Source organism: Rhizobium sp. Leaf453 (assembly GCF_001425605.1).
Classification (GTDB): Bacteria; Pseudomonadota; Alphaproteobacteria; order Rhizobiales; family Rhizobiaceae; genus Pararhizobium.
Map to the genome: position 1 here is coordinate 343,864 of NZ_LMRG01000026.1, position 44,894 is coordinate 388,757.

General features: G+C 60.3%; 45 protein-coding genes and 1 tRNA gene (1 of these 46 running past the window's edge). 24 read left to right on the plus strand and 22 right to left on the minus strand.

Going from position 1 to position 44,894, the window contains the following annotated elements; translation table 11 throughout:
- Positions 1-1,051, plus strand: partial view of a DNA topoisomerase IV subunit B gene (gene parE, locus ASG68_RS23085; RefSeq protein ID WP_062585444.1) — the 3' portion only. Its footprint begins 1,025 nt before the window's first position; only the last 1,051 of its 2,076 coding nucleotides appear in the window; its start codon lies off the left edge, out of view; it ends in the stop codon at positions 1,049-1,051.
- A gap of 209 nt (positions 1,052-1,260) precedes the next feature.
- On the opposite strand, the gene ASG68_RS23090 is transcribed toward parE, so the two are convergent.
- The gene (locus ASG68_RS23090; RefSeq protein ID WP_244484313.1) at positions 1,261-1,719 is read right to left on the minus strand and encodes a GNAT family N-acetyltransferase; all 459 of its coding nucleotides are present in this window, start codon (positions 1,717-1,719) and stop codon (positions 1,261-1,263) included.
- Positions 1,720-1,951: 232 nt separating this feature from the next.
- On the opposite strand from ASG68_RS23090, the gene ASG68_RS23095 reads away from it, so the two are divergent.
- On the plus strand, positions 1,952-2,398 hold the full coding sequence (locus ASG68_RS23095) for a hypothetical protein (RefSeq protein ID WP_062585440.1): 447 nt from the start codon (positions 1,952-1,954) through the stop codon (positions 2,396-2,398).
- Between the two features lie 4 nt (positions 2,399-2,402).
- Here ASG68_RS23095 and ASG68_RS23100 read toward each other — a convergent pair whose 3' ends face one another.
- Together ASG68_RS23100 and ASG68_RS23105 are read right to left on the minus strand one after the other, a co-directional pair.
- The gene (locus ASG68_RS23100; protein ID WP_082478060.1) at positions 2,403-3,425 is read right to left on the minus strand and encodes an NAD-dependent epimerase/dehydratase family protein; all 1,023 of its coding nucleotides are present in this window, start codon (positions 3,423-3,425) and stop codon (positions 2,403-2,405) included.
- Positions 3,426-3,562: 137 nt separating this feature from the next.
- On the minus strand, positions 3,563-4,702 hold the full coding sequence (locus ASG68_RS23105) for a DUF2336 domain-containing protein (RefSeq protein ID WP_062585437.1): 1,140 nt from the start codon (positions 4,700-4,702) through the stop codon (positions 3,563-3,565).
- A gap of 138 nt (positions 4,703-4,840) precedes the next feature.
- Between ASG68_RS23105 and ASG68_RS23110 the strand changes: the two genes are divergently transcribed.
- The gene (locus ASG68_RS23110) at positions 4,841-5,491 is read left to right on the plus strand and encodes a hypothetical protein (protein WP_062585436.1); all 651 of its coding nucleotides are present in this window, start codon (positions 4,841-4,843) and stop codon (positions 5,489-5,491) included.
- Between the two features lie 9 nt (positions 5,492-5,500).
- On the opposite strand, the gene ASG68_RS23115 is transcribed toward ASG68_RS23110, so the two are convergent.
- Both ASG68_RS23115 and ASG68_RS23120 read right to left on the minus strand, forming a co-directional pair.
- Complete coding sequence (locus ASG68_RS23115; RefSeq protein WP_062585435.1) at positions 5,501-6,103, minus strand: flavin reductase family protein; 603 nt, start codon at positions 6,101-6,103, stop codon at positions 5,501-5,503.
- Complete coding sequence (locus ASG68_RS23120) at positions 6,103-6,687, minus strand: nitroreductase (RefSeq protein ID WP_062585434.1); 585 nt, start codon at positions 6,685-6,687, stop codon at positions 6,103-6,105. Before ASG68_RS23120 ends, ASG68_RS23115 begins: the two co-directional genes overlap by 1 nt.
- A gap of 112 nt (positions 6,688-6,799) precedes the next feature.
- On the opposite strand from ASG68_RS23120, the gene ASG68_RS23125 reads away from it, so the two are divergent.
- A complete protein-coding gene (locus ASG68_RS23125) occupies positions 6,800-7,822 on the plus strand; it encodes a hypothetical protein (RefSeq protein ID WP_062585433.1) in 1,023 nt (340 codons plus the stop codon).
- A 3-nt stretch (positions 7,823-7,825) separates the two neighbouring features.
- Here the strand turns inward: ASG68_RS23125 and ASG68_RS23130 are convergent, their stop codons facing one another.
- The 5 genes from ASG68_RS23130 to ASG68_RS23150 form a co-directional block, all read right to left on the minus strand.
- Complete coding sequence (locus ASG68_RS23130; protein ID WP_062602144.1) at positions 7,826-8,665, minus strand: lysophospholipid acyltransferase family protein; 840 nt, start codon at positions 8,663-8,665, stop codon at positions 7,826-7,828.
- A 198-nt stretch (positions 8,666-8,863) separates the two neighbouring features.
- Positions 8,864-10,852 carry a threonine--tRNA ligase gene (gene thrS / locus ASG68_RS23135; protein ID WP_062585430.1) on the minus strand — a complete coding sequence of 663 codons (1,989 nt, stop codon included), beginning with the start codon at positions 10,850-10,852 and terminating at the stop codon, positions 8,864-8,866.
- Positions 10,853-10,971: 119 nt separating this feature from the next.
- A complete protein-coding gene (locus tag ASG68_RS23140; RefSeq protein ID WP_062585428.1) occupies positions 10,972-11,511 on the minus strand; it encodes a DUF1697 domain-containing protein in 540 nt (179 codons plus the stop codon).
- A gap of 16 nt (positions 11,512-11,527) precedes the next feature.
- Positions 11,528-11,905, minus strand: a complete 378-nt coding sequence (gene yidD / locus ASG68_RS23145) for a membrane protein insertion efficiency factor YidD (protein ID WP_062585426.1) — start codon at positions 11,903-11,905, stop codon at positions 11,528-11,530.
- Between the two features lies 1 nt (position 11,906).
- Positions 11,907-12,356 carry an iron-sulfur cluster assembly scaffold protein gene (locus tag ASG68_RS23150; protein WP_062585424.1) on the minus strand — a complete coding sequence of 150 codons (450 nt, stop codon included), beginning with the start codon at positions 12,354-12,356 and terminating at the stop codon, positions 11,907-11,909.
- Positions 12,357-12,699: 343 nt separating this feature from the next.
- Between ASG68_RS23150 and folE the strand changes: the two genes are divergently transcribed.
- From folE to ASG68_RS23165, 3 genes are all read left to right on the plus strand, one after another.
- The gene (folE, locus tag ASG68_RS23155) at positions 12,700-13,320 is read left to right on the plus strand and encodes a GTP cyclohydrolase I FolE (protein ID WP_062585422.1); all 621 of its coding nucleotides are present in this window, start codon (positions 12,700-12,702) and stop codon (positions 13,318-13,320) included.
- Positions 13,321-13,344: 24 nt separating this feature from the next.
- The gene (gene hisI, locus ASG68_RS23160) at positions 13,345-13,797 is read left to right on the plus strand and encodes a phosphoribosyl-AMP cyclohydrolase (RefSeq protein ID WP_062585421.1); all 453 of its coding nucleotides are present in this window, start codon (positions 13,345-13,347) and stop codon (positions 13,795-13,797) included.
- A gap of 208 nt (positions 13,798-14,005) precedes the next feature.
- Positions 14,006-14,974, plus strand: a complete 969-nt coding sequence (locus tag ASG68_RS23165; protein ID WP_062585419.1) for a patatin-like phospholipase family protein — start codon at positions 14,006-14,008, stop codon at positions 14,972-14,974.
- A 76-nt stretch (positions 14,975-15,050) separates the two neighbouring features.
- On the opposite strand, the gene ASG68_RS23170 is transcribed toward ASG68_RS23165, so the two are convergent.
- Complete coding sequence (locus ASG68_RS23170; RefSeq protein WP_062585417.1) at positions 15,051-15,479, minus strand: CBS domain-containing protein; 429 nt, start codon at positions 15,477-15,479, stop codon at positions 15,051-15,053.
- 231 nt (positions 15,480-15,710) lie between these two features.
- Entirely contained in the window at positions 15,711-16,445 is a 735-nt protein-coding gene (locus tag ASG68_RS23175; RefSeq protein WP_062585843.1) for a rhomboid family intramembrane serine protease, read from the minus strand.
- Positions 16,446-16,833: 388 nt separating this feature from the next.
- Between ASG68_RS23175 and ASG68_RS23180 the strand changes: the two genes are divergently transcribed.
- The 3 genes from ASG68_RS23180 to ASG68_RS23190 all read left to right on the plus strand — a co-directional run bounded on the left by ASG68_RS23180 (position 16,834) and on the right by ASG68_RS23190 (position 19,443).
- Positions 16,834-17,463, plus strand: a complete 630-nt coding sequence (locus ASG68_RS23180) for a PAS domain-containing protein (RefSeq protein WP_062602142.1) — start codon at positions 16,834-16,836, stop codon at positions 17,461-17,463.
- A gap of 90 nt (positions 17,464-17,553) precedes the next feature.
- The gene (locus ASG68_RS23185) at positions 17,554-18,162 is read left to right on the plus strand and encodes a PilZ domain-containing protein (protein WP_062585413.1); all 609 of its coding nucleotides are present in this window, start codon (positions 17,554-17,556) and stop codon (positions 18,160-18,162) included.
- Between the two features lie 672 nt (positions 18,163-18,834).
- Entirely contained in the window at positions 18,835-19,443 is a 609-nt protein-coding gene (locus ASG68_RS23190; protein ID WP_062585411.1) for a transglutaminase-like cysteine peptidase, read from the plus strand.
- Between the two features lie 160 nt (positions 19,444-19,603).
- Here the strand turns inward: ASG68_RS23190 and ASG68_RS23195 are convergent, their stop codons facing one another.
- Positions 19,604-19,918: a DUF6949 family protein gene (locus tag ASG68_RS23195; protein ID WP_156373656.1), complete on the minus strand. Its 315-nt coding sequence runs from the start codon at positions 19,916-19,918 to the stop codon at positions 19,604-19,606.
- A 148-nt stretch (positions 19,919-20,066) separates the two neighbouring features.
- On the opposite strand from ASG68_RS23195, the gene ASG68_RS23200 reads away from it, so the two are divergent.
- The 3 genes from ASG68_RS23200 (at position 20,067) to ASG68_RS23210 (ending at position 22,875) form a co-directional block, all read left to right on the plus strand.
- Positions 20,067-20,798 (plus strand): hypothetical protein, encoded by a 732-nt coding sequence (locus tag ASG68_RS23200; protein WP_062585407.1) that lies wholly within the window; start codon positions 20,067-20,069, stop codon positions 20,796-20,798.
- Between the two features lie 193 nt (positions 20,799-20,991).
- Positions 20,992-22,476, plus strand: a complete 1,485-nt coding sequence (locus ASG68_RS23205; RefSeq protein ID WP_062585406.1) for an SPOR domain-containing protein — start codon at positions 20,992-20,994, stop codon at positions 22,474-22,476.
- A gap of 132 nt (positions 22,477-22,608) precedes the next feature.
- Positions 22,609-22,875, plus strand: a complete 267-nt coding sequence (locus ASG68_RS23210; protein ID WP_062585404.1) for a hypothetical protein — start codon at positions 22,609-22,611, stop codon at positions 22,873-22,875.
- Positions 22,876-22,943: 68 nt separating this feature from the next.
- On the opposite strand, the gene ASG68_RS23215 is transcribed toward ASG68_RS23210, so the two are convergent.
- A complete protein-coding gene (locus ASG68_RS23215) occupies positions 22,944-23,378 on the minus strand; it encodes a DUF1489 family protein (RefSeq protein WP_062585402.1) in 435 nt (144 codons plus the stop codon).
- Positions 23,379-23,448: 70 nt separating this feature from the next.
- On the minus strand, positions 23,449-24,849 hold the full coding sequence (locus ASG68_RS23220) for an L-serine ammonia-lyase (protein ID WP_062585400.1): 1,401 nt from the start codon (positions 24,847-24,849) through the stop codon (positions 23,449-23,451).
- 265 nt (positions 24,850-25,114) lie between these two features.
- Here ASG68_RS23220 and ASG68_RS23225 point away from each other — a divergent pair, with 265 nt between their 5' ends.
- From ASG68_RS23225 to ASG68_RS23235, 3 genes are all read left to right on the plus strand, one after another.
- On the plus strand, positions 25,115-25,807 hold the full coding sequence (locus ASG68_RS23225) for a DUF599 domain-containing protein (protein WP_062585398.1): 693 nt from the start codon (positions 25,115-25,117) through the stop codon (positions 25,805-25,807).
- Between the two features lie 82 nt (positions 25,808-25,889).
- A complete protein-coding gene (locus ASG68_RS23230; protein WP_062585396.1) occupies positions 25,890-26,891 on the plus strand; it encodes a heparan-alpha-glucosaminide N-acetyltransferase in 1,002 nt (333 codons plus the stop codon).
- Between the two features lie 3 nt (positions 26,892-26,894).
- Positions 26,895-27,368, plus strand: a complete 474-nt coding sequence (locus tag ASG68_RS23235) for a methyltransferase family protein (protein WP_062585393.1) — start codon at positions 26,895-26,897, stop codon at positions 27,366-27,368.
- 28 nt (positions 27,369-27,396) lie between these two features.
- Here the strand turns inward: ASG68_RS23235 and ASG68_RS23240 are convergent, their stop codons facing one another.
- The 3 genes from ASG68_RS23240 to mgtE all read right to left on the minus strand — a co-directional run bounded on the left by ASG68_RS23240 (position 27,397) and on the right by mgtE (position 31,485).
- Positions 27,397-29,370, minus strand: coding sequence for a PhoX family protein (locus ASG68_RS23240; RefSeq protein WP_062585391.1), 1,974 nt, complete (start codon positions 29,368-29,370; stop codon positions 27,397-27,399).
- Between the two features lie 136 nt (positions 29,371-29,506).
- The gene (locus tag ASG68_RS23245) at positions 29,507-29,893 is read right to left on the minus strand and encodes a MerR family transcriptional regulator (protein WP_062585390.1); all 387 of its coding nucleotides are present in this window, start codon (positions 29,891-29,893) and stop codon (positions 29,507-29,509) included.
- A 158-nt stretch (positions 29,894-30,051) separates the two neighbouring features.
- On the minus strand, positions 30,052-31,485 hold the full coding sequence (gene mgtE, locus ASG68_RS23250) for a magnesium transporter (protein WP_062585388.1): 1,434 nt from the start codon (positions 31,483-31,485) through the stop codon (positions 30,052-30,054).
- 258 nt (positions 31,486-31,743) lie between these two features.
- On the opposite strand from mgtE, the gene ASG68_RS23255 reads away from it, so the two are divergent.
- From ASG68_RS23255 to ASG68_RS23280, 5 genes are all read left to right on the plus strand, one after another.
- Positions 31,744-32,244 carry a peptide deformylase gene (locus ASG68_RS23255; protein WP_062585386.1) on the plus strand — a complete coding sequence of 167 codons (501 nt, stop codon included), beginning with the start codon at positions 31,744-31,746 and terminating at the stop codon, positions 32,242-32,244.
- 292 nt (positions 32,245-32,536) lie between these two features.
- The gene (locus ASG68_RS23265) at positions 32,537-34,363 is read left to right on the plus strand and encodes a calcium-binding protein (RefSeq protein ID WP_062585382.1); all 1,827 of its coding nucleotides are present in this window, start codon (positions 32,537-32,539) and stop codon (positions 34,361-34,363) included.
- A gap of 44 nt (positions 34,364-34,407) precedes the next feature.
- A complete protein-coding gene (locus tag ASG68_RS23270) occupies positions 34,408-36,201 on the plus strand; it encodes a calcium-binding protein (RefSeq protein WP_062585380.1) in 1,794 nt (597 codons plus the stop codon).
- A gap of 396 nt (positions 36,202-36,597) precedes the next feature.
- Positions 36,598-36,951 (plus strand): hypothetical protein, encoded by a 354-nt coding sequence (locus ASG68_RS23275; protein ID WP_062585377.1) that lies wholly within the window; start codon positions 36,598-36,600, stop codon positions 36,949-36,951.
- Between the two features lie 77 nt (positions 36,952-37,028).
- Positions 37,029-38,849, plus strand: a complete 1,821-nt coding sequence (locus ASG68_RS23280; protein WP_156384913.1) for a calcium-binding protein — start codon at positions 37,029-37,031, stop codon at positions 38,847-38,849.
- A gap of 147 nt (positions 38,850-38,996) precedes the next feature.
- On the opposite strand, the gene ASG68_RS23285 is transcribed toward ASG68_RS23280, so the two are convergent.
- Positions 38,997-39,081, minus strand: a tRNA-Leu gene (locus tag ASG68_RS23285).
- A gap of 193 nt (positions 39,082-39,274) precedes the next feature.
- Between ASG68_RS23285 and lipB the strand changes: the two genes are divergently transcribed.
- Complete coding sequence (gene lipB, locus ASG68_RS23290; RefSeq protein ID WP_062585374.1) at positions 39,275-40,030, plus strand: lipoyl(octanoyl) transferase LipB; 756 nt, start codon at positions 39,275-39,277, stop codon at positions 40,028-40,030.
- Here the strand turns inward: lipB and ASG68_RS23295 are convergent.
- From ASG68_RS23295 to ASG68_RS23305, 3 genes are all read right to left on the minus strand, one after another.
- On the minus strand, positions 40,003-41,265 hold the full coding sequence (locus tag ASG68_RS23295) for a hypothetical protein (RefSeq protein WP_062585372.1): 1,263 nt from the start codon (positions 41,263-41,265) through the stop codon (positions 40,003-40,005). The two genes, lipB and ASG68_RS23295, sit on opposite strands and share 28 nt — an antisense overlap.
- 96 nt (positions 41,266-41,361) lie before the next feature.
- A complete protein-coding gene (locus ASG68_RS23300) occupies positions 41,362-41,967 on the minus strand; it encodes a hypothetical protein (RefSeq protein WP_062585369.1) in 606 nt (201 codons plus the stop codon).
- A gap of 128 nt (positions 41,968-42,095) precedes the next feature.
- Entirely contained in the window at positions 42,096-42,980 is an 885-nt protein-coding gene (locus ASG68_RS23305) for a DMT family transporter (RefSeq protein ID WP_062585367.1), read from the minus strand.
- A gap of 316 nt (positions 42,981-43,296) precedes the next feature.
- Here ASG68_RS23305 and ASG68_RS23315 point away from each other — a divergent pair, with 316 nt between their 5' ends.
- Positions 43,297-43,695 carry a helix-turn-helix domain-containing protein gene (locus tag ASG68_RS23315; protein WP_062585363.1) on the plus strand — a complete coding sequence of 133 codons (399 nt, stop codon included), beginning with the start codon at positions 43,297-43,299 and terminating at the stop codon, positions 43,693-43,695.
- 67 nt (positions 43,696-43,762) lie between these two features.
- Positions 43,763-44,890, plus strand: coding sequence for an S-(hydroxymethyl)glutathione dehydrogenase/class III alcohol dehydrogenase (locus ASG68_RS23320; protein WP_062585361.1), 1,128 nt, complete (start codon positions 43,763-43,765; stop codon positions 44,888-44,890).
- Positions 44,891-44,894: the final 4 nt, after the last annotated feature.

The following is a 44,894-nucleotide window of genomic DNA, read 5'->3' on the forward strand; positions in this document are numbered from 1 at the left end:
GCGTATCGCGCTGACCAAGGGCCTCAAGGCCTATGCGGACCTGACGCAGAACAAGCGGGCAGCGATCGTCACCACCGAAGACGTGATGATCTCGGCCGCCGGCATGCTGTCGGTCTTCATCCGCGAGCCGGAATTCGTCGGCCAGACCAAGGACAAGCTGGCAACCGTCGAAGCCCAGCGCATTGTCGAGAACGCGCTGCGCGATCCCTTCGACCACTTCCTCGCCGACAATCCGGGCGAAGCGCAGAAACTTCTGGAATGGGTGATCGAGCGTGCCGACGAGCGCGTCCGCCGCCGCAAGGAAAAGGAAGTCTCACGCAAGTCGGCCGTGCGCAAGCTGCGCCTTCCCGGCAAGCTTGCCGACTGCTCGCAGAACTCGGCCGAGGGCGCCGAACTCTTCATCGTCGAAGGGGATTCGGCTGGCGGTTCCGCCAAGCAGGCCCGCAATCGCGCCAACCAGGCGATACTGCCGCTGCGTGGCAAGATCCTCAACGTCGCCAGCGCCGGTCGCGAGAAGCTCGGCGCCAACCAGCAGATCAGTGACCTGGTGCAGGCGCTCGGTTGCGGCACACGCTCGAAATATCGCGAGGAGGATCTTCGCTATGAGCGCGTCATCGTGATGACCGATGCCGACGTCGACGGCGCCCATATCGCATCCCTGCTGATCACCTTCTTCTACCAGGAAATGCCGGAACTCGTTCGCGGCGGCCATCTCTATCTGGCCGTGCCGCCGCTCTATCGCATCACGCAGGGCGCAAAGACGCTCTATGCCCGTGATGACGCGCACCGCGTCGAGCTGATGGAAACCGAGTTCAACGGCCGCGGCAAGATCGAGATCGGCCGCTTCAAGGGTCTGGGCGAAATGATGCCGGCGCAATTGAAGGAAACCACCATGGACCCTTCCAAGCGCACCCTGCTCAAGGTCGCGATAGATGAGGTCGATTTCGAAGGCACCCGCGAAGCCGTCGATAACCTGATGGGCACCAAGGCCGATGCCCGCTTCCGCTTCATCCAGGAACGGGCGGTGTTTGCCGAAAACCTGGATATCTAAAGCACATCGCGATCTTTCAGATTCGCTTCCTGTGCTGTAGCCCTTTTTTTTTGCGCATGTCTTGATCCCGAAACCGGTAACCACGTTCGGGAGACATGCTTTAGACGAAGGCCTTCGCAGCTTGAATCAACAAGCTGCTGGATTGATTCAGTTTTCCGCTCCAACTGACGGAGCGGAAAGGGTTTTCCGGATTGGAGCCTGACTCTGCGTCAGGCGATCTTCTTTTCCATGAACAGGCTGAGTGGGTCCGGCTGGTAGCTGCCGAAGGGGCCGATGTCGGCATAGCCCGCGGTGCGGTAGAGGCCGATGGCTTCGGGCTGGTGGATCCCGGTTTCGAGGCGGATCGCCGAGAGGCCGGCAGCGCGGCCGTGGGTTTCGATGTACTCCAGTAACCGGCGACCGATCTTGAGGCCGCGCGCCTGCGGATCGACGAACATACGTTTTATTTCGGCGGTGCCGTCGCCGGCATCGACCAGCGCACAGCAGCCGACAACCTCGCCGTCGTGGCGCGCGACGAAGAAGGCGACGGATGGTTTTTCGAGTGTCGAGACATCAACGAGGTGATTGCTCTCGGCGGGATAGAGCGACGCCGCATAGGCGTCGGATTGTTCCAGCAGGCGCAAGACGGCGGGCTGACGGGGCGGCTCTTTCTCAATGGTGACGGTCACTTGGCAGCGGTCCTTGAAAGATCGATTCATGCGGATGCTTAAATCTTAGAGGCAGATTGCCTGCGGCGACAGACGGCAAATTTTGCGGCGCCCTCACCGCTCGAAACGCTCGGAAACAATTTGTTTCGAAGGTTTTACGCCTTCGCCTTAAATCGGAACAAAGCCCTGTTTACCCCCGGGAACATCAAGCGCGCCACGAAAGGCCGCCAATCCAACCGGAGACATAGGCCCGATGGTTCCTGCCCTGGTCATCATGACGATCCTCGGATGCGACGACAGCGTCACCCAATGCCACTACGTTTCGACGGTGAGCGGCACCTGGGCGACCATCTCCACCTGCGATGCCGAGTCCGAAAAACAGCTGCCGAAATTCTCCAACAGCAACTACCCGGTGATCGTCGCCGTTTGCGAGACATCCGACAAGCAGATGGCGAAGACAGAAGACCCCGCTCCTTCGACCCTTGCCGGGCCGCTACCGATGGCGACGCCGGACGCGCAGGCGGACGCCGTCCCGACGCCACCGGAGACCGAGGCGCAGCAGCCCAGCCTGCCCCGCCGGACGCTGGCGCTCGTCAGCGGCGCCATGCCGGACACGTCGAAGCTACGCCAGGCGATCACCAAGCCGGTGCACTATATCGAGGGCGGCTATTCCTGGGTGGCCCGCAAGTTTACCCGATAACGCTTCAGACCAAGCCGGCGGCAATCAGGCTATCTGCGCTGGCGCGAATGGCGTCCGCTTCCGGCCGGGGCTTCCAGCCCAGCATGCGACGGGCCTTGTCGTTGGATACTCGCGCATCGCGGCCAAGTTCTGCGACAATCAGCTTCAGGCCGGGATCGAAACGGGACGCGATGCCGGCGAGCCAGTTTGGCAACACGAAGCGCGGAATCTTACGGGCATAGGCCGGGTAATCGTGCCGCAGCACAGTGGCGATATCCTTCACCGACAGCGTCTCGCCGGCAATGATGAAGCGTTCGCCCACCGCCTCCTCGACTTCGAGTGCGCGAACATGGGCATCGGCGACATCGCGCACATCGACCACCGGCACGCGGAAATCAGGCAGTACCGGATAGCGACCCGTCATAAGCGCGCGGACGAGGCCGACCGATGTTCCGTTTTCAGCGCCGAGGATCGGACCGAGGATCATGCTGGGATTGATCACGGTCAACTGCAGCCCGCTCTCGCGGGCGAAGTCCCAGGCCGCCTGCTCGGCGAGCGTCTTGGATTTATAATAAGCCGTTGCCAGCGGGCTGTTGATGTCGGTCCAGTCCGCCTCTGTGAACGGTGGCTTGCCCCTTCCATAGCTGACGGCGGCGGTGGACGAGGTCAGGACGACGCGGCGCACATCAGCATCCTTTGCAGCCCGCAGTACCCGTAGTGTGCCTTCGCAGGCCGGTGCGATCAGGTCGTTTTCATTCTTCGGAACCTTGGAGGGAAACGGTGATGCCGTGTGGATGACATCGGTTATGCCGGAGAGAGCCGCCGCCCAGCCATTATCAGACAACAGATCGGCCGCGACGAAGGTGAGCTTTCCACTGGCAGCACCGTCGGCCGAGCGGATTGCCGTCTCGACGGCCTTTGTCCGTTTCAGGGAGCGCAGCGTGCCGCGGACGTCGTAACCGGCGGCGAGCAGTTGCACGGCGACGTGGCGGCCGAGAAAGCCGCCGATACCGGTGACGAGGACCAGTCCTTTCGTTTCAGCCTGCATGAACGCCATCCCTCACCGATTCTATCCCTGTGACTTTCTCAGTCCGGACGGGCTTCGGGAAGACCGAAACGAGCGGGGAAACGGAAAACGGCGCGGGAATGCCGCGCCGTTCCATCACGGTATCGCGGCAAACCGGCTCAGGCGGCTTCCCGGGCGGCCAGCAGCGCGTAATCGCGGGCGGTCTGGCGTTGTTCGGCGATCGAGAGTTTTTCAATGATCTCGGCGAGGCTGCCGGATGCTTCCGGGCGTGAGAACCCACCGCGCAGCTTTGACAGAAGAACCGACGAGATCGAGGCGGTCGCCCCTTGGGAGCCGACGCGGTTTTCGCGGCGCCACAACAGCATGGCGTCGGCGAAGAGAGCGCTGACATCGCGGCCGAGGCCAGCGCTTTCGAACAGGGCGCGAATGGCGTGGATGCGGCCATCGGAGAGGATGGAACGGACGCGCTTTTCGGCCATGGCAGAAAGATTGACGATGGCTGCGGCGAAAAAGTCGATCTTGCCGGAGCAAAGGGCATGCAGCAGGAAGGCTGGAGTCAGGCGGCCGGTGACGCGCAGATGCTCGACCAGCGCCGGGATTTGATCGGCTTCGGTGGAGCCGGCCATGGAGACGGCGGCGCGGTCGCAGGCCTCGCGGGTGATACGCTCGACGCGGCGTTCGCCGATGGCCGACTGGACCAAACCGAAGCCCGACAAGGCCGCACCGACCTTTTCGACAAGGGTTTGTCGAGCGTCGGCGGGAAGGTCGTCACGCTCCAAAAGGTGGTTGCGGACGGACCAGAGATGACCAAGCCGATCGCTCAGCCGCTTCAGTGTGCGGCAGGAAAAGCGCGCCTGATCGTTCTCGAGCAGGATGAGCACTTCTTCCTCACCGCCGATTTCAGCGATCGCCGCTGCGACCGGGAGAGGCATCATATGGCGGGCGGCAATGACCGCACGGGTTTCCGGCGTCCCCTTGGCGGCGATATCGACCAAATCCATGTCGGTCAGGACGGGCGAACAGGAGATGACAGCATAGGCTATTTCGGGCTGGTCTTCGGCAAGGGACAGGACGATCGAGCGGGGAATGCGCGAGCAATCGGCGATGGCTTCAGCGAGCGAGAGACGAACTTTCGGCGAGGGATCATCAAGCAGGAAAGTCATGGCCATTTCGGCGGCGTGGAAATCGAGCGTATTCATTTCCGCTGTCGCATAGGCACGGCCCAGAGCCTGCGCGGCCTTTACCCTGTCACTTGTTTTCGCGGTTTCCACCCAGCGAAGAAATGCTTGAATGATCACTGACGCCTCACTACACACCAACCAGCCACATCATGGTATCCACAAGATTACCGATGAAAGGTTTAAGATTGGTTCACCATGTCCGTTAACCGCTTCGCCATGAGTTCGACGGCGCTTTGCGCAAGGCCAGAAGCGTTGATGCGAGTGGGTCTGGCGGACGGATCGCGGGTGATCGTCGATCTCAGTGGCGACTGGATGACAGAGAAGGCGTGGAGCGCGGCGCGGGATTTCCTCAATCGGCCTGGCGCGCAGGCCCTTACGCTGTTGCGTATCCGCAGACCGGACGATGATGCGGAACTGGAGGCTCTCGCCCGTCTGGCGGCCTTGCGCCCGTCCGGTTTTGTTCTCTCGGCTTGCCGGAATGCGGCCGATATCCAGATGCTTGATGTGATGCTGCGGGTGGCGGAAGCGGAGCATGGGTTCGACGCAGGATCGATCGCGATCGTTGCCGAAATTGGCGGAGAACCCGAATTCTTCCTGTCACCGAATTCACTGCGGGGTATGTCGCAGCGGCTTCAAGGCTTGCTCTTCAACACGCAGGCCTTGACCGAGGCGACGGCGAGCGAGGCATTCAACGAAGCCGCTGGTCGCGTCGCCGCGCCGTTGCTGTTTGCTCGCGCCACCGCCGTGCTGAAGGCCCACGAGGCTGGCCTGTCCTGTCATGCGCTTGTCGGCGACAGCACACTTTCGGGCGATTCTCTGCGCCTTTGGCAACGGACCGGTCACGCCGACGGATTTGCAGGTGTCGTTGTGCGGACGATGGCGCAACTCACCGAACTCACCGCCTGACCACCTGCCCTATCGCTTCGGCCGGAACATCTCGAAGACATCGCCGGATTCGCAGTAATCCATATAGCCCAAGCGGCCGACCGGCCGGGCCTTGGCCATGTCGAAGCGGCCGTCGCGGATCGCTTCCTCGCGGATATGGATGGCGACCACCTGGCCGATCACCATAAAATTGTTGGAGAGCGTGCCGTCGAGCGCCTTCGGCTGGAACATCTCCGTCACCTTGCATTCGAGTGCCGCATAGGCCTCGGCAACGAAGGGTGCGGCGACCAGTCGGCCCTTGACCGGCGTCAGTCCGGCAAGCTCGAATTCGCTCTCGCCGCGGGGGGCGGGAACCGACGTCATGTTCATCGCGTCTCGCAGGTCATAGCTGACGAAATTGGCGGTAAACTCGCGGGTTTCCTCGATATTGCTGACCGAATCCTTGCGGCCGGAGGACGAGAACATCACCAGTTTCGGGCTATCGCTGATGGCGTTGAAGAAGGAATAGGGCGCGAGATTGAGACGGCCATCGGCGCCCTTCGACCCGATCCAGCCGATCGGCCGGGGCGAGACGATCGCCTTGAACGGATCGTGGCTCAGTCCGTGGGCGTTTTCACCGGTCTCATAGAACATCAGGCGTCCTCGCCAACCCAGGTGACGATGTCGGCAAGTTCCGGGCGCGGGCGCTCGGTCGGCGGCACCTGCGGCGTGCCGATATGGATGAAGCCGGCAATCTTCTCGCCCGGCTGGACGCCGAGCAGCGGATAGGCCTTTTCATCGAAGGCAAACCATTCAGTGAGCCAGTTCGAGCAATAGCCGAGCGCATTGGCCGCCATCAGGAGGTTGAGGCAGACGGCACCGGCCGACATGACCTGTTCCCATTCCGGGATCTTGAAGTGCGGCGCCGCCTTGCTGACGACGGCAACGACAACAGGCGCGCGGGTCAGGCGGGTGTTTTCCACCAGGATCATTTCTTCCGACAGGTCCGGCTTGGCAGCCAGCGCCATCACGGCAAGCTCCTTGCTCAGCCGCACCCGCTCCTCGCCGCGATAGACGATGAAGCGCCAGGGGGCGAGCTTGCCGTGATCCGGCACGCGAGAGGCAAGCGTCAGCATCTCTTCGATCTCGGCCGTTCCCGGCCCCGGGCCGGTCATCTGGAAGGCCGGAATGGAGCGGCGGGTGGTCAGATAATCACGCAGACTGATTTCAGTTTTCATCGCTGTTCATTTCCACTAGTTTGCCACCGCACGTCGCCGTCGCAGGGGTAGCCACGAAATTGCCATATCGGCGCTTCAAGTGGAGCCACACACTCAGGATGTCAACTCTCTCATGCGCATCAAGACCGTTCACTTTCGTGGGACAATCGCGGCACTGATCTTCGCGACAGGCACGGGAGCGCAGGCCCAGGATCAAGCCCAGCAGGAGGCCGATCCGTTCAAGAGCTTCCCCACCATTTCCTCGCCGCAGAAGATGCCGAAGCTCAACGCCTTCAATCCTCAGATACCGGGTGACGCGACGCAGGGAACGACGGCGAAGGACATCCAGCTCGAGGCGCACCTGACCGAGAAGGGCAACGCCGTCGAACAGGGCCTGACCTGGCGCGTGTTCAGCCCGATCCCAGGCTCCGACGGCAAGCTGCCGCTGGTGGCAACGTCGGAAGGCGGATCGGCGGCTTTCCAGCTGGTGCCCGGCGAATATTTCGTCAACGTCGCCTTCGGACGCGCCGGCGCAACCCGCAAGATCAGCGTAACGGAAGCAGGGCTGACGGCCAAGCAGGTGCTCGTGCTCGATGCCGGCGGTGTCATGCTGAACGCGGTATCCGGCAGCGATGTGCGCATTCCCGCAGGCGAACTCAGCTTCTCGATCTTCTCCTCGGATGTGAAGGAAGACGGAGAGCGCGGGCTTGTCGTTGCCGATGTCAAGCCGAATACGGTGATCCGGCTGAACAGCGGCACCTATCACGTCGTGTCGAACTATGGCTCGGTCAATGCGGTGATCCGCGCCGATATCCAGATCGAGGCCGGCAAGCTGACCGAGGCAACGATCCAACACCGCGCCGCCAAGCTGACGTTGAAACTGGTTTCCGAACCGGGTGGCGAGGCGATCGCCGACACCGCCTGGTCGATCTTGACCTCATCCGGCGACGTCGTCAGCGAAAGCGTCGGGGCTTTTCCGACGCTTGTTCTGGCCGAAGGCAGCTATACCGCAATTGCCCGCAACAACGAGAAGATTTTCCAACGCGACTTCACCGTCAAGGCGGGCGTCAATACCGATGTCGAGGTGCTGCTGAAGGATACGGCACAGCAACCAACATCCAATGCGGCCAGCGATACGTCCGACGCCCAGGATTAAGATTCACGAAGCCCGGCTGAGAAACCGTCGGCGCGGCGGCGCCATAGCAAAGACCGCGTCGTAGATCCGCGTCAGGATGTCCTTACGATCAGGAATGACGGCGAGTTCTTCCCAGGCGATCAGATTGCCGATGCGCGACGAGATCGTGGTGCCGGACAGGCGGCGAAACTCCCGTATCAACAGCGAAATCCGCAGCGTCAACGACAGCTTGCTGGCGATATGGAAGAGCGGGCCGTTCTGCCCCTCGAAATAGATCGGGATGACATTCGCCTTGGCGGCCTGGATCAGCTTGGCCGGAAACATCTTCCACGGCAGGTCCTCGGCCCGGCCAAACCCCTTCTTCGCCGTCGCGACGCCGCCCGCCGGGAAAACGATGACGGTGACGCCTTCCTTCAGCAACCGGACGGCTTCGTTGCGCGTCTGCATATTGAGAGCGAGGGCTTCCTTGGTTTCCTCGAAGGAGATCGGCAACGAATAGGGCGCCATTTCCGGCACCTTCAGCAGTTCGTTGTTGATCAGCACGCGGAACGGCCGGCCGAGCTGTTCGGCAAGCGAAAGGACGGCGATACCGTCACCGATGCCGAACGGGTGATTGGCGACGAGGACCAGCGGCGTATCGGGCAGATTGCGCGGCGGCCATTCGCCCTGAACCCGCATGCGCACATTGATGAGATCCAGCATCTCGCCGAAAATCCGGTCGCTGCGGCCGACGATATCGTGACGCCAGGTGTTGTAAAGCTTGGCATAGCGATTGCGGCCGGAGAGCCCTTCCATGGACCGGATGAACCAACGTTTCAGCCGTCGATCGTTCTCGTTGGCATAAGACAGCTCTTTGAACTGCACGTCGTTCCCCGTTTCATGAGAAGCGTGTCCCGGAGGACACCGGATGCTGGCACCGTTTGCCGGGCTAACAGTGGCGCACACACGTCACCGTCGATCTCAACCGGATAGTCTTCGAATGTTACAATTTTCTGACAATGGACTGAAGGGTGCACTTACGCACACCCTTCATTAGCTTGTCATCAGATTTTTTTGCACGCTTCAGGCGGTCGGCAGCTTGCGCGCAGCAGCCTTGCGCAACTGGTCCGGCGGCGTTGCTTCGAGCACCAGCGAGGAAATCGCCTCGTCCAGTGTCATCGGCGTCTGAGCCTGCGAACCGAGGCGGCGGATATTGACCGTGCGCTCTTCCGCTTCCCGCATGCCGCAGACGATGATCACCGGCACCTTGGTCACGGAGTGTTCGCGGACCTTGTAGTTGATCTTCTCGTTGCGGAAGTCGGTCTCGACCTGCAGCCCGGCATCGCGCAGCAGTTCGGCGACCTCGCGGCCATAATCGTCGGCTTCCGACGTGATGGTGGCGACGACGACCTGCAGCGGCGAGATCCACAGCGGCATATGGCCGGCGAAGTTCTCGATGAGGATGCCGAGGAAACGCTCCATCGAACCACAGATGGCGCGATGGATCATGACCGGCTGGGTCTTTTCGGAGTTCGAGTCGATATAGAAGGCACCGAAGCGTTCCGGCAGGTTGAAATCGACCTGCGTCGTGCCGCACTGCCATTCACGGCCGATGGCGTCCTTCAGCGTATATTCGAACTTCGGACCGTAGAAAGCGCCCTCGCCCGGCAGGATGCCGGTCTTGATACGGCCTTCCGACTGTTCCTCGATCGTCTTCAGAACGTCCATCATGACGCTTTCGGCCCTATCCCAGAGCGCGTCGTCGCCGACACGCTTTTCCGGGCGGGTCGACAGCTTGACCACGACTTCCTTGAAGCCGAAGTCCTGATAGACCGACAGGATGAGATCGTTGATGCGCAGGCACTCGGCCGCCATCTGCTCATCGGTGCAGAAGACGTGCGCATCGTCCTGCGTGAAGCCGCGCACACGCATCAGGCCATGCAGCGCGCCCGAGGGCTCGTAGCGATGGACATTGCCGAATTCGGCGAGCCGGATCGGCAGTTCGCGATAGGACTTGAGGCCATGCTTGAAGATCTGGATATGGCCGGGGCAGTTCATCGGCTTCAGCGCAAAGACGCGCTCGTCGTCGGTTTCCTCACCGGCCACGGTCACCTTGAACATGTTGTCACGGTACCAGCCCCAGTGGCCGGAGGTTTCCCACAGCGACTTGTCGAGCACCTGCGGCGCGTTGACTTCCTGATAGGTGCCGGCCAGGCGGCGGCGCATATAGGCGACCAGCGTCTGGAAGATGCGCCAACCCTTGCCATGCCAGAAGACGACGCCCGGGCCTTCTTCCTGGAAATGGAACAGGTCCATTTCGCGGCCGAGGCGGCGATGGTCGCGCTTTTCGGCTTCGGCGAGGATGTGCAGATATTGGTCCAGCTCCTCCTGCGTGCGCCAGGCGGTGCCGTAGATGCGCGTCAGCATCGGATTGTTCGAGTCACCGCGCCAGTAGGCACCGGCGACGCGCATCAGCTTGAAGGCATTGCCGATCTGGCCGGTCGAGGCCATGTGCGGCCCGCGGCAGAGATCGAACCAGTCGCCCTGATAGTAGATCTTCAGGTCCTGATCGGCCGAGATCGCATCGACCAGCTCGACCTTGTAGCTCTCGCCCTTGTCGGCAAACACCTGACGCGCCTTGTCGCGCGGCCAGACTTCCTTGGTGAAGGGCTTGTTGCGCTGGATGATCTCCTTCATCCGCTTTTCGATCTTCGGCAGATCGTCTGGCGTAAAGGGTTCATCCTTGGCGAAATCGTAATAGAAACCGTTCTCGATCACCGGGCCGATCGTGACCTGCGTGCCGGGCCAGAGCTCCTGCACGGCCTCGGCCATGACGTGGGCCGTGTCGTGGCGGATCAGTTCAAGCGCGCGGGAATCCTCGCGGGTGACGATTTCGAGCTTGCCGGTGACGACCGGATCGGACAGGTCGCGCAAATCGCCATCCAGCGCGATCGCAATGGCCTTCTTGGCCAGCGACTTGGAGATCGATTCGGCAACCTCACGGCCCGTCGTGCCAGCGGCATAACCGCGGACGGAACCATCGGGAAATGTAAGGGAAACAGCGTCGGACATCTTCTTCTTCCTTATCCAGTCCCGCCAACGAATGCGGGTGGTGCTTCATGGCCGGCAGGCCGGCAAATTGACGCGCGGGTGATAGAGCGTTTTTGTGGCAGAGTAAAGAACGGGCTTGATCAGGGGGCAATCATGTCCAGAAGACCCTGCACCGTGTTCCAGTTGCGCATGGTGCCGGCACCGAGCCTCTTCGTCGTGAGACCCGAGACGAGTTTCGAGGTGCTGGGCTTGCCGGGAAAATGGATCCAGAGATCACCATCGACGATCCGGAGCTGTTCGCCGGCATCGCAACGGCGGTGCAGGTCGGCCAGCGCAGTATCTGCCAGAGGTGTGCGCATCACCCGGACAATAAGGTTTTGTGCATCGTCGACAGAGGTTTGCAGAAACGGGTTTCCGGCGGCGAGTGCGCGCCAGTCGTCGGCGGTGCGAACGATGATATCGACATGCTTGCCGAAATCCTCTTGAAACGCCTGTTCCAGGGCGGTTTCCACATCAGCGGCGGTTTCGTGGTCGGCTTCGAAAACGATGTTTCCGGTGGCGACGAGCGTGCGGGGCGACCGGAAGCCGATCCTCTCACAGGTGGCGCGCAGATCCGACATGACGACACGACGGCCGGGGCCGAGGATAATGCTGTGGAGGAGAGCGACAAAAACCGTCATGAGTGCGGCCCTGCCCTCATTGCCCGGCGGCGCTGACGCGCCAGTAGCGCCAGGGCGTATACCAGTGCTTCGATGAAGGCAGTGTCTCCGGCACCGGATCGAGGCCGCTTGTGCCGCCCGGGCCACAGCGCAGGAAGCGGAACAACACCATCCAGCCGCCGGGCCAGAGGCCGTGGCGGGCTACCGCCTCATAGCCATATTCCGAACAGGTGGGGATATGGCGGCAGGAATTGCCGATAAAACCGGACAGGGTCAGCTGATAGAGGCGGATGAAGGCCATGCCGAACAGGCGGCCAGGTGTCTTGCGAAACGGTCCGGCATAGTTGCGGCCGCGATAAGGACGTGGGGCGACCTGCGGCTCATGTTCCCCTGTGCATCCCGGCTCGGAACACATGTCAGGCGTCGGCCCCCGTGAGACGGGCCGCCTCAATCTGGCCGATCGCATCGACCACGGCATCGAAGGTCAGCATGGTGGAGGCGTGGCGGGCCTTGTAGTCCTTCACGGGCTTTAGGAACCGCATATCCTCGAACCGCCCGGAAGGCCCCTCACCGTCCGCCTTCAGCATGCCAAGCATGTCCTCGCGCGCCTTGCGCACTTCGAGCGCGGTGGCGCCGACGACGTGACGGGCCATCACGGAAGACGAGGCCTGACCCAGCGCGCAGGCTTTGACCTCATGGGCGAAGTCAGTGACCACGTCGCCGTCCATCTTCAGGTAGACGCGGACCTTGGAGCCGCAGAGCTTGGAGTGGGCGCTCGCCTCGGCATCCGCATCGGCCAGGATGCCGCTCCGGGGAATATTGCCGGCTAACTCAAGAATCCGGCTGTTGTAGATTTCATCCATCATTTCGACGCGATCCGATGCATTTTGCGCGGTTTCAGATGATCGGCGGATGATTTTCTATCGTATCTGATAAAAAAACACAGTGTCTCCACGAACGCCTCTTTCACATGATATGCCGCCTACTATATGTTAAGTCGTGTGGGGGCGACAGGTTCGCAAGAGCGAACAGTCGCCTGTTGTTTGGGAAACCGTGCCGGATGATCCAGAGCCCTTAACCTCTGCAAATCTGAAAGCCCCGGAGCCCGCCGACGGAAACCAGGCCTGAAAACCTCAGGTCAATGGCCAGTGGCGAGTTGTCCGAAAAGATAAACGTCAAGTAACCCGCGTTACGCCAAGGGGCCATTTTATGGACGCCATAGTCAAGAATTTTCCGCATCTGCCGACCTCGTCCGACGGGCGGCCGAGCCAGAAGGAAGCCGAGGACGCCGTCCGCGTGCTGCTTCGCTGGGCCGGTGACGATCCGCAGCGCGAAGGCCTGCTCGATACGCCGGCGCGCGTCGCGAAAGCATATAAAGAACTGTTTTCCGGCTACGATCTCGCCGCCGAAGACGTGCTTGGCCGCACCTTCGAGGAAGTCGGCGGCTATGACGACATCGTGCTCGTCAAGGACATTCCGTTCTTTTCCCACTGTGAGCATCACATGGTGCCGATCATCGGCAAGGCGCATGTCGCCTACTTGCCGAACGGCAAGGTGCTTGGCCTGTCGAAGATCGCCCGCGTCGTCGATATCTTCGGCCGCCGGCTGCAGACACAGGAAACCATGACGGCCCAGATCGCCAAGGCGATCGATGACACGCTGCAGCCGCGCGGCGTCGCCGTGATGATCGAGGCCGAGCATATGTGCATGGCCATGCGCGGCGTGCAGAAGCAGGGCTCGACAACGCTGACGACCACCTTTACCGGTGTCTTCAAGACCGAGCCGGCCGAACAGGCCCGCTTCATGACCATGCTTCGGGGCTTCAAGTAAGCTCCGTCACCCGGAGCTTTCCCGATGAAGATCCAATTCGACCCGCCCTCAGCCGACAAGGCGGAACTGGAAACCGGTTCCGCCTTCACTCCGCGCTTCGACAGCAACGGGCTGATCACAGCCGTCGTCACCGATGCCGGTGATGGAGTGCTGCTGATGGTCGCGCATATGAATGCGGAAGCGCTGGCGCTGACGATCGAGACCGGTATTGCCCATTATTACAGCCGCTCGCGCAAAAGCCTCTGGAAAAAGGGCGAAACCTCCGGCAATCTGCAAACCGTTACGGAAATCCGCACCGATTGCGACCAGGATGCGCTGTGGCTGAAGGTCCGGGTGGCCGGACATGACGCGACGTGCCATACCGGCCGCCGCTCCTGCTTTTACCGCACCGTGACGGCCGAGAATGGCGTGACGTCACTTAACATCATTGATACCGAAATTCATTTCCATCCGCACGACGTCTACGGCAAAAATTAAGCATCTGACGCTTTTTGGTTCAGTTTCTTCGTGGATTCACGAATTCGCAACCAGCATGGGAGCGTAATCCCATCACGGGCAGGTTCCACCGGGAACACCGGCAGGGAACAGTCCGAAGTAGCATATGTGTCTTACCGGATGCGCTTGCAAAGCAGTCATGCGAGACGTTGACGGCCTGTAACAGTGTTCTGCGGCATGGAGGTGCCGGATGTTGAACTGGACATTCAATCGAAGCGGCATCACGGCAGACGCATCGGCGCCCGGCGGCCCATCCCACGCTCTCACCACTCCTCCCCCTCTTGAGACAAAACCGGCGAAGTCGAAGATCGCGCTCGCGCTGGGCGGCGGCGCTGCCCGCGGCTGGGCGCATATCGGCGTCCTCAAGGCACTCGACGAAGAAGGCATCGAAGTCGGCATGATCGCCGGCACCTCGATCGGTGCCCTTGTCGGCGGCTGTTATCTTGCCGGCAAGCTCGACGAACTCGAATCCTTCGCCCGTTCCCTGACCATGCGCCGCATCGCCGGCCTGCTCGACTTCGCCATCGGCGGCGGCGGCCTGTTCGGCGGATTGCGGCTAACCAAGCGCATGCAAGAACATCTGAAGGACATGACCATCGAAAGCCTCGACCGGCCCTTCGTCGCGGTGGCGGCAGAGGTCAATACCGGCCACGAGGTCTGGATCGGCCAGGGATCGCTGATCACCGCGATCCGCGCCTCCTACGCCCTGCCTGGCATTTTCGAACCTGTGAAATGCAACAATCGCACGCTGATCGACGGCGCCATCGTCAATCCGGTTCCGGTTTCGGTCTGCCGTGCGCACGAGCAGCAACTCGTCGTCGCCGTCAACCTGCATTACGACCTCTACGGCCGCTCCGCCGTGATCAAGCATAATGCCGGCACCCAGGCGGTCGAACAGCCGCGCCCGTCGAAGCAGCCGGAAGAACAGACCCGGCTCGGCATGACCGGCGTCATGGTGCAGGCGTTCAACATCATCCAAGACCGAATTTCGCGCGCGCGGCTCGCCGGCGACCCGCCGGATCTGGCGCTGCATCCGAAACTCAACGATATCGGTCTTTCGGAATTCCACCGCGCCGGCGAGGCCATCGACCGCGGCTATTACGAAACCAAGTCGAAGCTCTCGGAGTTGCAGCGGCTTCAGGACGTGATGGTGCGCTGAGCAAAGGCATCTCCGGAAATGACAATGCCGCGCGGCTTCCAGGCAACGCGGCATTTTTCATTCACTAATGGCGATCTCAGCCGGCGATATAGGCCTTGATTTGTTCGGCTTCGTGTTCGATGGCACGGATATGGTGGCGCACGGCGTCGCCGATCGAGACGATGCCGACGAGGCGGCCGTTGCGTTCCACCGGCAAATGCCGGGCGCGCATGTTGTTCATGATTTCCATGATGTCGTTGATGCTCATGTCTTCGTTGCAGCTGTGAACCTTCGACCACATGACGCTCGAGACAGGCTTGTCGAGACATCCGGCACCGTATTTGGCCATGGCGGCCACGACGTCCCGCTCCGTCAGGATCCCGGCGATCTTGTCGCCCGGCTTGACGATAATCACCGCGCCGATGCGGTTTTCGTGCAAGAGGCGGACAGCGTCGCGCACGACGGACTGCGCTTCGACCGTCACCACCTGACGGCCCTTTTCATTGAGGATTGCTTTTACAGACATTCGTACCCTCCCGTTTCAGCGACCTGAATCTGACGGGGGCATTGGCGGAGCGGAGGCACGGGTGACGCGCCCCCGATCAAGGACCAATCCGCAAGACACAGTTCATTCCTGTCGCGTTTCTGCCCATCGGCGGCTGACCGAACTCCTCGACGACGCCGCCTTCGGACGAGAATGGTGCGCTACCGTCCGGGGAAAATCAAGCTTTCTCCACAATGCCGCTCATATTGAGCGTCAGTCCCGAGGGTCGAAAAGGCCAAACAGAAAGAAGCCGAACAGGAAACCGCCGATATGCGCTTCCCAGGCTATACCGCCGGGGCCGCCGAAAGCGAAAAGGCCGAGACCGATCAGGAGATTGGTCAGGAACCAGATGCCCGCGAACATCACCACGGAGCGATTCGACAGCGCTTCCGCAATCGGCAAACGACGGTTGAGATGGGCAAACTGTCGGCTGATCCGGCCGCTGGGCGAAAAGACGAAACGGGCGGCGGCGCCCATCAGGCCTGCCACGACACCGGAGGCGCCAACCACGACGATCATCGCGCCCCAGTGGAAGACCGTATGCAGGGCGACGGCCGCGATCGCCGACAGACACCAGAAGACCGCCAGCCGCGCCATGCCGATCCGGCGGATCACCGGCGCGCCGAAGGCGACCATCCAGAAACCGTTGAAGATCAGGTGCTCCCAGGAGCCATGCAGGAAGGAATAGGTGACGGGGGTCCAGAGCCAGGCCAGGCTTTGGTCGGACAGGGCGTGATCATAACGCGCCGGCAGGAAGGCGAAATTGAACACCAGTTCATTGTCGGCGGCCACGGACAGGAAATATGTCCTGACCACATGGATGCCAACGAGTACGGCCAGAATGACGACAAGGCCGAATGGCAGGTTGAATGCGGGCTCACGTGGCCTCTGCGGCTTTTCCGGCTCCGCACTTTCCGGCGGCAAGGCGCCGTCCGTCTGGTCTGTCATGCTGCTCATGGTTCTTTCCGCGGACTAGACCCGCCTGTTCCTTGCTTCGCTCTACACGATTCAGGGACAGGCCAAAAGCGGCGCAAGCGCGGCAGTTTTTCGCACGGGCACCATGCCCTCGTACCGCGAACGAAAAAAAGGCCGTCCAGTCGACTGACTGAACGGCCGGTGAGCCCCCAAAAACCCCGAGCCCAAGTTTTGTGTGCCGAAGGCAACCCTTCGTGAAGTGATGTCCTTCAATGCCACCACTGCCTTTGCCGATCAATCTAAACCAAACATTAACCTTAATGTCCGGCTGGCACGAAATTCGCACTGTTGATCCCAAGGGCCATTTTCCCTTCGCCGACCGTGCCAAACCGGCACAGAGCGTTTCAATTGGAATCACAGCATGCGCAGCAAGACCGCCATCGAAATCTACGCCTACTGGGACGAACTGCGGGGGCACCGTGATGTGCCCTCCCGCAACCAGATCGAACCTGCTCACATTCGAAACATCCTGGCGGATCTGTTCATTCTGGAGAAATCGGCAAACGGTGACATCCGCTTCCGGCTGGCTGGCACGCGAATCTGCGCCCTGTTCGCACGCGAATTGCGCGGTTCGACATTCGACGCGCTTTGGCTGGGCGAACAGACCGGACGATTGCGGCGGGTAGCGAGCGAAGTCATGCAGCACAAGTCGCCGGTCGTCCTGTCGGCATCTGCGCTGGCGGGGAGCGCCGATCGCCTGCCAACGGAAATCATTCTTCTGCCGCTGCGATCGCCCGATGGCGGCGTCGACCGGATCATCGGGTCGCTGGTGCCGCTGACACGGCCGCTCTGGCTGGAGGCGACACCGGTCAACTTCCTCGATCTCGACGGCATTCGCGTGCTCGACGTCGAAAAGACCAGTCTGTTCCTGCAGAACCGTCCCGAAATTCCCCTGCCCTCACGGCAACCAAACGTGGCAAACCAGAGCCTCGCCGGGGCAATTCGCCGCGTTCTGCATCTCAGGGTTTTCGAAGGCGGGCGCCGCGATTAACGCGATCTGGAAATCCGCATTCAGAAAAACCTTCTGTTAACCGGATGGGCGTAAAGCTGTTGGTCGGATAGACATCGCGCACGTGTGGTCATGTATTCGTTTCAACAAGCACAAAACGGCGGCCCCAAGCAACACAACGAAGGTGCGTTCCAACGCGTCTCGGTGAACCTGACCGGCCGGTTGATGCTTGCAAACCACGACGAATTCGAATGCACCGCGATCGATATGTCGCCGGGTGACGTTCTGTTCACCTGCGATGCGCGCCCGCGCACCGGTGAACGCATCATCGCCTATGTCGATCACGTCGGTCGTCTTGAGGGCACTGTTTCGCGCCTCGCTGAAAATGCCTTCGTCATCCAGATCACCGCAACCGATCGCAAGCGCGAAAAGCTCGCGGCCCAGCTTACCTGGATTGCCAACAAGCACGAACTCGGCCTGCCGGAAGACCGCCGGCACGATCGCCTTGCGCCGCGCAAGGTCCGGACTGAAATCACGCTCGAGGACGGCAGCAAATATGTCTGCCGAATCATCGACCTTTCGCTTTCCGGTGCCGCTGTCGACATGGAAACGCGTCTCCCACTCGGCACATCCGTCCTTCTCGGCAGCATGAAGGGCCGCGTCGTCCGGCACTTCCAGGAAGGCATTGCGATCGAATTCAACGGAATTCAATCGCGCGACGCGCTCCGCGAGTTTCTCTGAAACAATCCAGTCCGTCAGTTCCGGCACGCCATGCGTGACTGCGACGCACCGCTCCTTTTCATCGCAGGCTAAAACAATGGGTCGCACCAAGCGAACCGGTATAATGCTGTCCGCCACGTGACCACTTAGCGGCTCGACCAGCACCCGAAATCATTCCATTTCGAAACACCGTCTCACCGCAGTCCTGCGATTTTACGAACTCGGGTGGTTCATTCTGGCGCACATCCGGCCATTTCTCGGCTGTAATCAGCGCTTGTTCAAAAAAAATGTGCCAGAACGAAAATAATTTTGGCAACATCGGACGCAAATCTGCCGTGAAATCTACACTGAATTCGGCATGCGAAGTCCAGTTTCGACGTTACTTTCGGATGTTCGATCGACCGGTCGTACGGCCGCAAACGGCGCCGCTGCCGGAGCCATCAGCTGCCTGCCATCATCCCCGCACAATATATACAAGGGCTTGCATCGTTAACGATTTGCCGCAAAATGCGGAAATCAGCGAATTTTCGTTAAATTTTATGCGTATTTGAATCGAAAACGCATCAATATCGATTCAAGTTCAATTTTAATTTTATACTTATTTCACTCGTTTTTGTACTTATTTTTACTTCTGATCTTCGCGAGCGATAAAAAACTCGCTGTCATTGTCATCTCCAGAACGGGGAGACAAACATGACAACGAAAACATTCCTGAAGGCCGGCCTGCTCGGCGCATTCTTTACTGGACTGGCAGCGCAAGCGGCTCTCGCCTTTCCGGCGAACATGACCACCGCAGGCCCGAGCAATCCGCCCGTCGGACATTACGAGTTCTGCAAGAGCATGCCGCAGGAATGCCGCGCCAACCCCGGCAGCACCGAACCGACGGTGCTCACTCGTGACGGCTGGAAGAAAATCCTCGAGGTCAACTACGACGTCAACGAGGCAATCACGCCGATGACGGACAAGGGAATCTTCGGCGTTGAAGAACGCTGGGCCTATCCCGACAAGGTTGGAGATTGCGAAGACTACGTTCTCCTCAAGCGCAGGATGTTGATGCAGGCAGGCTTCTCTCCCGCCAACCTGCTGATCACCGTGGTGCTGCAGCCCAATGGCGAAGGCCATGCGGTGCTGACCGTCCGGACTGATCGCGGCGACTTCGTTCTCGACAACATGCGCAACAAGGTGCTGCTGTGGTCGGAGACGGAATACACCTTCCTCAAGCGGCAGTCTGAAAAGAATTCCGGCCGCTGGGTCAAGCTTCAGGACGGCCGCACGACCGCCGTCGGCAGCGTCAGCCAGTAACAAGTTTAGCAGACAGACGCGGACCGGCTCAGGATGCCTGGTTCGCGGATGAAAAGGGCTTCGGTCAGTCCCCAACCCCGTCCCAAGACCAAGGCCCTGCTGGCCGGTTCCGCTGTCCCCGGAACCGGCCTTTTTCTTTTGCAGGTCACGCCAGGTTGGCTCAGAGAAGCTGCAAGCCGACCAGTCCGGCGCAGCGGGTGACGACGATGCCGTAGCAGCAACCCCAACCGATGGCCACCAAGGTAGCCAGAACCGTATCGATCGCAGCAAGCCCACTCTCCCGCCACATGCGCCAGACGGACTGGGTAAACAGAGCGGGTCCGGCGAAGACAGCCAGGAAAACCGCGAACGGCCGGAAATTGTCGCTCCAGACCTCCTGCGCAGTCGGCCAGCGACCACGGGCCGCCACCCGGCTGACATCGAGCACGATGAAGGACACACCGAAGCCGGCGGCGAGCAGGGTCAAGAGCGTCATAAAATTCATCAAAAATTAACCATGTTGAAGCAGCTTTGAGGTTATTCCTCGCTGGAGCAATTTGCGTGCCGCAAAAGCTGTTTCGATTCGAGACACGGAAGCGCCCGGCAAAACCTTTTCTTAACCGGATGAAGAACGCGATCCGCCGATGACAAGCAACCTCGCCGCCGCCACGGAAGATCATGCTCCCCTGATTTCTTCCCGTTTCATCTATGGCCTGACGGCTGTGGTTGTCGGGCTTGCCGCGCTGACTGCATCAATCAGTGTGGCCGGCCGCTGGTATGGCGAACGGCTAGCACTGGCGGGACACACAACGAGCACGGCAGCCAATGACCTGTTCATCGGACAGGATCACCTGCGCCTGCCCTCCAATGTCATTCGATTCGAGGAACAGCGCACGACCGGCGTCGTCGAACGTGCCGACCTATACCTGACCTGGCCCGACATGCAGGGCTACACCGACGAGACACGCACGCTCTTCAACGATGTCAACCAGCCGGACTCGCTGATTTTCCTGGAGATATCGCAGAGCACTATGTCGCGCGACATGTCGGGACGGCTTGAGCCGATCTACCAGCATCTTTTTGACGGAACGACCCTGCCCGGTCCCGCCGGCCTGGAGCATCACGGGCTAAAGGAAAACTCCGGTTATGGCGAGGAAGTGTTCTTCACGGCAGCCAGAGATGGAACCACGCCCTACACCGTCCGCTGCATGCTGCCGAAGACACCCGAAATGTCCACGAGCGCGGACTGCCAGCGCGATATTCACGCCGGGCGTGATCTTGTTGTGCTTTACCGCTTTTCCAGCCAATTGCTGCCACAATGGCAAGCCATCGACAACGCCGTCGCAAATTATGTGACCAGCAAACTGGTTCCCTGAAATCGACAACGGACGGCGCCGGAACCGGCGCTCTCCCGCCATTGCCACCGGGACCTGTCCCAGACTTCGAATTAAGCGTCCGATTATGGAAACCAATCATTCATCATAAACCGATTGGTAACGCTATCCCGATAGAGTTTTCAGAACGGTCGTTTCTGGAGGCGACGCCCGGACGATATTTGTGAGAAATGCGATGAAGAGTAGTGCAGTGTCCAAATCAATATTCAACGGTTCCGTTCAGCGCACCCCCGTCCAGTTCTTCAAAAAGGCGTGCCGGTTTCTGGCGGTCTCCATGGTCGCCTCGATCGCTTTCGCCTCCGCTGCCTCGGCCGCAAAATATGCTGGCATCGTCGTCGATGCCAAAACCGGCAAGGTTCTCTATAGCGAAGACGCCGACAGCCTCCGCTATCCGGCATCTCTCACCAAGATGATGACGCTTTACCTGACCTTCGAAGCGCTCGAAGCCGGCAAGATCACCAAGAACACGCCTGTTCCCTTCTCCAAGAACGCATCCGCCGAACCGCCGTCGAAACTCGGCGTGCGCGCGGGCAAGACCATCACTGTCGAGCAGGCGATCCTGGCTCTGGTGACGCGCTCGGCGAATGATGCTTCCACGGCGCTCGGCGAAATGCTGGGTGGCTCCGAAGACCGCTTCGCCCGCATCATGACCAACAAGGCGCGGGCGCTGGGCATGACCCGCACGACCTATCGCAACGCCAACGGCCTGCCGAACAACGCGCAGATGACGACGGCACGCGACCAGGCCCGTCTCGGCATGGCCCTGCGTCAGCATTTTCCGCAGTATTACGGCTATTTCTCCACCCGCAGCTTCAAGTTCGGCAAGCAGACGATCGGCAATCACAACCGTTTGCTCGGCAATGTGCGTGGCGTCGATGGCATCAAGACCGGTTTTACCAACGCTGCCGGTTTCAATCTCGTAACCTCGGCCCAGGCTGACGGACGCAGCATTGTCGGCGTCGTTCTCGGCGGCAAGTCCGGCGGTGCGCGCGATGCGCAGATGCGTGCGCTCGTTGCCAAATACATGCCGATGGCCTCGCGCCGCGGCGGTGGCAACCTCGTTGCCGAAACGGCCGATGCGCCGACCATGCAGCAGCAGTCTGTCGAACAGCAGCCCGAAATGGCGGCGGCGGCAACCGGCGGCAGCTTTAACCTGCCGAACAACGGCCCGGTTCCGGATTTCCGCTACAATGGCGAAGAAACCACCAAGAGCATCGAAGTGGCCTATGCCGAGCCGGTCAAGGCCAGCGCCAACCCGGTCCTGAAGGAAAACGTCATGCCGAACACGCTGGAAGCCCAGAGCCGCAAGATCGCCAAGGCTGCCCCGGTTCCGGCCGCCGATGTTGATAACCAGATCACCAATTCGGTCGCCAAGAAGAAGGTTGCCGAGGAGCCGGTATCCGAAGCCACACCGTCGGGATGGGTCATCCAGATCGGTGCGACGCCGGACAAGGATCAGGCGATGACCATGCTCGAAAACGCCAAGAGCAAGGGCGGCAAGGCCCTGCGTGGCGCCACCCCGTTCACCGTGGCGTTCGCCAGCGGCGACGGCCATCTGTACCGCGCCCGTTTCGGCGGCTTCTCCAGCCAGAACAACGCTGTCTCTGCCTGCAAGACACTCAAGCGCAACGGCTTCGCCTGCTGGGCTAGCCAGCAGTAAGCTTTTAAAGAACGCAGGATTCTCCCCGTGCAGTTGTTTGCGACCGGATGTCCTGCGGTAAAGTTTCGATCCCCGGTGCGTGTGTATGCCGGTGATCCTCCTCGGATTTGGTAGTGCGTAACGAGGTCAGTTATGGGAATGAATGAGAATGGTTCGGGCATCACGCCCCTGCCGGAAAAGAAGCGCAAGTCGCCACGTTCCGGTCTGCACCCGCTCCACGAAGCAGCCATGCGCATTGCCGAACTCGGCAGCCGGCCTCGGGCAAGGACCAAGGATTTGGTGACGCTGCTTCTGACGCATGGGGCACGCGCCTGGCGTTCGACCCAGCCGGAAGCGCAGATACACGTTCACGTGACGTCACCGTCGGGACGTTATCCGATCCGAATGCGAATCCGCTGAAACAGCAGTTTCATTCCCGACGAGAAAAGCCCGGTTCTGCCGGGCTTTTGCTTTTGAGAGGTTCTTTTTCAGAGAAGGCCGAGTTCGGCGAGTTCGCGCCTGAGATCCATCGGCATGTCGGCCGCTGCTCCCAGGTCGGTCAGATCGCGCGGCGCTTCATTGTCGAGCAGGTAACGCCAGCCCTGAAAGGCCCGGCGGGGCTGAAGCGCGGTCTCGACAACCTCGGGGCCAAGAACGAGATTGCAGCGCCCGATCCCGTCGGCGTCCGTGAAGGTCTCGATGCCGGTCAATTGCTGGCGTGCCTGAACCTGCCCCTTGATCACCCAATAAAGTGATCCGCCGTCGAGCAGCTCCTCGACACGTTTGGGTACCATGCGGGTCGTGTGGGTGGAATGCGGCTCGAGGCCGGCGGCGATGGCCGTCAGTGCGCGGCGAGCCACCCAGTCGCGAAGGTCGTCGATCGAATCCGCACCGACGCAGAGTTTGATGAGATGCAAGGCCATGGGCGGAGTTGAACACCCGCAGCATGGTCGTGGTCAAGTCCGTTCTCGACCACTCCACAATCCCAGTAGTTCAACACTCGACGACATTGACGGCGAGGCCGCCGGTCGAGGTTTCCTTGTACTTGTCCAGCATGTCGACACCGGTCTGGCGCATCGTCTCGATGCAGGCATCCAGCGGCACGAAATGCTGGCCATCGCCCTTGATGGCCAGCGACGCCGCCGTCACGGCCTTGACCGCGCCCAAGGCATTGCGCTCGATACAGGGAACCTGGACGAGACCGGCAATGGGATCGCAGGTCATGCCGAGGTGATGCTCCAGCGCGATTTCGGCCGCATTCTCGATCTGTTCGGGCGTGCCGCCCATCACCGCTGCCAGTCCCGCCGCTGCCATCGCCGAGGCCGAACCGACCTCGCCCTGACAGCCGACTTCAGCACCGGAGATCGAGGCATTGAACTTGATGATGCCGCCAACCGCGGCGGCCGTTAGCAGGTAATCGCGGATACCGTGATGATCTGCGTCGTCATGGAAATGAAGATAATAGCGGATCGTTGCCGGCACGACGCCGGCGGCGCCGTTGGTTGGCGAGGTGACGACACGGCCACCGGCCGCATTCTCCTCGTTGACCGCCATGGCGTAGACGCTCAGCCAGTCGTTGGCGAGCAGCGGGTTGACCTTGTTGGAGCGCCATTCGTCCTGCAGCTTGTCATGGATCATGCCGGCGCGACGGCGAACCTTGAGGCCACCCGGTAGGATACCAGAGCCGTTGAGACCGCGATCAATACAGCTCTTCATCGCGTCCCAGATCCGGTCGAGGCCCTCATCAAGCTCCTCGCGCGACATCGAGACTTCTTCATTGGCGCGCTTCATCTGGGCGATCGACAGGCCGGAACGGTCCGCCATTTCCAGCATCTGCTTGGCGGAGGAGAAGGGATAGGGAACCTTGACGCCACCGGGCTTGGCCTTGCTGTTCTTCATCGCATCCAACTCGGTATCGGTGACGACGAAGCCGCCGCCGATCGAATAATAGATGCGCCTCAAGAGAAGCCGGCCATCCTTGTCGAATGCAGAGAAGGACATGCCGTTGGCATGCCCCGGTAGCGGCACCTTCTTGTCGAAAACAAGATCGGTCTTCGGCTGGAATTCGTAAGCCGGATGCCCCGGCGGCGTGATGCGGCCGGTGCGCTCGACCTCGTCGATGATCGGGTCCATGCGATCAGGATCGACGCGGTCCGGCCGCTCTCCCATCAGCCCGAGAACAACCGCCCTGCCCGAGCCGTGACCGATCCCGGTGAAGGCAAGCGAACCGTGCAGGCTCGCCTTGATCGACGCGACACTGGCATTGCCGGGCCGCGGCCAGTCGCTCGACAGGATCAGGTCGAGGAAACGATTCGCCGCAGACATCGGACCCATCGTGTGCGAACTGGACGGGCCGATACCGATCTTGAAGACATCAAAAACCGAAAGAAACATTCGAACTCCGCCCTGAGGACTGGATTGGGACTGAAAGCCGTCCACCATGGACGAACCGCTGCTATTACACCGAAACTAGGCCATCCTGCGGTCCCCATCAGGCGATCAACCGACATCCGGTCACGCGCATGCGACACGAAGGCATGTGACATGGCTGGACCACGACACCGTCCCATAAGTCGGCACGCCCGGCGCAGGATTTCAAGAGGCCTGGCAAACTTTCGCATTCCCTTGCAATTTCGGCGAAGCATGCCAAAAACGGCGCATGACACTCACAGACTATATCGCACTGGCGGTTTTCGCGGCTCTCTGGACCGGCTACAACTGGGCTACGGACGGCAAGGTCCAGTTGAAGCGCGTCAGCCTCACCCGGTTGATGATGGAGAACCGGCGGCGCTGGATCTTGAATTCGCTGAACCGCGACCTGAAGATGATCGATACGCAGATCGTCGCGGGACTGCAGGCCGGCACGGCATTTTTTGCCTCGACCACCATCTTCGCGCTCGGCGGCTGTTTCGCCCTGCTCGGCGCCACCGAGCAAGTCCAGACGATCATGAGTGACCTGCCCTACGTGTTTCACGGCGGCCGCAGCAGTTTCGAACTCAAGGTCGGTGGCCTCGCCTGCCTGTTCGCCTATGCCTTCTTCAAGTTCGCCTGGTCCTACCGCCTGTTCAACTACTGCTCCATCCTGATCGGCGGCATTCCGATGATGTCGGACATGCTGCAGGACAAAGCGGCGGCCGAGCGCGCCGCCAACCGCGCGGTCAAGATGAACATCCTCGCCGCCAAGCATTTCAATGCCGGCCTGCGCAGCGTGTTCCTGTCGATCGGCTATCTCGGCTGGTTCGTCAGCCCCTACGTCTTCATCGCGCTGACGATCTTCGTCATCTTCGTCCTGACCCGGCGGCAATTCTATTCGGAAGCGCGCGCCGCCCTTCTTGACGACGCAAACGCCTGAAATCCTCGTAACGGCAGCTGATTCGTCGCGCCTGGCGCAAGCTCGCCGCCGTATATTCCCGACCATTGGAAAAGATTGAGCCATGTCGATTACCAACGCAGTCACCGAAAGCGATAACGGGACGCTGCCGCCGGCCTTACCGCGCGGCCGTCTCTGGGCGATCGACGCCCTTCGCGGCGTCGCCCTGATCGCCATGGCGAGCTACCACTTTTCGTGGGACCTTGGCTTCTTCGGCTACCTCGATCCGCAGATGGTCGGTACCGGCGCCTTCAAGATGTATGCCCGCATGATTGCCGGCACATTCCTGTTCCTCGCAGGTGTGAGCCTCGTTCTCGGGCATTATCCCGTCATCCGTGTCCGCCCCTTCGCCATCCGTTTCGCGAAGATCGCCGGTGCGGCGCTTGTCATCACCATCGCCACCTGGTTCGCCTTCCCGGATGCGTTCATCTTCTTCGGCATCCTGCATGCCATCGCCGCGGCCAGTCTGATCGGCCTTCTCTTCCTGCGGCGGCCTCCTCTGCTGACGCTGATCGTGGCGGCGGCGGTTTTCGCGGCCCCCTTCTATCTGCGTTCAGCAGTTTTCGATGCACCGGCGCTCTTGTGGGTCGGGCTTCCACAGAAGCTGCCACGCTCCAACGACTATGTGCCGCTGCTGCCCTGGCTGGCGCCGTTCCTCGTCGGCATCGCAGTTGCGCGCCTCGCCCTGCGATTCGGCTGGTTCGACAAAATACGGAGTGACGGAAGTGCCCGCTGGAAAAGCATTCTCTCGACCGCAGGCCGCCATAGCCTTGCGATCTACCTTCTGCATCAGCCGCTGCTGTTTGCGCTGGTCTATGTCTATTCGCTCGGCTTTCCGGCAGCAAAACCGGATCCGGTCGAGAGCTTTCGCGCCAGTTGCGTAGCGACCTGCACCAAGACCGAAACGGCCGAAATGTGCACGAAGTTCTGCGGCTGCACGCTGGACAAGCTGATGGAAGAGAACCTGTTCGAGCCGCTCAACACCGGCAAGATCGATGTCAACACGGACGAACGCATCCAGAGCATCGCATCCCAATGCACCATGGACGCACAAGCCAAGGAATAGGACATGAACGCCTATCGCGCCAAGCCGATGACATACCCATGGCCGCCCGCCCTCTATCTGGTGGTGATGCTGTGCGCGGTCATGCTGGGGCGATGGGCACCGATTTCGGTTTCCCATAGCCATGGCTGGGCGCCCTGGCTGGCGGGTGCAGCGCTAATCACCATGGCTGTTTCGCTGGATATCTGGGCGATGAAAACCCTGATCGAACGGCATACGGCGGTCATGCCGCATCGATGCTCGTCTCATCTCGTGACCTGCGGACCATTTCGCTATACCCGGAACCCGATTTACCTGGGTTATACGATCCTGATGGTCGGCTTCGGCCTCATCAATCTCAATCCCTGGTTCATCATCATGGCGAGCGTTGCGGTCCCCGTTACTACCGCCTTTGCGGTTCGCAACGAGGAACTGCATCTTCTCTCGCGTTACGGCTTCGAGTTCGAGCGCTATTGCCGCGCCACCAACCGGTGGATTTGATCCCACCGGCTGCGGCTTCTATCAAAAATCAGCTCCCGACGACGCCGTTATCGTCACGGGTGATCACCACCAGCGACGGACGCGCTGGCATGCCATCGGCAAAATCCGGCCAGGATGTGCCGGCTTCCGCGATCGTCGTCGCATCTTCATTGTCGGCCAGCCGCAGTTCACCCGGATGCTGGACGGAAACGAACAGGTTGGCGCCATCCGGTGTGAAGGTCGGGGAACAGCATTCCGAGCCGATGGGCGCAATGTAGAAGAGCTTAGGCAACGCCCTGCCCGGTCCTTCCGTATCCATGACATACATCGAATCGGCGATGCCTTCCGGCGGCGGGCCATCCGTCGTCACCCAGAGATGACCGGCGGGATCGACACCAAGATTGTCGGGATCGGTGAACCAGCCGGACGCCGTCGTGGCCGAATTGAACATGGCCTCGTCTTCAGGCTTCGACGGATCGCCGCAAAGCACGAAGACATCCCACTTGAACGTATCGCCGGCATGGTCCGGCTTGTCCGGTGCACCCGGAGGCACGAGTTCCAGAAGATGGCCATGCGAATTCGGGCCACGCGGGTTGGCAGCATCGACGCGCTCGTCCTCGTCGCCCTCGCCGGCCGGAAGACGGTCCTCGTTTTCAGTCATGGCCACGTAGAGCTTGCCGGTGCCGTGATGCGGAACGAAACCCTCCGGCGCGTCCATCGGCGTTGCGCCGACGAGGTCAGCGGCGGCACGCGTGTTCAGCACCACGTCCGCCTGCGTGGCAAAACCGGCCTCAGTCGTTAGCGGCCCCTGGCCTGCTGCCAACGGCAGCCACGTCATCGTGCCGTCACTGGCGAACTTCGCGACGGACAGGGTACCGTTGTCGAGCAGGTCTTTGTTGGCGGCCCTGTCGTTGGGGTTCCAAGGATCGCGCGTGACGAAGCGGTAGAGATATTCGAAATCGTCATCATCGCCCATGAACACGACGACACGGCCATCCGGGGCAACCGTCACCTGTGCGCCTTCATGCGTCATGCGGCCGAGCGACGTGCGCTTGACCGGCTTGGCAGTCGGGTCGAACGGATCGATCTCGACGACCCAGTCGAAGCGCATCCATTCGTTCGGCTCCTCCTCGAACTTGAAGCGGGGCTCGATCCGGCTGACGGAATAGATGTCGTTCTCGTCCTCGTCCCAGCCCTGGCGCTCGACCAATTCCTGATTGGCCAAGGTCTTGTAGTCGCCGGCGAACACATCCATCGCGCCTTCCTCGCCCGACAGCATCGTTCCCCAGGGCGTGATGCCGCCGTTGCAGTTGGAAATGGTGCCGAACACCAGCTTGCCGGTCGGGTCCGCCTTGGTCTTCAGCCGGTCGTCACCGGCCGCCGGTCCGGAAATCGCCATTTCAGTGCCCATGTGGATACGGCGGTTATATTTGCTGTCGAGCACGATCTGCCAGTCCTTGCCGGTCTTTTTGACCTCGAAGATGCTGGCGCCAAGACAACTCATCAGCGTGCGGATCTGAGCGTCGGTCAGTTTCTCGCGATAATCCTCGTCCGTCAGCCCCGGAAACATCAGATAGGGCGTCGCATATTCGTGGCTGACAACCATCAGGCCGCTATCCGACGCGGTCGAACCCTGCGGCAGGGACAGGAATTGGGTGAAGTCGTTGTTGTAACCGAACTGACGTTCCGCAGCCTTGCCGTCGAGGCTGGCAATGTTGAAGGCCGGGCTGTCGGGAAACAGCGCATCGCCCCAGCGGGCGAGGATCTGCCGGCCGTAGCCCTCCGGCCAGTGGTCGGCGGCATCGCGGACGCGCTGCAATTCCTTGAACGTCAGGCTGGATGTCTCGGCAGCGTGAGCCGGCGCGGCGGAAAAGCCGTGGCCGACGGCGGCGATTGCCGCGGAGCCGAACAAGCCCTTCAGGACTGTGCGGCGGCTGACGCCTTCCGCGAGAATTTGACCATAGGAAGAAGAGAAGGCGCGGCGTGGATTGGGCCGGGCGCGGGTTTTCTGACGATCTGACATGCAAGCCTCCGATTGTGGGACGAAGGCGATATTGCATGCAGCCGTGAATGTGCTGTGACGCACACGCTGCGCGTTCGCGGCTATTCATTACACCCGGCAAAGATGGAAGATCAGCGCGGAATCCGCACGACAGGAATCAGGTGCCGACACCGATTTCGGCAAGGCGCGTCAGGCAGGCTTCCTCGACATTGTTGAGTTCCTCAAGGGTCTCCTCGATGTCCTTGCGCTTCTGGTTGAGTTCGTCGCGCTTTTCCTCGACGCGCTTCATCAGCAGGCGCAATTGGCCGGCCTCACCTGGCGGATCGCGATAGACCTGAATGATCTCGCGGATTTCGGCGATGGTGAAACCGATGCGGCGACCGCGCAGGATTTCCATGATCAGGCGGCGATCGGCGGCGCGAAACAGCCGGGTGCGGCCGCGACGCTCCGGATGGATCAGTCCCTCGTCCTCATAGAAGCGCAGCGTACGGGTTGAAACGCCGAATTCCCGTGTCAGCTCGGTAATGGTATAATACTTGTTCACGCCTGCCTCGCCTGGAGCCGCCCGCTCACATGCGCCGCGAAACGACGGAGATGGAAATGCGGCTGAAATGTCGCGCTGGTCTACTCGCCTAAAACGATGCCGTTGCGATCATAGAGGTCAGTCTGATTGACTTTGACGTAAAAGTCAAACTTTTCACATCAGCTCATGCTGATGCTGAACCACCAGGTGGCAAGGCCGAGGAAGGCGAAGAAGCCAGTCACATCCGTCACCGTCGTCACGAAAACGGCCGAGGACACGGCCGGGTCGGCGCCGAAGCGATCGAGCAGCAACGGGATCATGATGCCGGCCAGCGCGGCAGCAATCATGTTGATCAGCATGGCCACCGCGATGATGCCGCCGATATTGATGTCCTGAAACCAGGCACCTGCCGCCAGGCCAATGAGAACGCCGAACAACAGGCCGTTCAGCAGCCCTACCCCGGCCTCGCGCCGGATAACGCGGAATGCGTTGTGAATATCGAGGTTTCGGGTCGCAAGGGCGCGGACGGTCACGGTCATCGTCTGCGAGCCGGCATTGCCACCCATGCCGGCGACAATCGGCATCAGCACGGCAAGGGCTACGATCTGCTGGATCGTCGCATCGAACAGGCTGATGACGGAAGCTGCCAGGAATGCCGTCACCAGATTGACCAGCAGCCAGACGACGCGCGAACGTGACGCATCGATGATCGAGTCGGACAATTCTTCGTCGCCGACACCGCCAAGGCGCATCAGGTCTTCTTCCGCTTCCTCCTGGATGACGTCGACGACATCATCGATGGTCAGCACGCCGACCAACCGATTGTTCTCATCGACCACGGCGGCAGACAGAAGGTCATACTGCTCGAACAGTTGCGCCGCTTCCTCCTGGTCCATCTCGGCGGGAACCGGGTGATTGGTCTCGCGCATGATGGTCTCGATCTTCACCGAGCGCTTGGTGCGCAGGACGCGGTCAAGATCGAGCGCGCCGAGCAGTTTGAAGGTCGGATCGATGACGAATATCTGGGTGAAGCTTTCCGGGAGGTCGTCGTCCTCGCGCATGTAATCGATCGTCTGGCCGACGGTCCAGAAGGGCGGGACCGCGACGAACTCCGTCTGCATGCGGCGGCCGGCCGTGCTTTCCGGATAATCGAGCGATCGGCGAAGGCGGACCCGCTCGGTAAACGGCAGCTTGGAGAGAATCTCTTCCTGGTCTTCCTGATCGAGATCCTCAAGAATGTAGACCGCGTCGTCGGAATCCATTTCGCCGAGAGCGGCGGCGATCTGCTCGTTCGGCAGGTGCTCGACGATGTCGAGGCGGATTGCCTCGTCCACTTCCGTCAGGGCCGAGAGATCGAACTCTTCGCCGAGCAGGGACACCAGCGCGCGGCGCTGGTCGGGCTGGATCACCTCCAGCAAGTCGCCCATTTCAGACGCATGCAGGCGGGCGACATGCTGGCGCAGATAGAGAAGGTCACGGTCGGCGATGGCAGCACCGACATGCATGAGATAATCGGAACGTACCGAGCCGTCTTCGGCATAGATGTCCGAGCCGTCATAGGCGTCGTCGTCAACGACCTTGCGCTCATTGTCCTGTTCGCCGGTTCCGCTCATGTGCCCGCCCTCAATTATATTTCAGCCATCCGAAAGACCGGCCGGAAGCCGGGCTGGAGCAGGAAGGCGATGTGATCGACCGGTGGTCGCGGCATGCCCGAAAAAGCCAGCCGCCATCCCGTGCTACCCCAACAAGCCCGTGAGGTCCACAGGCGGTTTCCCCGGTTGCGCTTCGCCTCCGTCACTTTTGCCCAAGCTGTTGCAAAATCATGTGAATTGTATAGCTGTTGAAGCCAGACCGAAGCTGGAGCCTGCCCCTTGCCGATACGACCGATCCTCCGGTTTCCCGATGCGCGGCTCAGGACGTCGGCTGCGCCCGTCGAACGCTTCGATGCAGACCTTGCAGCCCTTGCCGCGGACCTTCTCGACACGATGCGGGCAGCACCCGGAATCGGCATCACGGCCCCGCATATCGGCATCCTGCAGCGGCTGACCGTGATCGAGATCGACCCCGCCTCCGGCGTGCCGACCTATGTAAACCCCGAGATCATCTGGTCATCGACCGAGATCGTCGAGCATGCCGAAGGCAGCGTCTCCATGCCGGGTATCACCGAGGACGTGGTGCGCCCGCGTGCGGTGCGCGTGCGCTACCAGACGCTTACCGGAGAGATCAAAGAAGAAGACGCGGACGGTCTTCTGGCCTTCTGCCTGCAGCACGAAATCGACCAGCTTGACGGAATGTTCTGGCTGCAGCGGCTCTCGCGTCTCAAGCGGGAGCGGGCGGTGAAGCGTTTCGCGAAGCAGGAGAAGGCTGGCTAACGGCTGGCGGAATTGCCACAGGGGCACCTGTTCTTCTACGACGAACTCCTCTGTCACATCGACCTCTCGCCGACGGTGCCTGAGGCTTCGCTGCTCGACCCGAATGCTCGTGCGCCTGCGACAGCGGGAGTCCCTGTTCGCGGTACTGCTCTCGCCTATATCAGAAGCGATCAGCAGACGCTGGATGGGCCCGAATAACGAACAACCAAAGGTAGCCGGCTTACCGATATTTTCTACTGACTTGACACGTTCCTTCCGCAAAAGGAACATAAGCCACTTTGGAGGAAAGCCCATGCCGACAATCAAGCAGATCATTCACGACACGTCCGACCCGCTGGACACGCCTCTCGAGCAGATCGCGGCCCGGGCGACCACCCCAGGCTGGTCCATGACCGAAGTATCGGACAGCGCTTTCGTCTGGGGGCGAGCAATTCCTTTCTCCAGTGTGCCCGGAGATTACCTACTCTCATATAACAGTATCATTTTTCAGGGGACCGGGTTCGCCTATGACGGCGGCGCCCTGCCCGCTTCCGGTATCATCACGTCAATCACGATCAACTATATGGACGGCAAGATTTCTGGTGACACCGTCATCATGCCCCAGCCGAGGTTGGAGTTCACCGGACTGGCGATCGACCTTTCCGAGTTGGGCGAAGAAGTGCTCGCCGCACTCACAGGCGATATCGCGCCGCTCTACAATTACTTTCTCGACCTCCAGTGGACATATGAGGGCAGCACCAGGGACACGGGTGATCGGTTCAAGGGCGGCAATCAGGACGATGACATCAGCGGCGATGGCGGCAATGACTGGCTTTACGGTCTGGGAGGTAATGACATCCTGCGTCTGAGCAATTCCTACTCCATTGGCAGACTTTTCGGTGGTGACGGCGACGACGTGCTCATCGCCGAGGGAGGCAGAAGGAACTATCTCAATGGAGGCGCGGGCGCTGACACATTGATTGGTGGCACCAGTGGACAGGACTATGCCGACTATTCCGATGCATCTTCGGGAGTGACCGTCAACCTGGCAAACCCCTCCCAGAATACCGGCGATGCCAGCGGGGATACCTTTCAGTCGATCGAGATAATCGTCGGGTCGGCCTTCGGTGACTTTCTGACAGGCGACGACAAGGCGAACAAGCTCATCGGCGGCGCAGGCGCTGATGTCTTTGTCGGTGGAGGTGGCGGTGACACTTTCGTTGGCGGGCCAGAGTCGACCCCTGACAGCTCGTATCTTGATCCCGATACCGTCGATTACAGCAACTCGACATCCGGTCTCACGGTCAGCCTTGCCAATCCCGCCCACAATACAGGTGATGCGCAGGGTGACACGTTTTCATTCATAGAGAACCTGATCGCGTCCAATTTCAGCGACGTTCTGTATGGAACGGGCGAGCCAAACAGCATCAAGGGACTGGACGGTGACGACACCATCAAGGGGTATAGCTGGGAGGATACCCTCGACGGCGGCAATGGAAACGACCGGCTCGATGGCGGCACCGAGGCGGATACCATGATCGGCGGACTGGGAAATGATGTCTTTGTCGTCGATGACGTCGGCGACAAGGTCACGGAATTCGCGTCGGAGGGAACCGACAGCATCGAGGCATCGGTCAGCTATTCCCTCGCAGGCATCCATGTCGAACGCCTCTACCTCACTAGTTCCGCTGCGATCAACGGCACCGGCAACAGTCTCGACAACGTCCTCAAGGCCAATTCGGGACGCAACATGCTCAACGGGGCCGGTGGAAGCGACAAGATCAATGGCGCCGGCGGCGCGGATCTTCTCACCGGCGGGACAGGCTCCGACCAGTTCATCTATTCGAATCTGTCCGACTCGACCGTGGATGTATCCGGCCGGGATACCATCCTCGACTTCGCCCGTGGACAGGACAGGATCAACGTGAGCCTGATCGATGCCAATACGAAGGTTTCGGGAGACCAGGCTTTCACCTTCATCGGAGGTGCGGCATATTCGAACAAGGCTGGCGAGCTTCGCTACGGGATCAGTGGTGGACAGACGGTCATATCCGGCGACGTCAACGGAGATGGGGTCACCGACTTCAAGATCGTTCTCTCCGGCAGCATCGCGCTCGGATCATCGGATTTCGTTCTCTGAAATCATCTCTGCCAACAGGGCATTACCTTTAAGGAGGAACACCAATGGCAACCATCAGGCAAATCCTTCCATACTCACACAGCGACGCACTCACGCCTCTCGAACAGGTCGCCGAAAGTGCGGTAGCCACCGGTGGCGCCCTGTACGAAATCTCGGCGAATGCCTTCGTCTGGGGGCACGTCTATCCGTACAGCGAGCCCGGAGAATACTACATCGACAACGGCAGCATCATCTTCGAGGGGGTCGGCTTCACCTATGACGGCGGTGACCTGCCCGCTTCCGGCATCATCACCTCGATCAGCATCAACCGGTATAGCGAGATTACCGACGAAACCGTCATCGTCCCCGACCTGAAGCTGGAATTCACCGATCTGGCCATCGACCTTTCAGAGATGGGCGACGAAGTGCTCGCCGCGCTCACAGGCGACATCGCGCCCCTCTACAACTACTTTCTCGATCTCCAGTGGGCCTTCCAAGGCAACGACAGTGGCACCTACGAGGACCTCTTCGAGGGTGGCAATCTTGACGATATCATCGATGGTAACGGCGGCAACGCTACACTCTACGGCCTGGGTGGTGATGATGTCCTGCGCGTCAATGATGCCAGCTACGGCTACCTTTACGGTGGAGACGGAGACGACGTACTGATCGTCAAGGGCGGTCTCCGAAACCTCCTCAACGGTGGCGCAGGTGCCGACACGTTGATCGGTGGCGGTAGCAAGGAAGATCGGGCGGATTATTCGGACTCGGCTGTCGGTTTGACCGTGAGCCTCGCCACCCCCTCGATCAATACCGGCGATGCAGCCGGTGACGTCTACCAATCCATCGAGATCATCGCCGGCTCGGCCTTTAACGACAGGCTGATCGGCGATGGAAATGCAAACTCGCTCATCGGAGGAGATGGAGATGACGTCCTCATCGGCGGTGCGGGCCGCGACGGTCTGGGTGGCGGCAATGGTATTGATACCGCTGACTACAGCGGATCGGCGTCCGGCCTTGTCGTCAGTCTTGCAAACCCCCAATACAATACAGGCGAGGCGCAGGGTGATACCTTTTCATCGATAGAGGTTCTGATCGGATCGAATTTTATAGACGAACTCTACGGAACGAACGGGGCGGATACGATCAAGAGTCTGGGTGGCGACGATGCCATCAAGGGTTATGGCGGTGACGACACCCTGGAGGGGGGCGACGGAAACGACTGGTTCGATGGAGGTACCGGTGCGGATTCGATGGTCGGCGGATTGGGGGATGATGTGTTCATCGTCGATGATGTCGGCGACCAGGTCAGCGAGTTTGACTCGCAGGGAACCGACAACATCGAGGCATCCGTCAGCTACTCACTCGGTGGAATCCATGTCGATAATCTCTATCTGACCGGCTCTGCCGAGATTAATGGCACCGGCAACAGCCTCAACAACGTCGTCAAGGGCAATTCGGGAAGAAATAATCTCGATGGGTCCGGGGGAACCGACAAGATCAATGGCGCCGGCGGCGCGGATATACTGACCGGCGGAACCGGCCCCGATCAATTCATCTACTCGAATTTGTCCGATTCCACCGCGGATACGTCAGGCCGGGACACCATTCTCGACTTCGCCAAGGGACAGGACCGGGTCAATCTGAGCCCGATCGATGCCAACACGAAAACGTCCGGAGACCAGGCGTTCACCTTCATCGGAGGCGCTGCTTACTCGAACAAGGCCGGCGAGCTTCGCTATGGGATCAATGGCGACCAGACGATAATATCCGGCGACGTGAACGGCGACGGTGTGACGGACTTCAAGATCGTTCTCTCCGGCAGCATCTCACTCGGATCAGCGGACTTCGTGCTCTGAAATGAATAACATGACAATTGGCCGGTCGCGATGAAATTGCGGCTGGCTACTGCTGCGCAACGAGTGCCGGCGACGCTGTCACGAGCATAAAAAAGTATTGGAAATCATTGACAAGACAACAAAAAACCCGGCCTAAAGCCGGGTTTTTGGTGCGGTCGAGAAGACTCGGGAAAACTCCGCAACGCCTTATGTCCCGGGCCTTTCATGGTCCAACGTGGCATTTTTACGACCACTAAATTTCAGTGGGTTACGAAACGGTGGTCCAATGCCAGGGCTCGTTTTGTTCTCCGCCCACAGCGCGCGTTATTCACACTTTTCGGTGCCTGTGGACAACCACCCTAGGCCGCCCTCTCCCGGCTCTTAATCCAATCTTGTTTTGCGTCTAGGAGAATCATCATGAACCAGTTCGTGACGCCTTCGCTCGTCCCTACGATGGGCAGCCTGATCCACTTGCCTGACGTCATCACGTTCGACTATGCCGCCGTCTCCTATCTGGAGCACAGCGGGAACGGCAAATTTCTCCCCCGCATCATCGAGCATTTTCACGGCCGGCCGCTCGCATCGATCTTTCCGTTCGACATTTACCAGATGCCCGAGGTACTCTACTCGATCGTCTCAAAAGCAACTCGCAATCGCCCGGCGCTGACACCAGCCCGATCCGTCCTCATCCACGGCTACGAGCGAGGCTGGTGCAACCGCATTTTGTTGCGTCGCTTCGACACAGCTCGAACGACGCATAGTCTAAGGTAGCCGGCTCACCGGTCGTTTCTATCTGCTTGACATGTCCGTTCTTCGAAAGGAACATTTCCTTTTGTGAAGGAATTTCTATGCCCAGAATTAAGCAAATAGTTGCAAACAATGACAACCCGGTATTGACACCTCTCGAGCAGATCGTGGCCAGTGCAGCCACAGCTGGCAGTATGCTCGTCGAAATATCGGCCAATGCCTTCATCTGGGGAAGGGCAACTCCGTATGGCGACCCCGGAGACTACTGGGTCAAAGAAAAGAGCATCGTTTTCGAGGGAGTTGGCTTCATCTATGATGGCGGAGACCTGCCCGCCTCCGGCATTCTCACCTCGATTACAATCAGCGGCACCGGCCTGATTTCCGACGATAACGTCATCGTCCCTTACCCCAAACTCGAATTCACTGGCCTGGCGATCGACCTTTCCGAAATGGGTGATGAACTGCTCGCGGCGCTCACCGGCGATATCGCACCTCTCTACAATTACTTCCTCGACCTTCAATGGGCCTATGAAGGCAACGACTCTCCTTTCAACCGCGAGGACCGGTTCGAGGGGAGTAATCTTGACGATATCATCAATGGCAATGGTGGCGATGATTGGCTCTACGGCCTCGGAGGCAATGACGTCCTGCGCTTAACAAATGGCCGTTACAACGGCCACCTTTTCGGCGGGGACGGCGACGACGTGCTCATCGTGAAGGGCGGCGACGTGAATATGCTGAATGGCGGTCCGGGCGCCGATATATTGATCGGCGGTACGAGTGGCATAGACTATGCTGACTATTCCGACGCGTCTTCCAGAGTGAGTGTGAACCTGGCAAACCCTTCGTTGAACAGCGGCGATGCAGCGGGGGACATTTTCCAGTCCATTGAGATCATCGTTGGCTCAGCCTTTGATGACTTCTTTCAAGGCGACGAACAGGCAAACGAATTCGTCGGCGGCGGCGGGAATGATGCTTTCATCGGAGGGGCTGGCGGCGACACGTTTATTGGTGACGGTCAATATTCTAATCAGCTTATCGGTTTTGATATTGTCAGTTATAGCACCGCAACGTCCGGGGTTATCGCTAATCTTGCAAATCCTGAGAACAACACAGGCGATGCACGGAATGACTTCTATCGTTCCATTGAGGGCCTGCAGGGATCGTATTTTAGCGACGAGCTTTACGGAACGAATACGGCGAATACGATTTGGGGCTTCGACGGCGACGACATTATCAAGGGTTACGGTGGCGACGACATCATGGAGGGTGGCAAAGGCAACGACCGGATCGATGGCGGTACCGAGGCGGACACGATGACCGGCGGATCGGGGGATGACGTTTACGTGGTCGATAACACCGGTGACAAGGTCACGGAACTGGCATCGGAGGGAACGGACAGCATCGAAGCGTCCATCAGCTACTCACTCGCAGGCAATCATGTCGAAAACGTATACCTGACCGGTTCCATTGCGATCAATGGCACAGGCAACAGCCTCGACAATGTCGTGAAGGGCAACGCGGGCAGAAACAGCCTCAATGGCTCGGGTGGAAGCGACAAGATCAATGGCGCCGGCGGCGCGGATCTATTGACCGGCGGCACTGGCCCCGATCAATTCATATACTCGAAATTGTCCGATTCAACCGTCGATGCGGCGGGCCGGGATACCATTCTCGACTTCGCCAAGGGACAGGACAGGATCAACCTGAGCCCGATCGATGCCAACACGAAAATATCCGGAGACCAGGCATTCACCTTCATCGGAGGAGCGGCTTACTCGAACAAAGCCGGCGAGCTTCGTTACGGAGTAAGCGGCGGTCAGACGGTGATATCCGGCGACGTCAACGGTGACGGCGTCACGGACTTCAAGATCGTTCTCTCCGGCATCATCGCGCTCGGATCGGCCGACTTCGTGCTGTGAAATGAATGACATGACAATTGGCCGGTCGCGATGACATTGCGGCTGGCTACTGCTGCGCAACGAGTGCCGGCGACGCTGTCACGAGCATAAAAAAGTGTTGGAAATCATTGACAAGACAACAAAAAACCCGGCCTAAAGCCGGGTTTTTGGTGCGGTCGAGAAGACTCGAACTTCCACGGGTTGCCCCACAGCGACCTCAACGCTGCGCGTCTACCAATTCCGCCACGACCGCATCGTGGTAGGCCGAATTGCTCCGGCGGGGGTGCATGTAGCAAAAGGTTTTGGGGCGCACAAGGGCATGATGACAGAAAGTTGTCGGTCGGATGAACTATTTCAACAGGCCTGCCATGGACCCGTTGAGAATGCTGGACTCTTGGGCTTACGCGTACCATTTAGAAAACAAACACAACTGGATTTCCCACGCGATGCAACGCGAAAGCCTTGAAAAGACATTCTTTGCCGACGGCGACTGTCCGCCTGTCCGCTGGAGAATCGCGACCGCACCGGTCGATTACGACGACGCCATCGAGACCATGGAGCGCGAGGTCGCGGCAATTTCGGCCGGTGAAGCGGACGAACTCGTCTGGCTGGTCGAGCATCCGCCGCTCTATACCGCTGGAACCAGCGCCGATTCCGCCGATCTGGTCATGCCGGACCGATTCCCTGTCTACAAGACGGGCCGCGGTGGCGAATATACCTATCATGGCCCCGGACAGCGCGTCGTCTATGCCATGCTGGACCTGAAGCGGCGGCGGCAGGATGTGCGGGCCTTCGTTTCGGCGATCGAGGAACTGGCCATTGAAACACTCGCGAGCATGAACGTGAAGGGTGAGCGCAGAGAAGACCGCGTCGGCGTCTGGGTTCGGCGACCGGAACGCCCTGCCCTTGCCGATGGGTCCATCGCCGAGGACAAGATCGCCGCCATCGGCATCCGCCTGCGCAAATGGGTGAGCTTTCATGGCATGTCGCTGAATGTCGATCCCGATCTCGATCATTTCGGCGGTATCGTGCCCTGTGGCATCCGCGGCTACGGTGTCACCAGCCTGGTCGATCTCGGCCTGCCGGTGATGATGACCGATGTGGATATCAAGCTGCGCCAGGCCTTCGAGCAGATTTTCGGCCCGACGGTGAGCGACGACGATGTGCTGCCCGTTCAGGAAAACAACCTGTCCGTCGCATAGACGATGGCATATCCATGCAGCAGGACGGCGGCATAGAGGCCGAAGCCGCTGAAAATGCGCTGACCGCCGGTCATCTCTTCCAGCCGGTGGCGCGGCTTGATGCCGCCCTTGCCCATGAGGCTGAGCAGCGCGAAGACGGCGAGACCCGCCAGCAGCGCCTGCGACGACATGCCGATGCGCCAACCGATCCCCAGGATGACCAAGGTCACCAGGAAACTGCCGGCCGTCAGGCTGAGCCGGGAGCGAAACACCTGCCGCAGCACCTGGCCGCCATCGAAGCGGTTCATCGGTAACAGGTTGAGCAGATTGAAGGCACCGAGGATCAGCAGGAAGATCAAGACTGTCGGCCCGGAGACAAAGCCCAACAGGCCCTGCCCGCCCGTCTCGTGCAGGGCGATGGCCACCGGGATCAAGAAGGCTGACATGCCGGCCCCCATCAGCGCGCAGGTCGCCACCTCGAACAGTGAATTGTACGGCCTGCCTCCGATGGCGACGCCGCCCAGCAAGGGCACGAAGATCATCCGAACCGTCTTGTGGCCGAATGCACGGTAAGCGGCCATATGGCCGAGTTCATGCAGGACGATGACCAGCGTCAGCAGCGCCGAGAGCATCAGGCCACTCGGATTGAGCCCGAAGAAGGGCCAGAGCAACAGGGTCGAGACGACCGCGAGGCCACACTGCACGGCGGGATGCTCGAAACCGACACGCTCCGGCTGGCTCTCGCCTGTCTGCAGCCATTGCCTGAGGGCCTTGACCTCACGCCGCAGCGCGAAGAAGCGAAAGATCAGGAAGGCGAAGCCCCGGTATCGATCGGTCTGCGCGATCGTCAACTCTACCGTTTCGCCATTGTCGTCGAGCTGTCGCTCCTCGCGAAAATCCTTCCAGAAGGAGGCATCAAGGGCGCTGTCATCGAGGACGCGCGACTGATAGCGGTAACCGATTTCCTCTATCGCGATCTCGAAAGTCCTGACGATTGGCTGACCATGCCGGTCGAGATGGGTGTAGGTCTGCCGCACATGATTTTCGGTGCCGGGCAGCACTTCGCTTGTCAGGACGGAATGATGCCAGTCGGCGGCATGCCCCAGCGGCGACACGGCGCTCCATATCTTTTCCATTGGCGCATTCAATGCCGCGCGCACACGCAGCGTGCGCAGGCCGAGCGGCGCGGCCATCAGCAGCCAGAGCAGGCCGATATTGATGACTAGCAGTAAGATTGCCGATATGTGCATCGCCATATGCGTTCTCCACTGTCGTCGGCTGAACGCTACCCGCAGAGCATGAACAAATCGTGCCGGTAGCCGGATGTCACCGGCTTGCGGCCCAAGGACAGGTCATGCGGCAGCGGCGGCGTGATCACCTTGCACGCCCGTCAGGACGCCGATCTGATGCAGCATGCGCCGCTCCCGCTCGGTCAGGTCCGCGCCGCGCGACCGGGCGATCGCGCTCATGACCCAACTGATGAGATGGACATCCGCCACCTGCAAGCCGTGCTGCCGGCTACCGCGAAGGCTCGCCCAAATGCCGATATCCTCTGTCATCGCGAGGCGAATCTGCTCCAGCGCGAAGATCGACAGACTGTCGGGAATATGATGGGAGATATCGACGATATGAAACAGCAGGTCGAGTTCGATGCGCGAATTGACGACGCCGCGTGTCGAGATCATCGCGATCAGCCAATCGGCGTTCCACTCGTCCATGGCGCCCTGCGGATAGCAAGTACGAACGATGAAATTGGTCATCGTATCGATGAAGTAGTGATGCCATTCCGGGCATTTCTCTCCACAGGATGTGTTGATCGCGAGAAGGATCATCGCATCCTGCGACGAGGTGAGGCCCTGGACGAAGACATGCTCGCGAAGAATGTCGATGTCCTCGGCCGTCAGGCGCATTTTCCCGGCGATCACGCATGCCGGATAAGAAAGACGAAGCTCACCCATCTTTTCCTCCCGTTTCCTCATGAAACTGGAAATAAGGGTAGGACCAAGCCGTTTCCAATCCGGAAAGATTGAGTCTTAGCAGAGGCTTGCCGGATTCATTCAATTTTTACCATTAAGCGCCGCGAGCCCTACACGACTTCGGGATTCTGCAGAAGTGCTGCTCGCCTTTCCCGCCAGATCATGAACAGGCCCGAACCGACGATGATGGCGATCCCCAGCCATTTCGATGCGGTCGGAAACTCGTTGAAGATCAGGAAGCCCAGCGCCGTGCCGGTGATGATCTCGAAATAGTGGAAGGGTGCCAGCAGCGACACCGGTGCGGCCTGGAAGGCCTTGACGACGAGCAGATGCCCGTAGCCGGAGATTGTGCCGAGCGTCACCACCAGAACCCAGCCGAGCGTGGAACTGGGCAGCGATGGTACAAAATCCACGGAGCCGGCGGTGTAGCCGATGGCGATCGCCACGGCCATGAACAGGGAGCCTCCAATACCGGCGATGATCTGCATGGTCATCGGCGTATCGGCATTGCCAAGCGCCCGGTTCATCAGAAGATAGCAGGCAAACAGGAAGGCGCAGCCGACCGGCAGCAGCGATTTCAGGCCGAATAGTTCGAAACTCGGCTGAATCACGATCATGGCGCCGCCGAAACCGACGACGATCGCCGTCCACCGCCGCCAGCCCACCTTCTCGCGCAGGATCAGCGCCGAAAGGCAGGTGAGTATGAAAGGCTCGACGAAATAGATGGCGAAGACATCTGCCAGCGGCATGTATTTCACCGAGACGAAGAACAGCAGCGCGGCAGCAGCCAGAAGGACGCCGCGGAGCAGGTTGAACCACAGGCGCTGCGGTTTCAGGGCCTGCGGGCCACCGGTCGTCAGCAGCAGCGGCATCACGGAAACCAGTTGAAAGAAGAACCGGTAGAAGGTCACCTGCCCCGGCGACATGCCTTCGTAGACCGCCATGTATTTCGCGATCGCGTCCATGCAGGGCAGGATGATCATGGCGAAGAGCATGATCGCGAGACCTTGCAGGACCGTGTTGGCGGGCGCGCGGGCGGAGGATGACGAGCTGTTCACGAGATTCTTTCCTGAGGGCACGTGGGACTTTAGAGTGTATTCGAGCGCTTTCAACCACATGCGGGGCTTTTCCGACAAACTGATTCACAAAGCCGACGTGGATCGAAGGTGCTTAGGCGACATTTTTTGCCGTTGGAGGATGCCCGCCTTGCTGATCGGACCTGTAAGCTGACACACTTGCAATGCGACCGCTGCGCCTTGCGGTCGAAAATATGCAAGGATCATTCCGGCCACCCGGCACAGGGAGAGACAGATGCGTTTGTCGACAGATCAAGTGATGGCGATGCTACGGCGGCCCGCCGATAACGACACACTCGGAGGCCGCATCTGGCGCGCGCGCGATGCTCTAGGTCTGACAGCACAGGACCTGGCCGACCGGCTCGGTGTTCGCACCGACACGGTCTCCGCCTGGGAGCGCGACCGCTCGGAACCACGCACCAACCGCCTGTTCATGCTCGCCGGCGTGCTCGGCGTTACCCCGGCCTGGCTGATCGCCGGAATCGGAGAAGCGCCGAAGGATGATCTCTCGAACACGCTCACCGGGCAGCTTCGCGACCAACTGGCGCAGGTGAAGAAACTGCATGAACAGACAGGAAAAGCGATTTGCGCCCTTGAGATGGAGCTCAACCGCGTCCTACAGGACATCCAGTAAATCGCCATCCGATTCCACACCAATTCGCCTTGAGCGCTGCCGGCTAGTCTGCGATTGTGGCGCCACCATGGACGTACGCGCCGCCGTTGCGGTTGCCGCTGGCAAGCCGTTGGAGATCATGACCGTTCAGCTGGACGGACCGAAGGCGGGCGAGGTGCTGGTCGAGGTAAAGGCGACGGGCATCTGCCATACCGACGACTTCACCCTGTCGGGTGCCGATCCGGAAGGCCTGTTTCCGGCGATCCTCGGCCATGAAGGCGCCGGCGTGGTCGTCGATGTCGGACCGGGCGTCACATCGCTGAAGAAGGGCGACCATGTCATCCCGCTCTACACGCCGGAATGCCGCGAATGCTATTCCTGCACGAGCCGCAAGACCAATCTCTGTACCTCGATCCGCGCAACCCAGGGTCAGGGCGTGATGCCGGATGGCACGAGCCGCTTCTCGATCGGCAAGGACAAGATCCATCACTATATGGGCTGCTCGACCTTCGCCAATTTCACCGTCCTGCCGGAGATCGCGCTCGCCAAGATCAATCCCGACGCGCCGTTCGACAAGGTCTGCTATATCGGCTGCGGCGTGACGACCGGCATCGGCGCCGTCATCAACACGGCCAAGGTGGAAGTCGGTTCGACGGCGATCGTCTTCGGTCTCGGCGGCATTGGCCTCAACGTGCTGCAGGGCCTGCGGCTGGCCGGCGCCGACATGATCATCGGCGTCGACATCAATCCCGACCGCAAGGCATGGGGCGAGAAGTTCGGCATGACGCACTTCGTCAACCCGAAAGAGGTCGGCGACGATATCGTTCCCTATCTCGTCAACCTGACCAAGCGCGGCAACGACCTGATCGGCGGCGCCGACTATACGTTCGACTGCACCGGCAACACCAAGGTGATGCGCCAGGCGCTCGAAAGCTCGCATCGCGGCTGGGGCAAGTCGGTCATCATCGGCGTCGCGGGTGCGGGCCAGGAGATCTCGACGCGTCCGTTCCAGCTGGTGACCGGCCGCAACTGGATGGGCACGGCCTTCGGTGGCGCCCGCGGCCGCACCGACGTGCCGAAAATCGTCGACTGGTACATGCAGGGCAAGATCCAGATCGACCCGATGATCACCCATACGATGCCGCTCGACGACATCAACAAGGGCTTCGACCTCATGCACAAGGGCGAAAGCATCAGGGGGGTGGTCATCTATTGATTCG

Coding starts and splice junctions, on each gene's coding strand:
- ASG68_RS23095 (WP_062585440.1), top strand. CDS start 1,952: ATGGTTCCTGCCCTGGTCATCATGACGATCCTCGGATGCGACGACAGC.
- ASG68_RS23100 (WP_082478060.1), bottom strand. CDS start 3,425: ATGCAGGCTGAAACGAAAGGACTGGTCCTCGTCACCGGTATCGGCGGC.
- ASG68_RS23110 (WP_062585436.1), top strand. CDS start 4,841: ATGCGAGTGGGTCTGGCGGACGGATCGCGGGTGATCGTCGATCTCAGT.
- ASG68_RS23115 (WP_062585435.1), bottom strand. CDS start 6,103: ATGTTCTATGAGACCGGTGAAAACGCCCACGGACTGAGCCACGATCCG.
- ASG68_RS23120 (WP_062585434.1), bottom strand. CDS start 6,687: ATGAAAACTGAAATCAGTCTGCGTGATTATCTGACCACCCGCCGCTCC.
- ASG68_RS23125 (WP_062585433.1), top strand. CDS start 6,800: ATGCGCATCAAGACCGTTCACTTTCGTGGGACAATCGCGGCACTGATC.
- thrS (WP_062585430.1), bottom strand. CDS start 10,852: ATGTCCGACGCTGTTTCCCTTACATTTCCCGATGGTTCCGTCCGCGGT.
- ASG68_RS23140 (WP_062585428.1), bottom strand. CDS start 11,511: ATGACGGTTTTTGTCGCTCTCCTCCACAGCATTATCCTCGGCCCCGGC.
- yidD (WP_062585426.1), bottom strand. CDS start 11,905: ATGTGTTCCGAGCCGGGATGCACAGGGGAACATGAGCCGCAGGTCGCC.
- ASG68_RS23150 (WP_062585424.1), bottom strand. CDS start 12,356: ATGATGGATGAAATCTACAACAGCCGGATTCTTGAGTTAGCCGGCAAT.
- folE (WP_062585422.1), top strand. CDS start 12,700: ATGGACGCCATAGTCAAGAATTTTCCGCATCTGCCGACCTCGTCCGAC.
- hisI (WP_062585421.1), top strand. CDS start 13,345: ATGAAGATCCAATTCGACCCGCCCTCAGCCGACAAGGCGGAACTGGAA.
- ASG68_RS23165 (WP_062585419.1), top strand. CDS start 14,006: ATGTTGAACTGGACATTCAATCGAAGCGGCATCACGGCAGACGCATCG.
- ASG68_RS23170 (WP_062585417.1), bottom strand. CDS start 15,479: ATGTCTGTAAAAGCAATCCTCAATGAAAAGGGCCGTCAGGTGGTGACG.
- ASG68_RS23175 (WP_062585843.1), bottom strand. CDS start 16,445: ATGACAGACCAGACGGACGGCGCCTTGCCGCCGGAAAGTGCGGAGCCG.
- ASG68_RS23180 (WP_062602142.1), top strand. CDS start 16,834: ATGCGCAGCAAGACCGCCATCGAAATCTACGCCTACTGGGACGAACTG.
- ASG68_RS23185 (WP_062585413.1), top strand. CDS start 17,554: ATGTATTCGTTTCAACAAGCACAAAACGGCGGCCCCAAGCAACACAAC.
- ASG68_RS23190 (WP_062585411.1), top strand. CDS start 18,835: ATGACAACGAAAACATTCCTGAAGGCCGGCCTGCTCGGCGCATTCTTT.
- ASG68_RS23195 (WP_156373656.1), bottom strand. CDS start 19,918: ATGACGCTCTTGACCCTGCTCGCCGCCGGCTTCGGTGTGTCCTTCATC.
- ASG68_RS23200 (WP_062585407.1), top strand. CDS start 20,067: ATGACAAGCAACCTCGCCGCCGCCACGGAAGATCATGCTCCCCTGATT.
- ASG68_RS23205 (WP_062585406.1), top strand. CDS start 20,992: ATGAAGAGTAGTGCAGTGTCCAAATCAATATTCAACGGTTCCGTTCAG.
- ASG68_RS23210 (WP_062585404.1), top strand. CDS start 22,609: ATGGGAATGAATGAGAATGGTTCGGGCATCACGCCCCTGCCGGAAAAG.
- ASG68_RS23215 (WP_062585402.1), bottom strand. CDS start 23,378: ATGGCCTTGCATCTCATCAAACTCTGCGTCGGTGCGGATTCGATCGAC.
- ASG68_RS23220 (WP_062585400.1), bottom strand. CDS start 24,849: ATGTTTCTTTCGGTTTTTGATGTCTTCAAGATCGGTATCGGCCCGTCC.
- ASG68_RS23225 (WP_062585398.1), top strand. CDS start 25,115: ATGACACTCACAGACTATATCGCACTGGCGGTTTTCGCGGCTCTCTGG.
- ASG68_RS23230 (WP_062585396.1), top strand. CDS start 25,890: ATGTCGATTACCAACGCAGTCACCGAAAGCGATAACGGGACGCTGCCG.
- ASG68_RS23235 (WP_062585393.1), top strand. CDS start 26,895: ATGAACGCCTATCGCGCCAAGCCGATGACATACCCATGGCCGCCCGCC.
- ASG68_RS23240 (WP_062585391.1), bottom strand. CDS start 29,370: ATGTCAGATCGTCAGAAAACCCGCGCCCGGCCCAATCCACGCCGCGCC.
- mgtE (WP_062585388.1), bottom strand. CDS start 31,485: ATGAGCGGAACCGGCGAACAGGACAATGAGCGCAAGGTCGTTGACGAC.
- ASG68_RS23265 (WP_062585382.1), top strand. CDS start 32,537: ATGCCGACAATCAAGCAGATCATTCACGACACGTCCGACCCGCTGGAC.
- ASG68_RS23270 (WP_062585380.1), top strand. CDS start 34,408: ATGGCAACCATCAGGCAAATCCTTCCATACTCACACAGCGACGCACTC.
- ASG68_RS23275 (WP_062585377.1), top strand. CDS start 36,598: ATGAACCAGTTCGTGACGCCTTCGCTCGTCCCTACGATGGGCAGCCTG.
- ASG68_RS23280 (WP_156384913.1), top strand. CDS start 37,029: ATGCCCAGAATTAAGCAAATAGTTGCAAACAATGACAACCCGGTATTG.
- lipB (WP_062585374.1), top strand. CDS start 39,275: ATGCAACGCGAAAGCCTTGAAAAGACATTCTTTGCCGACGGCGACTGT.
- ASG68_RS23295 (WP_062585372.1), bottom strand. CDS start 41,265: ATGGCGATGCACATATCGGCAATCTTACTGCTAGTCATCAATATCGGC.
- ASG68_RS23300 (WP_062585369.1), bottom strand. CDS start 41,967: ATGGGTGAGCTTCGTCTTTCTTATCCGGCATGCGTGATCGCCGGGAAA.
- ASG68_RS23305 (WP_062585367.1), bottom strand. CDS start 42,980: ATGCTCTTCGCCATGATCATCCTGCCCTGCATGGACGCGATCGCGAAA.
- ASG68_RS23315 (WP_062585363.1), top strand. CDS start 43,297: ATGCGTTTGTCGACAGATCAAGTGATGGCGATGCTACGGCGGCCCGCC.
- ASG68_RS23320 (WP_062585361.1), top strand. CDS start 43,763: ATGGACGTACGCGCCGCCGTTGCGGTTGCCGCTGGCAAGCCGTTGGAG.